This is a genomic window from Brachybacterium sp. AOP42-C2-15 (genome assembly GCF_052377065.1).
Lineage (GTDB): Bacteria > Actinomycetota > Actinomycetes > Actinomycetales > Dermabacteraceae > Brachybacterium.
Genome location: NZ_JBQSWK010000005.1, coordinates 56874 through 113205, shown reverse-complemented (window position 1 = coordinate 113205; position 56332 = coordinate 56874). Strand labels below are relative to the sequence as shown.

At 68.6% G+C, this 56332-nt stretch carries 48 protein-coding genes, 1 tRNA gene and 2 pseudogenes (1 of these 51 running past the window's edge); 24 read left to right on the top strand and 27 right to left on the bottom strand.

Features of this window, described 5'->3' with window-relative positions; all coding sequences use genetic code 11:
- Positions 1-159: 159 nt before the first annotated feature.
- From ACT3SQ_RS04385 to ACT3SQ_RS04375, 3 genes are read left to right on the top strand one after another with little or no spacing between them, the layout of a single operon-like run.
- A complete protein-coding gene (locus ACT3SQ_RS04385) occupies positions 160-1023 on the top strand; it encodes a Gfo/Idh/MocA family protein (RefSeq protein ID WP_444599078.1) in 864 nt (287 codons plus the stop codon).
- Entirely contained in the window at positions 1023-2057 is a 1035-nt protein-coding gene (locus ACT3SQ_RS04380) for a Gfo/Idh/MocA family protein (RefSeq protein WP_444599079.1), read from the top strand. Before ACT3SQ_RS04385 ends, ACT3SQ_RS04380 begins: the two co-directional genes overlap by 1 nt.
- A 7-nt stretch (positions 2058-2064) precedes the next feature.
- Complete coding sequence (locus ACT3SQ_RS04375; protein WP_444599080.1) at positions 2065-2982, top strand: dienelactone hydrolase family protein; 918 nt, start codon at positions 2065-2067, stop codon at positions 2980-2982.
- Between the two features lie 56 nt (positions 2983-3038).
- On the opposite strand, the gene ACT3SQ_RS04370 is transcribed toward ACT3SQ_RS04375, so the two are convergent.
- Complete coding sequence (locus ACT3SQ_RS04370; RefSeq protein ID WP_444599081.1) at positions 3039-3194, bottom strand: hypothetical protein; 156 nt, start codon at positions 3192-3194, stop codon at positions 3039-3041.
- A 326-nt stretch (positions 3195-3520) separates the two neighbouring features.
- Here ACT3SQ_RS04370 and ACT3SQ_RS04365 point away from each other — a divergent pair.
- A pseudogene (locus ACT3SQ_RS04365) lies at positions 3521-3664 on the top strand (IS110 family transposase); the annotation flags it as partial.
- Positions 3665-3833: 169 nt separating this feature from the next.
- On the opposite strand, the gene ACT3SQ_RS04360 reads toward ACT3SQ_RS04365, so the two are convergent.
- Complete coding sequence (locus tag ACT3SQ_RS04360) at positions 3834-5225, bottom strand: IS1380 family transposase (RefSeq protein WP_444600862.1); 1392 nt, start codon at positions 5223-5225, stop codon at positions 3834-3836.
- A gap of 104 nt (positions 5226-5329) precedes the next feature.
- Here ACT3SQ_RS04360 and ACT3SQ_RS04355 point away from each other — a divergent pair.
- Positions 5330-6424, top strand: a pseudogene (locus ACT3SQ_RS04355) (IS110 family transposase); the annotation flags it as partial.
- A 376-nt stretch (positions 6425-6800) separates the two neighbouring features.
- Here ACT3SQ_RS04355 and ACT3SQ_RS04350 read toward each other — a convergent pair.
- The 8 genes from ACT3SQ_RS04350 to ACT3SQ_RS04315 all read right to left on the bottom strand — a co-directional run bounded on the left by ACT3SQ_RS04350 (position 6801) and on the right by ACT3SQ_RS04315 (position 18938).
- Positions 6801-7826 (bottom strand): hypothetical protein, encoded by a 1026-nt coding sequence (locus ACT3SQ_RS04350; protein WP_444599083.1) that lies wholly within the window; start codon positions 7824-7826, stop codon positions 6801-6803.
- Positions 7827-7878: 52 nt separating this feature from the next.
- The gene (locus ACT3SQ_RS04345; RefSeq protein WP_444599084.1) at positions 7879-8748 is read right to left on the bottom strand and encodes a carbohydrate ABC transporter permease; all 870 of its coding nucleotides are present in this window, start codon (positions 8746-8748) and stop codon (positions 7879-7881) included.
- Between the two features lies 1 nt (position 8749).
- Positions 8750-9559 carry a carbohydrate ABC transporter permease gene (locus ACT3SQ_RS04340; RefSeq protein WP_444599085.1) on the bottom strand — a complete coding sequence of 270 codons (810 nt, stop codon included), beginning with the start codon at positions 9557-9559 and terminating at the stop codon, positions 8750-8752.
- Between the two features lie 99 nt (positions 9560-9658).
- Positions 9659-10921 (bottom strand): ABC transporter substrate-binding protein, encoded by a 1263-nt coding sequence (locus tag ACT3SQ_RS04335; RefSeq protein ID WP_444599086.1) that lies wholly within the window; start codon positions 10919-10921, stop codon positions 9659-9661.
- Between the two features lie 427 nt (positions 10922-11348).
- Positions 11349-13679, bottom strand: a complete 2331-nt coding sequence (locus tag ACT3SQ_RS04330; RefSeq protein ID WP_444599087.1) for an FIMAH domain-containing protein — start codon at positions 13677-13679, stop codon at positions 11349-11351.
- Between the two features lie 176 nt (positions 13680-13855).
- The gene (locus ACT3SQ_RS04325) at positions 13856-16258 is read right to left on the bottom strand and encodes a hypothetical protein (protein ID WP_444599088.1); all 2403 of its coding nucleotides are present in this window, start codon (positions 16256-16258) and stop codon (positions 13856-13858) included.
- 240 nt (positions 16259-16498) lie between these two features.
- Positions 16499-17824 carry an enolase C-terminal domain-like protein gene (locus ACT3SQ_RS04320; RefSeq protein WP_444600861.1) on the bottom strand — a complete coding sequence of 442 codons (1326 nt, stop codon included), beginning with the start codon at positions 17822-17824 and terminating at the stop codon, positions 16499-16501.
- A 34-nt stretch (positions 17825-17858) separates the two neighbouring features.
- Entirely contained in the window at positions 17859-18938 is a 1080-nt protein-coding gene (locus tag ACT3SQ_RS04315) for a LacI family DNA-binding transcriptional regulator (protein WP_444600860.1), read from the bottom strand.
- A gap of 119 nt (positions 18939-19057) precedes the next feature.
- On the opposite strand from ACT3SQ_RS04315, the gene ACT3SQ_RS04310 reads away from it, so the two are divergent.
- The 5 genes from ACT3SQ_RS04310 (at position 19058) to ACT3SQ_RS04290 (ending at position 23898) form a co-directional block, all read left to right on the top strand.
- On the top strand, positions 19058-20113 hold the full coding sequence (locus tag ACT3SQ_RS04310) for an NAD-dependent epimerase/dehydratase family protein (protein WP_444600859.1): 1056 nt from the start codon (positions 19058-19060) through the stop codon (positions 20111-20113).
- Positions 20113-21159 carry a dihydrodipicolinate synthase family protein gene (locus tag ACT3SQ_RS04305; protein WP_441443859.1) on the top strand — a complete coding sequence of 349 codons (1047 nt, stop codon included), beginning with the start codon at positions 20113-20115 and terminating at the stop codon, positions 21157-21159. The genes ACT3SQ_RS04310 and ACT3SQ_RS04305 overlap by 1 nt, the downstream gene beginning before the upstream one ends.
- Positions 21156-21977: a hypothetical protein gene (locus ACT3SQ_RS04300; protein WP_441443860.1), complete on the top strand. Its 822-nt coding sequence runs from the start codon at positions 21156-21158 to the stop codon at positions 21975-21977. Before ACT3SQ_RS04305 ends, ACT3SQ_RS04300 begins: the two co-directional genes overlap by 4 nt.
- Positions 21978-22012: 35 nt before the next feature.
- Positions 22013-23044 carry a hydroxyacid dehydrogenase gene (locus ACT3SQ_RS04295; RefSeq protein WP_444600858.1) on the top strand — a complete coding sequence of 344 codons (1032 nt, stop codon included), beginning with the start codon at positions 22013-22015 and terminating at the stop codon, positions 23042-23044.
- 170 nt (positions 23045-23214) lie between these two features.
- Positions 23215-23898 carry a hypothetical protein gene (locus ACT3SQ_RS04290; RefSeq protein ID WP_441443862.1) on the top strand — a complete coding sequence of 228 codons (684 nt, stop codon included), beginning with the start codon at positions 23215-23217 and terminating at the stop codon, positions 23896-23898.
- A 63-nt stretch (positions 23899-23961) separates the two neighbouring features.
- Here the strand turns inward: ACT3SQ_RS04290 and ACT3SQ_RS04285 are convergent, their stop codons facing one another.
- Both ACT3SQ_RS04285 and ACT3SQ_RS04280 read right to left on the bottom strand, forming a co-directional pair.
- Entirely contained in the window at positions 23962-24567 is a 606-nt protein-coding gene (locus ACT3SQ_RS04285) for a DUF4126 domain-containing protein (protein ID WP_441443863.1), read from the bottom strand.
- A gap of 51 nt (positions 24568-24618) precedes the next feature.
- Positions 24619-25284: a PH domain-containing protein gene (locus ACT3SQ_RS04280; RefSeq protein ID WP_441443864.1), complete on the bottom strand. Its 666-nt coding sequence runs from the start codon at positions 25282-25284 to the stop codon at positions 24619-24621.
- A gap of 49 nt (positions 25285-25333) precedes the next feature.
- Between ACT3SQ_RS04280 and ACT3SQ_RS04275 the strand changes: the two genes are divergently transcribed.
- The 6 genes from ACT3SQ_RS04275 to ACT3SQ_RS04250 all read left to right on the top strand — a co-directional run bounded on the left by ACT3SQ_RS04275 (position 25334) and on the right by ACT3SQ_RS04250 (position 32379).
- Positions 25334-25960 (top strand): hypothetical protein, encoded by a 627-nt coding sequence (locus tag ACT3SQ_RS04275; RefSeq protein ID WP_441443865.1) that lies wholly within the window; start codon positions 25334-25336, stop codon positions 25958-25960.
- 335 nt (positions 25961-26295) lie between these two features.
- On the top strand, positions 26296-26928 hold the full coding sequence (locus ACT3SQ_RS04270; protein WP_441443920.1) for a DUF47 family protein: 633 nt from the start codon (positions 26296-26298) through the stop codon (positions 26926-26928).
- Positions 26929-27939, top strand: coding sequence for an anion permease (locus ACT3SQ_RS04265; RefSeq protein WP_444600857.1), 1011 nt, complete (start codon positions 26929-26931; stop codon positions 27937-27939).
- Between the two features lie 113 nt (positions 27940-28052).
- The gene (locus tag ACT3SQ_RS04260; protein WP_444600856.1) at positions 28053-29030 is read left to right on the top strand and encodes a hypothetical protein; all 978 of its coding nucleotides are present in this window, start codon (positions 28053-28055) and stop codon (positions 29028-29030) included.
- 109 nt (positions 29031-29139) lie between these two features.
- Positions 29140-30777, top strand: coding sequence for a phosphoglucomutase (alpha-D-glucose-1,6-bisphosphate-dependent) (pgm, locus tag ACT3SQ_RS04255; RefSeq protein WP_442332426.1), 1638 nt, complete (start codon positions 29140-29142; stop codon positions 30775-30777).
- Between the two features lie 558 nt (positions 30778-31335).
- Entirely contained in the window at positions 31336-32379 is a 1044-nt protein-coding gene (locus ACT3SQ_RS04250) for a hypothetical protein (RefSeq protein ID WP_444600855.1), read from the top strand.
- Positions 32380-32476: 97 nt separating this feature from the next.
- On the opposite strand, the gene ACT3SQ_RS04245 is transcribed toward ACT3SQ_RS04250, so the two are convergent.
- A complete protein-coding gene (locus ACT3SQ_RS04245; protein ID WP_441443870.1) occupies positions 32477-32995 on the bottom strand; it encodes an arsenate reductase/protein-tyrosine-phosphatase family protein in 519 nt (172 codons plus the stop codon).
- Positions 32996-33152: 157 nt separating this feature from the next.
- Between ACT3SQ_RS04245 and ACT3SQ_RS04240 the strand changes: the two genes are divergently transcribed.
- From ACT3SQ_RS04240 to ACT3SQ_RS04225, 4 genes are read left to right on the top strand one after another with little or no spacing between them, the layout of a single operon-like run.
- Positions 33153-33638 carry a GNAT family N-acetyltransferase gene (locus ACT3SQ_RS04240; protein ID WP_441443871.1) on the top strand — a complete coding sequence of 162 codons (486 nt, stop codon included), beginning with the start codon at positions 33153-33155 and terminating at the stop codon, positions 33636-33638.
- A 6-nt stretch (positions 33639-33644) separates the two neighbouring features.
- Positions 33645-34751: an App1 family protein gene (locus tag ACT3SQ_RS04235; protein WP_441443872.1), complete on the top strand. Its 1107-nt coding sequence runs from the start codon at positions 33645-33647 to the stop codon at positions 34749-34751.
- Entirely contained in the window at positions 34748-35335 is a 588-nt protein-coding gene (locus ACT3SQ_RS04230) for a GNAT family N-acetyltransferase (protein WP_441443873.1), read from the top strand. Before ACT3SQ_RS04235 ends, ACT3SQ_RS04230 begins: the two co-directional genes overlap by 4 nt.
- Positions 35336-35383: 48 nt before the next feature.
- A complete protein-coding gene (locus ACT3SQ_RS04225; RefSeq protein WP_441443874.1) occupies positions 35384-36403 on the top strand; it encodes an aldo/keto reductase in 1020 nt (339 codons plus the stop codon).
- 235 nt (positions 36404-36638) lie between these two features.
- Here ACT3SQ_RS04225 and ppc read toward each other — a convergent pair whose 3' ends face one another.
- The 5 genes from ppc to ACT3SQ_RS04200 form a co-directional block, all read right to left on the bottom strand.
- Positions 36639-39467 (bottom strand): phosphoenolpyruvate carboxylase, encoded by a 2829-nt coding sequence (gene ppc, locus ACT3SQ_RS04220; RefSeq protein WP_444600854.1) that lies wholly within the window; start codon positions 39465-39467, stop codon positions 36639-36641.
- A 166-nt stretch (positions 39468-39633) separates the two neighbouring features.
- A complete protein-coding gene (gene ehuA, locus ACT3SQ_RS04215) occupies positions 39634-40431 on the bottom strand; it encodes an ectoine/hydroxyectoine ABC transporter ATP-binding protein EhuA (RefSeq protein ID WP_441443876.1) in 798 nt (265 codons plus the stop codon).
- Positions 40424-41083: an ectoine/hydroxyectoine ABC transporter permease subunit EhuD gene (gene ehuD, locus ACT3SQ_RS04210; RefSeq protein ID WP_441443877.1), complete on the bottom strand. Its 660-nt coding sequence runs from the start codon at positions 41081-41083 to the stop codon at positions 40424-40426. Before ehuD ends, ehuA begins: the two co-directional genes overlap by 8 nt.
- Positions 41080-41916, bottom strand: coding sequence for an ectoine/hydroxyectoine ABC transporter permease subunit EhuC (gene ehuC / locus ACT3SQ_RS04205; RefSeq protein ID WP_441443878.1), 837 nt, complete (start codon positions 41914-41916; stop codon positions 41080-41082). The genes ehuD and ehuC overlap by 4 nt, the downstream gene beginning before the upstream one ends.
- A gap of 84 nt (positions 41917-42000) precedes the next feature.
- On the bottom strand, positions 42001-42930 hold the full coding sequence (locus tag ACT3SQ_RS04200) for a transporter substrate-binding domain-containing protein (protein ID WP_444600853.1): 930 nt from the start codon (positions 42928-42930) through the stop codon (positions 42001-42003).
- 322 nt (positions 42931-43252) lie between these two features.
- On the opposite strand from ACT3SQ_RS04200, the gene ACT3SQ_RS04195 reads away from it, so the two are divergent.
- Positions 43253-44020, top strand: coding sequence for a GntR family transcriptional regulator (locus tag ACT3SQ_RS04195; RefSeq protein WP_444592521.1), 768 nt, complete (start codon positions 43253-43255; stop codon positions 44018-44020).
- Positions 44021-44150: 130 nt separating this feature from the next.
- Here the strand turns inward: ACT3SQ_RS04195 and ACT3SQ_RS04190 are convergent.
- From ACT3SQ_RS04190 to ACT3SQ_RS04170, 5 genes are all read right to left on the bottom strand, one after another.
- Positions 44151-44239: transfer RNA gene (locus ACT3SQ_RS04190), tRNA-Ser, on the bottom strand.
- Between the two features lie 102 nt (positions 44240-44341).
- Positions 44342-44878 (bottom strand): peroxiredoxin, encoded by a 537-nt coding sequence (locus ACT3SQ_RS04185; RefSeq protein WP_441443881.1) that lies wholly within the window; start codon positions 44876-44878, stop codon positions 44342-44344.
- 34 nt (positions 44879-44912) lie between these two features.
- On the bottom strand, positions 44913-46643 hold the full coding sequence (locus ACT3SQ_RS04180; protein ID WP_441443882.1) for a potassium channel family protein: 1731 nt from the start codon (positions 46641-46643) through the stop codon (positions 44913-44915).
- A 164-nt stretch (positions 46644-46807) separates the two neighbouring features.
- Positions 46808-47479: a DUF1801 domain-containing protein gene (locus tag ACT3SQ_RS04175; protein WP_441443883.1), complete on the bottom strand. Its 672-nt coding sequence runs from the start codon at positions 47477-47479 to the stop codon at positions 46808-46810.
- 78 nt (positions 47480-47557) lie between these two features.
- Positions 47558-48571 carry a LacI family DNA-binding transcriptional regulator gene (locus ACT3SQ_RS04170; RefSeq protein ID WP_441443884.1) on the bottom strand — a complete coding sequence of 338 codons (1014 nt, stop codon included), beginning with the start codon at positions 48569-48571 and terminating at the stop codon, positions 47558-47560.
- Positions 48572-48733: 162 nt separating this feature from the next.
- Between ACT3SQ_RS04170 and ACT3SQ_RS04165 the strand changes: the two genes are divergently transcribed.
- Positions 48734-50167 (top strand): tagaturonate epimerase family protein, encoded by a 1434-nt coding sequence (locus tag ACT3SQ_RS04165; RefSeq protein WP_441443885.1) that lies wholly within the window; start codon positions 48734-48736, stop codon positions 50165-50167.
- Between the two features lie 106 nt (positions 50168-50273).
- Here ACT3SQ_RS04165 and ACT3SQ_RS04160 read toward each other — a convergent pair whose 3' ends face one another.
- A complete protein-coding gene (locus tag ACT3SQ_RS04160; protein ID WP_441443886.1) occupies positions 50274-50834 on the bottom strand; it encodes a DUF6328 family protein in 561 nt (186 codons plus the stop codon).
- Positions 50835-50940: 106 nt separating this feature from the next.
- Here ACT3SQ_RS04160 and ACT3SQ_RS04155 point away from each other — a divergent pair, with 106 nt between their 5' ends.
- Positions 50941-51957, top strand: a complete 1017-nt coding sequence (locus ACT3SQ_RS04155) for a YdcF family protein (RefSeq protein ID WP_441443887.1) — start codon at positions 50941-50943, stop codon at positions 51955-51957.
- A 99-nt stretch (positions 51958-52056) separates the two neighbouring features.
- Here ACT3SQ_RS04155 and ACT3SQ_RS04150 read toward each other — a convergent pair whose 3' ends face one another.
- The 3 genes from ACT3SQ_RS04150 to ACT3SQ_RS04140 all read right to left on the bottom strand — a co-directional run bounded on the left by ACT3SQ_RS04150 (position 52057) and on the right by ACT3SQ_RS04140 (position 55165).
- On the bottom strand, positions 52057-52674 hold the full coding sequence (locus tag ACT3SQ_RS04150) for a biotin transporter BioY (RefSeq protein ID WP_441443888.1): 618 nt from the start codon (positions 52672-52674) through the stop codon (positions 52057-52059).
- Positions 52675-52838: 164 nt separating this feature from the next.
- Positions 52839-54347: a lipase maturation factor family protein gene (locus tag ACT3SQ_RS04145; protein ID WP_444501809.1), complete on the bottom strand. Its 1509-nt coding sequence runs from the start codon at positions 54345-54347 to the stop codon at positions 52839-52841.
- 107 nt (positions 54348-54454) lie between these two features.
- Positions 54455-55165, bottom strand: coding sequence for a M50 family metallopeptidase (locus ACT3SQ_RS04140; RefSeq protein WP_441443889.1), 711 nt, complete (start codon positions 55163-55165; stop codon positions 54455-54457).
- Positions 55166-55260: 95 nt separating this feature from the next.
- Between ACT3SQ_RS04140 and ACT3SQ_RS04135 the strand changes: the two genes are divergently transcribed.
- Positions 55261-56332, top strand: the beginning of a protein-coding gene (locus tag ACT3SQ_RS04135) for a family 78 glycoside hydrolase catalytic domain (protein WP_444600852.1). The gene runs 1346 nt beyond the window's last position; only the first 1072 of its 2418 coding nucleotides appear in the window; the start codon lies at positions 55261-55263; its stop codon lies off the right edge, out of view.

Below are 56332 nucleotides of genomic sequence, written 5' to 3'. Positions count from 1 at the left end.
GGGCGGATACCGGTGATGGAATGGGAGGGAATTCAGGGATTCACTTGACCTGCAAGCGATTGCAGATCATGCTGGGGACTGTCCATCTACCGCGCTGACGGGGCAGAAGGCTCCGAGCGCTGAACGTCCGCCTGCGGGCGGACCACGAGGGGAGCAGCCGTGCTGCGCATCGGCCTCATCGGCACCGAGAACTCGCACATCACCCACTTCACCCGGTTCCTCAACGTCGAGGACCGCCATCCGGGGACGCGTGCCGTCGCCCTCGTCGGCGGTCGCTCGGAGCGGAACCAGGAGCTCGCCGAGCTCGGCGGGATCGAGCAGATCGTCGAGGAACCCACCGAGCTGGGCGACCAGGTCGACGCCGCGATCGTCTCCACCCGGGACGGCGCGAAGCATCTCGAGCACGCCCGCCCGCTGCTCGAGGCGGGGAAGGCGGTGCTGGTGGACAAGCCCTTGGCGGCCTCCGTCGAGGACGCCCAGGAGCTGCTCGCCCTCGCCGAGCGCAGTGGCGCCGTACTGCTGTCCTGCTCGGCGCTGCGCTTCGTGCCGGAGATCCCGCTCTTCGCCTCGGCGCCGGAGACCGGCGCCCTGCGCCACCTGCACGTGGCCGGCGCCGCCGATCCGGATAGCGAATACTCCGGGCTGTTCTTCTACGGCATCCACCATGTCGAGACCGCCCTGGAGATCCTGGGGAACCCGACCGTCGAGCCCGGAGCGCTCGAGGTCTCCACGGTGCGCCGCGGCGACACCGTGGTGGCCTCGCTACAGATCGCGGACGCACAGGTCACCCTGACCTTCGTCACCCCGGGCGAGGGCACCCGCGTGCCCTTCCACGCGACGGCGGTCTACGAGAACGCCGTGATCTCGCACGAGCTGACCCTGGGCGGGGACTACAACGCCCCCGTGCTCACGGAGTTCCTGGGAGCGATCGAGGCCGGCGCCTCCCCGCGCTCCCCGCAGGCTCTGCTGACCCCCGTCGCGGTGCTCTCCGCGATCATCGCTTCCCTCGAGAGGATCTCCTGATGAACGACTCCCCCGCCACCGCCACGAAGAATGACCTGCGCTTCGGCATCATCGGCGTCGGCATCATCGGCCAGGGCCACGCCAAGCGGTTCACCTCCGACCAGGCGCCGGCCACATTGATCGCCGTCGCCGATCAGAACCCGGAGGCCGCGCAGAGGATCGCCGCCGAGCACGGGGTCGAGGCCGCCGCGGACGTCACCGCGCTGCTGGCCCGCGAGGACATCGACGCGGTCATCATCGCCGTGCCCTCGGGCCTGCACGCGGACGTCACCGTCCAGGCGCTCGACGCCGGTAAGCATGTGTTCCTGGAGAAGCCGATCGAGGTCACCGTCGCGGCGGCGGACCGCATCCGGACCGCCGAGCAGCGCTCCGGGCGGGTGCTGACCATCGCCAGCCAGCGCCGCTTCGCCGCCGAGAACCAGTTCCTCAAGCAGATCATCGAGGAGGGCACGCTGGGTCGCATCACCTCCGCGACGATCGAGGTGCCGCTGTGGCGCAGCCAGGAGTACTACGACTCCGGCGCCTGGCGCGGCACCTGGAAGCTCGACGGCGGCGGCGCACTGATGAACCAGGGCGTGCACCTGGTGGATCTCACGCTGTGGCTGCTGGGCGAGGTCGAAGAGCTGTACGCGCACACCGGCCTGCTGGCCCACGAGCGGATCGAGGTGGAGGACACCGTCACCGTCACCGCCCGGCTGAAGAGCGGCGCGCAGCTGACCTTCCAGGCCACCACCGCGGCCTACGGCGACCTGCCCATCCGCATGAACCTGATGGGGGACGCCGGCTCGATCGTCACCGAGAACGAACGCGTGGTGCACCTGCACTCGCGCGACGGCCTCGAGCTGCCTGAATTCACTCCGCGGGACATCCTGCTCGAAGGGCTCAAAGACTTCGTCGGCGCCGTGCAGACCGGCACCGCCCCCCTGGTCTCCTCGGCCGAGGCCCGCGCCGCGGTCGCCTTCATCGAGGCGGTCTACGAGTCCGGGCGCACCGGAGCGCCGGTCCGCCCGGCCGCCCTGCCTGCGGAGGTCTGAGCAGACGATGCCGTTCGCCGAGGAGACCCGCCACTGGTGGCGGGACCGCCTGGGCGCCACCCCCGACCCCCTGGGCAGTTGGCGCCCCGGCGTGACCCGGATTCCTGCGCACCCCGGGGTGCGCGGGGAGATCCACCAGCTGCGGATCATGAGCTTCGGCACCGAACTGACCTGCGAGTTCCTACGGCCGACGGCGGCGGCCTCGACGGGCGTCGTGGTCGTGGTGCCGTTCTACGACACCGCGCCCCTGTTCGCGGAAGCCTCGCCGCGCACCGCGCTGAGCGGCAGGGATCCGACCTTGAACGCCCACGGCCTGCAACTGGCAGAGGCCGGCCATGCGGTGCTCGCGGTCCCGTGGTGGTTCGAACAGGTCGCAGCCGAGGATCCGGCGCTGGCCGGCGCCCGGGGACTCGCGGAGCGCTACGGCCCGGCCGCTGCGCGCCATCGCCGCGAGCAGCCGATGCCGGGCCTCGGGCGCAGCATCGCCGACCTGATGCTCGCGCTCACCGCCCTGCAGGAGTCCGGCCTCGCGCCCGCCGCGCGGCTGGCCTCCTTCGGCCATTCGCTCGGCGGCAAGCTCTCCCTGCACCTGGCCGCCCTGGATCCCCGGATCGAGGCCGGCGTCGCACATGAGCCCGGGCTGGGCTTCGCCCACTCCAACTGGGCGGATCCCTGGTACCTCGACGGCGATCTCCCCGCCGACCGCGACCAGGACGAGCTGCTGGGGCTGGTCGCCCCGCGACCCTTCCTGCTCGCGGGTGGCGGCGACGGCGACGGCCTGCACAACCTCGACCTCTTCCGGGCGGCCCGACGGCGCTGGCCCGAGGCGGAGGGACTCGACCTCCTGCTCCACGACGGCGGGCATCCGCTGCCCCGACACGTGATGGCCAGCCTCGCCTCGTGGCTGCGGGACCGACTGAGCTGAGCGCCGCCAGAACACGGCGCGATCCCGGGCAGCCGATCATTCCCTGGGGATGTCTCCTACCGCGCCAGCAGCGTCATCGCGTACTGCTGCGCCAGCGCCAGCAGGAAGCCGATGCCGAGCACGGCGAGGACGAGTTGTGGCACGCCGATCCGGAGCGTTCCCCGCTCCCGGCTGCAGGCGAGCACCACCAGGGCGATGCCGATCAGCGGCACCACGAAGATGGTGATGGCCTGCGCGGTGAGGATCAGCTGGACGGGAATCCCACCGAAGACGATCGCACCCCGTTACCTTCTTCGTAGCCCCGGTTCCACGGGATCGGGGTGGCTGGCCTGTCGGGCCCGGCATGATTCTTGCCCCCAGTCGTAGATGATCCGGGGGGTGTTGTCACCGGGCCTCGATAGGCGTCAGAGGATCGCTGATAGGGACCAGGCCAAGCCGCGTAGCGATGCGACGGTAGGCCGAGCGTAACGTGGATGCCGAGCTCTGAGGCCGCAGGACAAGCCAGTCCTTTCTGTCCGAACCCGCCCTGGAGGAGCTCATGTTTCCCGAACACGACACGGTCGATGTGTTCATTGGCATCGACGTCGGCAAGACCGACCATCACGCCGTCGCAATCGACCGCACTGGCAAGAAGTTGCTGGATAAACCCCTGCCCCAGGACGAGTCGAAACTCCGCGCCCTGACCTCGATCTTTCACGGTGCTGCTGAGCGGCAGTGTCGGGCGTCGTGGCCGATGTCCGTAGCTGATTCTGGCATCGGGGTGTGACGGTCCGCCGCGTGTCGGTCGCGGTGGTCGGGCGTCCAGTGCCAGAGGTCCTTGGGGAGGTCGGTCAGTGACGGGGGCGCTGGGCCTACCCAGCGGGGGCGGGCAGCTGAGCGAGGCGGGCGTGGCCGGCCTGGACGATCCGGGCCCAGATCGACCGGTCCGAAAGGTGCAAGACGAGCTGTCGAGCATGACGCGCGATGCTCGCGGGGATCTGGAACAGGCGGTGGCGCAAACGCTTGGGTTCCCACGTCCTGGCGGGCTGGTCGGCGTAGCCGAGCAGCCCCATCCAGGCAGTGATCTCGCTGGCCAGAGCCACGATCTGGCACCAGATCCGGTTCTGCGCGAAGGACGTCAGGGGCAGGTTCCGCAGGCCCATATCCTTCGCGACCCGAATCCGGTCCTCACAGCGAGCACGACGACGATGCCGGACCTCGAGGTCCGCCAGCTGACCCTGCGTCGCGTTGGTCGCGAACGCCGTGAGCCGGTATCCATCGACGTCATCGAACCGTAGCTGAGCACCGGGATGAGGGCGCTCGCGACGGACGATCACTCGCATCCCGGCCGGCCAGTCCTCATCAAGTTTGAGCAGCCTGGTCAGCTCCGCGACGTCCGCTCCCTCCCGCACCTCGCCATCAGAGTTATAGGCGGACTCCCACACGTGCTTGGGGATCAGGCCGAACAGCTCCGGCGTGTTCGCGGGCAGGGTGAACCCGACCGAGTACGAGACGCGCCGCTTCACCAGCTCCTGCAGCGTCTTCTTCGTCCCGCCGGCCCCGTCGATCCGGACCAGCACCTTCCGCCCCGGCCAGGATCCCATCCCCACCTGCGCCAGTGCATCAGCGATCACGCTCTTGTGGTCCGCTGCGGTGTTCGAGCCAGCATTCCCGGGACGCAGGAGGCAGGCCAGCATCTCCCCGGACCCACCGGTGCCGTGGTCGACGAACGCGAGCAACGGATGAAATCCGAAGCCCTTCTTGAACGTTGGCCGCGCGAATTCCTTCTCGCTGTGAGACGTCACCAGCGATGCGTCCAGGTCTATGACCAGGGGGTTCTTCGCCGTCGCGCCAGCGCCAGTGGCATGTTCACCGGCCAGGGCCCAAGCGTTGTTACGGGCTCTGCGGCGGGCGCCGCTGATGGCCTGTTCGACCTTGTCGACGTCACCGGCCAGGGTCGTGAGCAGCCTGGAGATTGTCGGATCTGAGGCCACGGGCCCATACGCATCTGGCTCCGCTCGGAGCGTCGCGACGTCGGCCAGGCAGTCTCCACCGACCGCGAGCGTGAGCGCGAGATCGGTGAGGATCTTCCCCGGGTCATGACGCGAGAACTGCTTCCGCCACGGCGCCATCGCCCTCGAGAGCTCGGCAGCCAGGCCGGTCGCACGGACAGTCTCGGTCAGCAACACACCTCCGGCCTGACCGACCGCGGACACCGGCGCGACATCAACACGAGGACGTGGATACAACCCGGTAGTATTCACCCTGAAGGTGCTCCTTGGCCTGCGATGAACTGGACTCTAGACAAGCCCTATTCTTCCAGCTCAGGAGCACCTTCACCCATCCCGACCCACCCCTCGGACACCTCAACGATGAAAGCCCGAGGCTGATCAGCAAAGTCTCTGGCCACGGCCGGATTCTCGTTGTTGTGGATCAGCCCGCGACCATCGGTGCACTGCCCTTGGCAGTCGCCCGGGACATGGGCGTCATGGTCGGCTATCTCCCCGGTCTGGCGATGCGACGCATCGCCGACCTCCACCCCGGCGAAGCCAAGACCGATGCCCGCGACGCGGCGATCATCGCCGAGGCAGCCCGCACCCTGCCCCACACCCTGCGCTCTATCGTGCTGGCTGACGAGCAGGCCGCGCAGTTGAGCCTGCTCTGCGGTTTCGATGACGACCTGGCCAAGCAGGTCACGGCCACCTCGAACCGGATCCGGGGGCTGCTCACCCAGATCCACCCGGCACTGGAGCGCGTCATCGGCAAGCACCTGGGTCACCCCGTCATGCCTGCCCTGCTGGAGAAGTACCCGGGCCCGGATGCGCTGAGAAAGGCAGGTCAGCAGCGCGTTGCGACGTTCATGCGCAAGTACGCTCCCCGGGGCGGGAACGCCTGGGCCGCAGACATTTTCGAGGCGCTGGACCAGCAGACCGTCACGGTCGCCGGCACCGACGCGGCCGGCCTCGTTCTGCGCCAGCTGGGCACCCAACTCGCCCAACTGCGTGCTGCCCGGGAAGAGATCTTCGAGCAGGTCGAGAAGCTGGTGGCCGACCACCCTCTTCACGACCTCCTGACGTCCATGCCGGCGGTCGGCGTCAGGACTGCTGCCCGGATCATCACCGAGGTGACCGGCAAGCATTTCGAGACCGCGGGCCACCTCGCTTCATACGCCGGGCTCACTCCCGTGACCTGGCGCTCCGGCACCTCGATCCGCGGGGACCACCCCTCGAGGAAGGGCAACAAAGTTCTGAAACGAGCCCTGTTCCTCTCCGCGTTCGCGGCGCTGAAATACCCGGACTCCCGCGCCTACTATGACCGCAAACGGGCCGAGAAGAAGAAGCACAACCAAGCCCTCATCGCCCTCGCCCGACGCCGCTGCGACGTGCTGTTCGCGATGCTCCGCGACGGCGCGTTCTACTCCGCCCCGACCACCCAGGAGACGCCCATCCCGACCACCGCCTGACCCCTCGCACGCGCCCCAGTAGCTGGCAGTAGCCTGACCCTGCCAGCCGCTCCAGCACGGCCACACCCCAGAACTACGATCTCGCCAAAGATGCCCCTCTCCTCTTGACGAGGAACATAGGGACACCCCCCCCGCCCAGCGCGATCACCGCGGTGATGCAGATCTTCACCGCTGCGGAGTCCAGACCGCGCGCATCGATCCCGAGCGCACCGGCCAGCATGGAGCGACGCAAACAGAGTCACCAGATCGCCCTCGTGTCCCGTCTGCGGCCTCCACGCGTCGTCTCCCACCGGCTGGCCCCAGGCGCCGCTCGACCCCGAGCGGGATCGATCCGTAGCGACCGCCCCTATCGAACGCGATGCCACCGCACGCGCAGTCACAGCCAGCGGCGCAGCCACTCCACGCCCGGCTCAGCCCGAACGACGTGGCCCTCGGAATGCAGGTCCAAGTCGATGTACGAGTCCAGACCGAGCTGTTTCCAGTGGGTTCGAGCTCTTTCGTACTCCTCGACGACCTGCGGCCACCACGCAATGGAATCGCGCTTGCCGATCTGGACCAGGAAGGGCCGCGGACAGATGAGCGAAGCGAGATCTGCATCGCCGAAGGCAGTGAGGTGTCCGGGAAGGAACGCGTGGTCCTCGGACGTGTCCTCGAAGGTGACGTAGCGAGTGTCCTGGACGACCATCTTCGCGGCACGGTCATTGAAGAACCCGCTGGACACTGCCACAGTGAAGCGCTCCGAGAGCGGAGTCCACATCTGCACGGCGAGCCCGCCCCAGCTCGATCCCCAGAACCCCACTGCGTTCGAATCCAGGTCGAATCGCGCGGACACGACGTCCAGTAGGAGGAGCAGTCGAGCAAGCTCCAGGCCCTCCACGGTAGTGCCTGCCAGCCGCGCGAGTCGTTGCGCCCGGTTCCTCGGCGCGATCTGGGTGAGGTTCATCGGTGCCAGGACGGCATATCCGGCAGCGAGCAGTCGACGACCGACGACGTCGTACACCCCGTCGGGATCTCCCACGCCGAATGCACGTTCGGGGGCAGAACCGAGCCCGTGCTGGAAGACGACCAGCTTCTCGGCACCGCCGTCGGGAACGGCGAGCCCCGCTTGAGCAGTCAGTCCTCCCGCGAGCGGAAGCTCGATCCACCAGGAATCGGCTCCCTCGAGCCACTCACCGCCGATCCGGGCCGCCCCGATGGGCTCGAGCTCGGGTGGTGAGAGTAATTGGTGCCAGGCCTCCCGCTGTGGAGCGACGCTGCGCGCGTAGGCTGCCGCGTCGGAGTAGTCACGGTCCCAGACGGATAGAGCCCGTGAGGCGTAGTCGTCTACCAGGAAGGAGCGGAAATAGCTCTCCAGCTCCCTCGCGTAGGCATCGTTGCGTGCCGCGAATCGGCGTTCGTTCATGTCTGCCCTTTCTTCATGGTGCCGGCCACAGAAAGCACGCCCAGCTCCGCTTTCAACCCTTGACGCCGGTGGCCGCCACGCCCCGGATGAAGTACCGCTGCATGACCAGGAACACCAGCAGGGCGGGCAACAGCGTCAGCAGCGCTCCCGCCATCACTTCGGACATGGCCACGTTCTCCACGCGCATGCTGGCCAGGCCCACCGTCAACGTCCTGGAGGCGTCGCTGCTGGAGATCACGAGCGGCCACAGGAAATCATTCCAATTCCACAAGAAAACGAACACGGCAAGTGTCGCCAGAATCGGCTTCGTCAGCGGCAGGATTATCGATAAATACACCCGCAGCTCGCTGGCACCATCAATTCGTGCCGCTTCCAACAGTTCGTCGGGGATTCCTCTGATGAATTGTCTCATCAAGAACAGCGCCTGCGTGTTCGCCAGGCCTGGCAGGATGAGGCCTGCCAAGGTATCCGCAAGCCCCATATTGGAGACCAATATGAACTGGGGAATCAGGGCGATGTGATATGGGATCAAAAGTGTTACCAGTACGATCCAAAATGCGACCTCCTTTCCCCGGAATTTCATTTTCGCGAAGGCATACCCCGCCATGGAGGCAAGGAGGAGGACGCCCACGACCGAGACCAGAGCGTAGACCGTGGTATTGAATGCCCACGAGAAGATGCTTTCGTTGCTGAGCGCAGAACGAATGCTCTCCAGGCTCAGCTCCGCAGGGATCAACGCTCCTGGGAACGGAACCGGTCCGGGCGAGCGAAACGCCAGGACAAGCATCACGTAGAACGGGAATGCAGTGAAGATGCTGATGAGAATGAGCATGAAGTACTTTGGGACCGAGCCCCGGTCCGGTGCGGCCCTCCGGGATTTCAGGGATGCCCACCGGGAGGTCTTTCCAGGCAGCGAACTCATATCAGTCCTCCTTCCCCAGGTATTTGCGCTGGACCAGAGCAATGACCAGGCACAGTGCAAGCAGCGCCACTCCCGCAGCGCTCGCATACCCGAAGTCGAAGGCGGTAAACGCCTGGTCGTAGATCATGTACACGAGGGAGTAGCTCGCTCGGACCGGGCCACCACCCGTCATGGTGAAAATGATGTCGAAGATCTGGAACGAGAAGGCTGTCTCGATGAGAACGACGAAGAACAGCGTCGGACGGATCGTCGGAAGGGTGATCGAGAAGAACTGCCTCACGGCTCCTGCGCCGTCAATTCGTGATGCTTCATAGAGCTCCTCGGGGATCTCATTCATCGCCGCCATCAGAATAAGCATCTCGTATCCGAAGCGGGTCCACATCATGACAACCGCCAGGGCCGGAAGCACGGAGATAGACGATTCGAGGAACGGGATAGATTCCAGTCCGACAGCCTCGGCAAGTGAATTGATCGGGCCCGAGGGCTGATAGATCCAGGTCCACACGACCCCCGCGATCACCAGGCTCGTGACCGTGGGGAGGAAGAACAGAGTGCGGAAAATCTTGATGCCTCGGATCATCCGCACGCAGAGCACTGCCGTCAGCAACGAGGCGATCAGCGTCAACGGAAGGACGATTGCTGTGAAGAGGATCGTGACCCACAGCGCGTTGTAGAAGACCGGATCGGACAGCAGCCGTGTGTAGTTGTCGAAACCGACAACCTCCTGGAACCCCACCGGCGTGTATCGGGTGAAGCTCAGGAGTATTCCGGCCAGGTACGGGCCGCCACGGAAGATGGCGAAGAAGGCCATGTACGGCAGGATGAACATCCATGCCAGAGCGGCCGGCGACAGGCGCCACCAGGGACGTGCCGGCGTGTCTGTCTGCGCTCGGGTGACCAACAAGATCCCTCAGCCGTTCCGCGCAATGATCGCGTCCACCTCGGTGGCAGACGCCTCCAGCGCAGATTGCGGGTCAGCATCGTTCAGCAGCACATCCTGGATATTCGGAGCGAGCGCTCCATAGAACTCTCGGGCCGCCGGATGAAGGGGCCCCGGGGTAATCATGTCCAGCAGCGCCTCCTCCTGACCGAGCAGGGAGTCCGGCTCGTACAGCGAGTCGATCTCGTCGGTGGCCGAGTAAAAGTACCCGGTACGCAAGAACTCCTCGAGGAACTCGCTCTGGGCGAAGAAGTTCAGGAATGCCGTCACCGCACCCGGTGAATCCGAGTTCGCCATCGGGCAGAAGGTGCCCACCGTGCCGGTGCCGATGGCACCGCCGCCCCCGTCCAGCGGAGGACCGACCACGAGGTCCTCTTCCGGTTGGGCAGTGACCGCCACGCTGGCAGCGACTGTCATGAATGCCATGTTCCCCGCAGCGAACTCGCTCTGCTCGATCGTCACACGGCTGGTCAGCGGCTCACGCGGAACGTACTCCTCCGCGACGAGAGCCTTGATCCGCTCCAGCGCGGTCACACCCTCCGCACTGTTGAAGGCCGCAGCGGACTGATCCTCGTTGAGGACCTCCCCTCCGGCCTGCCACAGGTACGGGTAGAAGGAGTGGAGCATGGTCTCCTCGAGGTGCCCCGAGTACTGGGTGACGAAGTGGCCCGCGCCCTTGATGTCCGGCGCGACGTCCATCAGCTCGTCCCAGGTGGTCGGGGGTGCCTCGATACCGAGTTCGTCGAGGATCTTCATGTTCCAGATGTTTCCGCTGACGCCCTGGAGGATCGGCAGTCCGTACAGAATCCCGTCATAGGACGAGCCGTCGACAGCACTCTGCCGCAGAGCGCCGAGCACTACACTGTCGAGTCGCTCATCGACCGGCTCGAGCGCTCCCATCGCGCCATACTGAGCGACGTAGTCGGGATTGAGATACACGACATCCGGCTGGGTACCGGCGGCCACCGCGGACGACAGTGATTCGGAACGATTCGCCCAGGGTTGGATCTGCAGGTCCAGAACCGCGTCCGGATATTCCGCTTCGAAAGCCTCCTTGACCCGGCCCCAGAACTCGACCTCCTCGTCGCTGTCGGGGAAAACCGGGAACATCCACATCGTGACGGTGCCGACGGGCTCGTCGTCACTCCCGCCGCCTCCCGAGCCGCCGCAGGCGGCGAGCACTGAGGCTCCGAATGCGGCGGCAGCCACTCCCGTGAAGGTTCTGCGCTTCATGATGAATCTCCTCGTCATTGAGAACCGGCCATCCGTTAGAAATGGCTTTCTCCTCAAGGGTAAGGGGGGTCCCGAGAGGAGTCAAGCGTCGACAGGTCACCGAACGTACGGCGGGGCGGAGGCGACAACGCCCGAGCAGATCGTCGATACGCAGGTCAGCTGGGACATCTCGGCCAGCAGATCCGCGCGCAGTTCAAAAGGGTTCGCTGACCGAGCGGGGATGGTGGCCGAAACGTGATCTGTAAAATCAGTCTTCTGCCCGATTGATTCGGGGAGAACACCTCGCTCCGCTGAGCGCGGGATCACCTCCTGGATGGAGACGGAATTCTGACTCACGCGTAGGCAGGACTCTTCAGAATGTTTATCCCCGAGACACGGCGAATGCTCCCGCGGCACGCCCACAGGGCACTCGCCGGTATCGGAGAAATCAGCCGAGAAGCGCGAGAAGCGCGACCGCCGGCGGCCGCAGCTCCTCCTTCGCTTCCTCACTGAGCGTGTCCGAACCGCTCGACGCCTCCAGTTGTCGAACGAACCTTTCGATCGGGATGAGCGCGGTCTTGCGTCGGCCACCGTTCAGATGCCTGTGCGCCTGAATCAACGAGTTGGTCAGCCTCGTCGCGAGGGATCCGGCGACGTCACCGGTTCCCACGTACTCCCCGAGCAGCTTCTGGAGCTTCTCCAGCTCGGTGATCGGGTCCGGGGACGGGTCACCCGGGCCCGACCATACGGCCGAGAACAGCGACCCGCCATTGACCCAGTAGATCGTGCTGTCCTCGGCCAGCACCAGCATGTCGCCGCTCGCGTCCGGCAGCTCGTCGACCTCCCGGGTCGTCGGATCGATGCGCACGATGTGGTCGCTGACGCTGCCGTAGATGAGCCCATCCGCCTCACTGTGGTGAAGGTCCGCTGAACTCCAGAGTCCGTTGGGGAAACTGCCCCAGTCGACGGGTTCGACCTCATGCTCATGGACGAGTTCGCCACCCGCCGGATCCAAGGCGAGAAGCTCGCCGACGGTCGCGGCCCACACTTCGTCCTTGGCGACGGTGATTGCGGTGACCGCCAGTCCGTTGACCGGCGTAGTCCAGAGCAGCTGCCTCGACTCGAGGTCGAACGCGAACACGACGGCAGAGTCCTGGGAGGGCTCGATCCCATTCCCGCCGAAGACGCTGGTCCCTCCGAACACCACGCCGTCGTGCGCGTCCAGTGCCACGATGCTCTGGTCGGTGATCAGGTCGTGGTACTCATCCCAGGTCTCCGTGGCGGGGTCGTACAGGGCCAATGACCCCTTCAGCACGCCGTAGCCGGCGACGGTCCCGACGGCGACGAGGTCGCCGGCCGACGCCATGCCGAAGGGGCGATCCTGATGGGTCGACTCCCCGAGTTCCATCACCTGGCGCGGGTTGTCCTCCTCCTCGCCCCAGGGGGCGCTGGTATCGATCTCGTACAGGCGGGCCCCCGGATAGACTCCCGCATAGAGCGTTTCACCATGTGTGACCATGCCTTCGGCCTGGCCCAAGCCGGATTTGGAGCTCCATTCCCCTGATGCCGGATCGAACGTTGCGAGGCCTCCGGACAGGTACCCACCTACGTGGACGCGGCCATCCGGCCCCATTGCGGTGGATCGTGGCGTGACCGATCCACCATCGAGCCCCACCTGGACCGTCTCTGCGACCCCTGCTGCGATGTCATAGCGATGGACCAGCCCGCGGTTCGAGATCGCGACGACCCATTCCGCACCGCTCTCATCGGAGGTCACGCCTACGCCCTTCGTACCGAAGGCCTTCCCGGTGCTCACGAGTTCTCCGTCGGCGGTCCTGAAGGCGAGCTCTCCGTCGAGGGTGAAGTACGTGACGCCATCACCCGTCAGGCCCACCGACTGGCTGTTCAACGGGCCGATCTCGTCGGACCACTGGCCCGTCGTCGTGTCGTACACGAAACCGACATAACTTCCGTCGCACTCGATCTTCGTATAAAGGTCGGTACCTGAGGCCGCCAGTTCATACACGAAAGTGCAGTCGTCGTGACCGTCGGGAAGAGGAACCTGACTCGCCTTGCCGGTGGCGATGTCGACGGCGAAGAGCGCCGCGATCGAGCCCGTCCCTGCGTAGACGGTCTGCCCGATGACTGCCGTGCTGCGTACATAGTTGAGGCCCTCCCCGAACGTTCCGAGATCCCGCCATTCCTCGGTGCTTCTGTCGTAGCTGACGAGGTGCCCCGGCGGCAGAGGTGAGTCGGCCCATCCTTGGAAGGTTCCGGAGTACGCGATCCCGTCGGCGTCGGTGTCCACCTGCCAGAGGAAGCTGGTGTCCGGCGTTGGCCGGCCATCACTGCGGACCTCGGTCGCGCCGGGCACCAGATAGTAGAGAGAGCCGTCCATGTAGCTGGATGTCCAGACCGTGCCGTCCTCGGCGACGGCGACACCCCACGCACCCGAGGCGCCGGGTAACGGGTAGGTGCCTTCGAGCGTTCCGGCGAGGGGATCGATCTCTGCGAGATACGCAGGGCTTCCGCTGACCACCGCCCACAATCTGGGAGAGCCGTCCGGCATGGTGCCGGTAGCGGCTCCGGCGACCGTGGTCGCTGTCAGGGGGACCGTGCCGTGGTCGACGATGGTCGGAGCGCCCTCGACGGCCCCCTCCTCATCACGTCCATCCGGCGCGGCGAGACCCGGGGCCGCCGTCAGTGCGGCAGCGGCGCCGACGCCGCTGCCCAGGAAGACCCTTCTGCTGAGCGCATGTGCCCTGCGTCGTGCTGCCATGATTGTTCTCCTTTGAGTCGACACCTCATCGCCCCGGGGCCACATCGCACCGTGGAGGACGATTCCTGGCTCCACCGTTTCGGTGGAGTCGATCGTGATGGTTGGTGGTCGGTCGCGGCCGCGCCAGGTGGATCCGGGCATCTCCCGCGTCTCGCCCCTTCGGTTCTGTTCGAAAGTTACGGGCGATGTCTCGAGCGGGAGGACAGGGAACTTCGGACCATCAGAAGGGCTCCTCCCGCCAAGAGGGCAAGGAACGCCGCAGCCGCTGCACCGGTGACTTCGGAGCCCGTTCGGGCAAGAGCGGCACGATCATCGCCCGCTTGCTCCGCAGTCCTCGACCCGCGATCGTCACCAGGGGCGGTCGAGGGCCCTGAAGAGGTATCCCCCTCCGAGCCAGAACCGGCGGACGGAGCATCGGGAGGAGCTGGACTAGTCGGCTCCTCCGTACGCCCACCAGGACTCGTCGGCTCCTCCGTCGGCTCTTCCGGCTGCTGGTCAGGTTCCTCTGGAAGCGGCGGCAGGCTGCCGCTGTGCACCGTTCGCCCGTTCATCCAGAAGTTGGTGCCGTCGGGGGCCACCCTCAGGAGTTCTCCCTCGGTCGGGACCGGCGTGATGTCCTCCAAGGTGCGCGGATCGATCCGTACGACCTGTGTCCGGGTGGAAAGATAGAGCGCATTCTCCACCGAGTTCCAGCTCAGATCGCTGATGTGCCATGCACCCTGGAGCGATCCGGACTCGTCATCGGTGATGTCGGCACTCTGCACGGTCTCCCCGCTCTCGGGATCGATCTCGGCGACCTTGCCGACGCTCGCCGCGAACAGGCGACCGTGTTCATCGACGGTAACGGCACCGATGCCCTTCTCCCCGGGCAGCACCGGTCGCTCCCACAGGATCTGCTCGGTCTCGATGTTCCAGGCGAATACTGTGCCTTCGGCCCGCGTCGGCGTCGATCCGTTGCCTCCGTAGATCGTCGTGCCGCCGTACAGGACTCCGTCATGATGGACGAGCGCGATGATGCTGCGATCCGAGAACTCCTCGGTATGCACTGTGAGTTCGTCCGTCACCGGGTCGTACAGAGCCAGCGAACCATTGAGACTGCCGTACTCCGCCACCGTGCCGATCGCCAGCTGATCGCCCGCAGAGACCAGGGCGAACGGCCGGTCCTGGCCGTCGTCGTCCAGACTCGCCACCTCGCGAGGGTTTCCCTGCTCCCAATTCTCCGTCGGGTCATAGGCCGAGATCCGGGCACTGGGGTAGAGGCCGATGTAGACGATCCCGTCGTGCACCGTCATACCCTGCCCCTGGCCGATCCCTCCTTCGTAGGTCCAGGCACCCTCGGCGAGGGTGAAGCTGCCCAGTCCGCCGGTGCGTCGCAGGCTGACGTGGTAGTTCCCGTCCGCATCCGTGACGGCGGTCCGGGCAGTCGCTCCGGTGTCACCCGCCAAGCCTTCCGGGATGCCCGAGTCCACCGAACCCCGGGTCAGGTCGTGGCGGATGATCTTGCCCGTCGCGGAGACGGAGACGACGACGTCATCCCCGGTGGCGGGGTCGGTGACCAGCTCGACGTCCTTGGTCGATGGACTGACCTCGGAGGAGAGTGGCGTCCCGGTAGGTTCCTGCCCGGTTCCGCCATTGAGGTCGAACGCGGCGATGACCCCATCCGCGGCCGCGTAGACGACACCGTCGTCGGAGGGCTGGGAGATGGCGCCGCTGAACTCGTCGATCCGCCAGTCGGACCAATCGCCGGTCGTCGGATCGTAGATCACGCCGATGTTGCTGGAAGTTCCGTTGTCGCACTCCTGCAGGCGCACCGCGAGTTGCTCGCCGATGCGTGTCATCTCGTAGACGAACGTACAGGTGCCGAGGTCCTCGGGGAGCGGGATCTCTTCACGGTCGCCGGTCGTCGGATCCACAGCGAAGAGCTTGCCATCGATTGAACCGGTACCCGCATAGACGGTGTCTCCGACGACGGCTGTGGAGCGCACGTACTCGTGCTCCGCCCCGAACGCGTCGTACACGGTCTGCTCACCGTCGGGGCCGATGCGGAACAGGACGGCTGGGGGCTTGGGAGTCTGGTCCTCGGCCCACCCTTGATAGGTGCCGCCGTAGACGGCACCTGCCTCGTCGGCATCCACCTGCCATACGAAGCTGCTGTCCGGGGTCGGTCGATCGTGGGCAATGGGTTCCTCGGCACCCCAGGGAAGCTCCCACATCTCGCCCTGGATCTGAGAGGAAGCCCAGACGTCTCCCTCGTCGGTGATGCGCAGGCCCCATGACCCTTCGGCATCTGCCATGCGCAGACTCCGGATGACCTCCCCTGACAGCGGATCGATCTCTACCAGCTGTGAATCGGGGCGACCATTGGACACCGCGAAAGTCCTGACATTCCCGTCCGGCATCACCGCTGTATCCGCGGAGCCCAGTGTGACCTTAGCGGCCGGCACCTCGGCATGAGCGATGTCCCATCCCTCGGGTGGCTCAGCATTCGCGGTACCGAGTCCTGCGGTGATCACGGCGGCCACGAGGCCGCCGACCAGTCCTGCCCTCACGGTTTTTGTCTGTGCAGCGCGCATCGTCATCGATGTGTCCTCCGAGCGGGTCACTGCCGTGCCGATCAGGTATCGAGCCTCGAGCAGGAAACCGTTATCTACGATAGGGGTCCAGCATGGACACAGTCAAGGGCGTGACAAAGCTCGGAGTAGTCGACGGTGTTTCACCAGGCCACAGCATTTACCAGGTGCCCGATCCGCAGAATCCCCGGGACGAGTCGACGGCCGACCCGGAACGTTTGCGCCCAACCGGTCTCCGACGCGCCGGCCTCAGTCCCCGAACAGTCCGAGCCCGCCCGGATGCCACGTCACCTGTCCATCCCGCACGGCCACCGACTCCGGGCGCCTCGCCGCGAGCTCCCCGTTCGCCGCCGCGGCGTACTGGCGGCTGTTGTACTCGACCGCTGGCCAGGAGACCGGCAGCACGGAGGCCAGGCCGAGGGAGTGCTCGAGGGCGAGGTCCACCGCGGTGAGGTCCTGGATGGCGAGCTTCATCCCGGCGCGCCGCGCGATGGCCTGGGTGATCATCGCGTGGCTCTGCCCCTTGACGGCCTTGATGACCACGCCGGACCAGCCCTGCTCCTGCAGGGTCTCCAGCTGGGAGAGGCGGGTGTAGCCCTCGTCCAGGAGCACCGGGACGCGGGCGGCCAGCCGTCGCAGCAGCACCGGATCCGCGTGCTCATCCCGCGGGATGGGCTGTTCGAGATAGTCGATCGCGGAGAGCACCTCGGGATCGTGCCGCTCAAGATCATCGAAGAGGGCGGCGAGCCGCGGCAGGGTGTAGGCCTCATTGGGGTCCAGGGAGAGCCGGATGTCAGCGCGCTGCCTGCTCGCGATCCGATGGACGTCGCGCAGCCGTTCCTGATCGGCCACGGGGTCACCGGCGAGCTTGAGCTTCAGGTGGTGCACGCCCTCGGCGCGGATCCACTCTTCGAGGCTGCGCTCCCCGCCAGCTTGTTCTCCCGGAACGAGCGGATCGCCGACGCCGAGCGCGTGCTGGATCGGGAGCGTGCCCCGCGGGGAGGTGAGGGTGTCGCTCGGATGCAGACCCACCCCGTGAGCGCCGTACCTGCCGAGATCCTCGCGCAGGTATTCAGAGGTGTACATCTCGCGCAGCGGTCGGCCCGCCGCTCTCGACCAGGCGTCATGGAGTGCGTTGTCCACCGGCCCGAGGGCCAGCAGGCCGGCCAGGCGCGGGATCCGCTCCCCATTCGCCCGGGGCGCCGCCTCCTCGAGCACGTCGTCGAGCGCGTTGTAGAGCGGTCGCCAGAGGGTGAAGGGGTCTCCGAAGCCTGCAGCCTCGTTGAGACGGGCGGCGAGATCCCTCACCAGCTCACGCATCACCTGGTCACGGCCCGCGAGATCGAGGGTGGAGCTCGGCCAGGCCCAGGGCGCCGAGAGCATCCCAGCGCCGGTCCCGTCCACGATGCGACCATCTTTTGTCACCGCGCTCATCTGCACGGTGACCGCGCTGACGTGGGTGAGCGGCCGGCCACTGATCACGAAGGGCGGCTCCAGGGCCACATCCTGAAAGCTGACCAGCGCCTCGCGCACCTGAATGTCGCTCGGGCGGCCATCCCGCGGGGCGGCGGTCATCGATGCTCCTTCGAGGAGTGGTGCCGGGCGCAGCTCAGCGGGAGCGCACAGGACCGGTGGACTGGCGCACCATCAGCTCGACGCCGAGACGGCGCTCGATCATGGCGGCACCGTCGGCACCGTCGGCGACGCCGTCGGAACCTTCGGCGCTGTCACCGTCGGCCACCCCCCGCGTCCCGCCGCGGCCCAGCGCGAGGTCCAGGGCGATCTTGCCCATCTCCCGCAGCGGCAGCCGCACGGTGGTCAGCGAGGGCGAGAGGTCGCGGGCGACGGCGATGTCGTTGAAGCCGGCGACGGAGACGTCCTCCGGGACACTGCGTCCCTGGTCCCTCAGGTAGGCGAGTGCACCCATCGCCATCTGGTCCGCGGTGCCGAGCAGGGCGGTGAGCTCGGGATGCTCGCGCAGCAGCTCACCGGCGGCGCGGTAGCCCTCGTCCCGGTTCGGCGGGCCGTGGTGGACGATCAGCCGGGCTCCGACTTCGTCGAGGGCTTCTTTCATCCCCTCGTATCGCTCCTGACTGGAGATCAGCGCTTCGGGACCTGAGATCAGTGCGATATCGCGGTGGCCGAGCTCGGTGAGATGGCGGCCGATGAGCCGGCCGCCCTCGCGGTTGTCCACCAGCACCCGGTCCATCTCGACCACCGGGGTGCCGATGCCCACTACGTGCCCGCCCGCAGCTCGGAAGGATCTCACCCGGGTCGCGATCCCCTGCCGGTACGCCTCATCGCTCAGGCCGGAGCCGGCGACGATCACGGAATGCGCACGATGCGACTGCAGCATCCTGAAGTAGCCGAGCTCGCGCTCCGGATCACGCTCGGTATGGCAGATGGTGACCAACAGGTTCTCGGCGGTTGCTCGTTCGTGGATGCCGTTGACGATCTCGGAGAAGTACGGGTCGCCGACGTCTCCCACCAGCACGCCGATGGTGCCGGTGTTGCCGCGCAGAAGCCCCTGCGCCTGGGCGTTGGGGACGTAGTCGAGCTCGAGCGCGACGGCCTTCACTCGCTCACGGAGCTCCTCGACCACCGGGTAGGTGCTCCCGGAGAGCACACGGGACGCTGTCGGGACGGAGACTCCGGCGCGTTGTGCCACGTCTTTGAGGGTCACTGCCATGTTCGGAGGATACTCCCAGCAAACGCTCTCTTGACGGTCCCACGCTGGCGGCTTAGGCTCGCCCTCACGGGGAAATCCTTTTCTCCCGTCACCTTCTCTCCACGACGTGAGGACGATCAGTGTCGACCGTGATCACAAACATGCTTCCCACCACCGCCCCTGCCGACGAGCAGGAGCTCGACGAGCTCCTGTCCCGCCCGCTTCCCGGCGTGGGCGAGGCCCTCGCTGCTCTGGGCGGCGACATCGTGCTCCTCGGCGCGGGCGGCAAGATCGGCCCCACCATGTCCCTGATGGCCCGGCGGGCGCTGGACGAGGTCGGCTCCGATGCCCGCGTCATCGCCGTCTCGCGCTTCTCCGACCCCGCCTCGCGCACGCTGCTCGAGGAGGCGGGCATCGTGGTGCACCCCGCGGATCTCGCGCGCTCCGAGTCCTACGCGGACCTGCCGGACGCCGCGGGCATGTTCTACCTCGCGGCGATGAAGTTCGGCACCACGGGCCTCGAGCACCAGACCTGGTGGTCCAACGCCGCGATGCCCGCACTGGTCGCGGACCGGTACCGGGGCGTCCCCTCGCTGGTCTACTCCACCGGCAACGTGTACCCGCTCTCCCCGCTCGGCACCGGCGGCTCCACCGAAGCGGATGACCCCGCGCCGGTCGGTGAGTACGCCCAGTCCTGCCTCGCCCGGGAGCGGCTGTTCAGCTATGCCTCCCACACCTGGGACACCCCGGTGTCGATCTTCCGCCTGAACTACGCCTGCGAGCTGCGCTACGGGGTGATCGCCGATATCGCCACCAAGATCGCCGCTGGCGAGCCGGTGGATGTCACCATGCCCGCCGTCAACGTCGCCTGGCAGGGCGATATCAACGCCTGGGCGCTGCGGTCGATCGAGCTGGCAGGCACTCCCCCGCGGATCCTCAACGCCACCGGCCCGGAGACCGTCTCCGTGCGCCGGCTGGCCCACTGGCTCGGCGAGGAGATGGGCATCGCACCGAAGATCGTCGGCGAGGAGTCACCCGATGCTCTCCTGAACGATGCCGCCGAGATCCATGAGCTCTACGGCTATCCCTCGGTCCCGCTGCGTCGCCTGGTGCGCTGGGTGGGCCAATGGGTCGGGGGCGGTGGCCGCCAGCTCGGCAAGGCCACCAAATTCCAGCAGCGCGAGGGGAAGTTCTGATGATCGACCTGCACGCGAGGCTCGATTCCGGCGTCGCGATCCCCGCACATCCCCTGGCTCTCGACGACCACGGCGGTGTGGACCTGCGAGCGCAGCGGGCTCTGACCCGCTATCAGCTGGCTGCCGGCGCGCATGGCCTCGCCGTCGGAGTGCACTCCACCCAGTTCGAGCTGCATGACGATCCCGCCCTGCTGCGCACCGTCTGGGAGCAGGCCGCGGCCATCGCTGCGGAGGCCGCCCCGGGCGCCGTCGCCTCGCCGTTGCTGATCGCGGGCCTGGTCGGTGACACCGCCCAAGCCGTCCGCGAGGCGGAGCTCGCCCGCGAGCTCGGATTCCAGGCCGCGCTGATGAGCCCCTGGGGAATGGTCGAACGCAGCGAGCAGTCGCTGCTCGAGCGTGCCGAAGCCGTCGGCGAGGTGCTTCCGACCATCGGCTTCTACCTGCAGGACAGCGTGGGCGGCATGCCCCTGAGCCGAGCCTTCTGGCGCTCTCTGTTCAGCCTCGAGTCGGTGGTGGCGGTGAAGACGGCGCCGTTTGACCGGTACCGCACCAACGACGTGATGCAGGAGCTGCTCGGTCATGAGCGCTGGGACCAGGTCGCGGTGCTGACCGGCAACGACGATGCGATCGTGGCGGATCTGGTGACGCCCTTCCGACGCGAGGTCGACGGGCACCTGCGGGAGGTGCGGGCACGCGGCGGGCTGCTGGGGCAGTGGGCTGTGGGCACTCGCGCCGCGGTCGAGCTGGTCGCTCGGGCGAACGCTGAGGTCGCCGCCGACGCCGTCACCCCCGAGCTGCTCGCACTGGGCAGCGATCTGGTAGAGGTCAACGCGGCCGTCTTCGATGTGCTCCACAATTTCTCGGGCTGCGTCCCCGGTGTCAACGAGGTGCTGCGCCAGCAGGGGCTGCTGAGCAGCACTCGCTGCCTGGGGCCCGATGTCCTGTCCCCCGGGCAGGAGCAGCTGATCCGTGAGGTGCGGGCGCGCTTCCCCGCGCTGCTGGACGAGGAGTTCGTCGCCGCCGGGCGCGAGGGCTGGCTGTCATGAGACCTGCCCTCGTCGGCTGGGGCTCCTCCTCGATGGCGCTGATCGGTCCGGCGCTCGAGGCGGCGCTGGCGCCATCGGGAACCGGCTTCCTCAACGAAGGTCGCGGCGGGGAGACCTCGCACCACACCGCCGCCCGGATCGGGTCGATCCCCCTCCCGATCGCCGTGGCGGGCGGACTCCTCCCGGCGGCGGGGACGGTGAAGCTGCTGCCCACCGAGCTCGACCTGGTCTCCCACGCCCTCAAGCCCTACGCCGGCCACGTCGCCGGCATCCCCGCCGTGGTCCACGGCACCGAGGAGGGTGTCTTCCTGACCCGCCTGCGTCCCGGCGATCCGATCGCAGTCGACGGCGATCCCTTCCTCCCGCTCACCGGGGCGTCCCTGCGCGGCCACGACGCCGTGCTGTGGATGGGCAAGAACGACCTCAACCGTGGGCAGGACGCAGCAGGGGTCCTGGACCGCATCACCACCTCCGCCCGGTATCTCGAGCAGGCTGGGGCGCGCGTCGCCGTCGTCGGCCAGTTCGTCAACAACGGCGCCGAACCCGCGATGCGCGCGCAGGTGCTCGCCGTGAACTCCGGATGCGCGGAGCGCTTCGGCAGCGCCTACCTCGAGGTCCAGGATTTCGTCACCTCCCCGGCGCTGCCGGAGGCCACCGGGATCGATGCCTCCGCAGAGGACCTCGCCGAGCGCCGCGCCGGAGCCAAGCCGCCGTCGATCTCCACGGATCCGGGGCATTTCGACCAGCTCGGCAATGCCGTCGTGGCGGGTCACCTGCTCACCGGTCTGCGCAGGCTCGGCCTGCTCGATGCACCATGACCCCGAAGACCGCCCCGCCCCGAGAAGGAGACCTCATGTCCGTCCCCGCAGAGCCCGCCAGCACTCCCCGCATCTTCGTGGCGATCACCCCTCAAGAGCTCGGAGTCCTCTACTCCGAGGCGGCTCTGGAGCGGCTGCGGGGCGTGGGCGAGGTGGTGCTCCCGCCGGAGAGCGGCGACTCCCGGATCCGCCTCCCCGAGGGCATCGCCGACGACTACGACGTGCTGATCACGTCCTGGAGCACCGCGCCCTTCGATCCCTCGGTGCTGAGCGGGTCACGGCTGAAGTACGCCGCGCACACCGCCGGCACCGTGCGAGGCCTGTTCCCCAAGCAGGTGCTCGAGCAGGGGCTGCGGCTCGCCCAGGGCGGCTCTGCGGCGATGGCCACCGCGGTGGCGGAGCTCGCGCTCACCTTCACCCTTGTACTGCTGCGCGATGTGCACTCGATGGACCGTCGCCTGCAGGCGACGCATGATTGGAGGGCCGGCGGCTCCGGCACCCTCACCCATGGCATCCGGGAGCAGACCATCGGCGTGCTGAGCCTGTCCCGGGTGGGTCGTGAGTACGTCTCGATGGTGCGCGGGCTGGGCGTCCAGGAGGTGCTCGCCCACGACCCCTTCGCCACGGAGGACGACGCCGCAGCGCTCGGGGTGCAGCTGGTGGGACTGGCGGAGCTGTGCGAACGCAGCGATGTGCTCGCGATCCACGCTCCCGTCACCGACGAGACCCGGGGGATGCTCGATGCCGACATGATCGCGCGACTTCGCGACGGTGCGACCGTGCTGAACACCGCGCGCTCCGCCGTGATCGATATGGAGGCGCTGACCACCGAGCTGGTCGCGGGCCGGCTGCGCGCAGGGCTGGATGTGTTCGACGTCGAGCCGTTGGCGGAGAACTCCCCTCTCTACGGGCTCGACAACGTGCTGATCACCCCGCACGTGGCCGGAGGGACCGTCGAGGCGCGACGAGCCCAGGGCGACGGGGTGGTGCAGGAGATCTCGGCATTCCTCTCCGGCGCTCCCCTGCGCTACGAGGTGACGGCGGAGATCTACGACCGGCTCTCCTGAGAAGTCTCGGGCGCGGTGACGTCTCGGGCGCGGGGAGGTCTCGGGCGAGGTCGCGAATCTCGGGCGCGGTCGCGAATCGGTGGAGTGCCTGGCGCACATCTGACATGCTTTCGGTGACACTTCCACCGGACGCCTTCCCGCTGTCCGGATCACGCCACCCAGGGGGACCTATGAGCGAGACCAGCACGACCGACGAGCAGGTCACGATCTACACGGCCTACGAGATCGACTTCATGCTCGGGCTGCGAGACACCGAGAGCGGCAGGATCACCCGCGAGCAGATCGGGCTGCGCTCCGCGCCCGCAGCAGCCCAGGAGTTCGTCACCGCAGCCGTCACCTCCGGGCTCCGCGCCCGGGGGAAGGTCGAGCGCTCGGCGGACGGCCAGTGGCTGCTGGGAGAGGAGGGCCAGGTGGTCGCCACCGCGCTGACCGCCGCCGATCGCTGGCTGGGGATCGCGCTGGCCGAAGGCGAGGCGATGCGCATGGCCTTCATCATCAAGGCCAATGAGGCCATCCTCATGCTCACCCAGGACGAGCTGGATTCGTTCGTGGTCACCGCCCTGCCGAGCAGCGATCAGGTGCCCGCCTCAGTCTCCGACATCGTGCTGGCCTTCCTCGGGGAGGGCAACGAGCGGACCGTCTCGCTGCGCCGCACCGATATCGCCGCCCCGGAGGACCCCACCCCGCTGATGTTCCATGCGGAGGCGGACGGCAGCTGGAAGATCGGGCATCTTCCGTTGGACGACGAGGGCATCCTCGGGGTCTCCGACGTGGACGCGGGCGGGGTGGCGGAGGCGACTCGGGTCCTGTGGGACGACGGCATCAGCCAGGCTCCCGGCACCGTCGCCAGCTGAGAGAACCAGTCGCCGGCGAGAACGCCACCGGAGCCAGACCCCGACGGCGTCGGACCCCCGGTCTCAGACTGCGGGTCCGACGCCGTCCCCGCGCCGCGCCCGGGCCTGCTGCAGCCGTTCCCGCAGTCCTCGATAGGCGCGCCGGATCCGCACCATCAGGTAGATGCCGAGGCCGAGCAGCACGAGGGCGAGCACACCGGCGAGCGCGGGCAGCAGAACAGTGAGCAGCCCCATCACCACCGCGGCGACGTCCTCCCCGGTGGAGACCAGGGCGTTGGAGACCGGCTCCGGCGAGACGTTCACCGCGGCGCGCGCAGTTGCCTTGGCGGCGTGGGAGCCGAAGGCCGCGGCGGCACCGAGCACCGCCATCACGATGGCGGTGCTGGTGTCGGTCTCGCCCCCCAGCAGGAACCCGATCGCCCCGCCGGCGATCGGACGGATCACGGTGTGCAGCTGGTCCCAGAAGGAGTCGAGGAAGGCGATCTTGTCCGCTGCGAAGTCCACCAGCAGCAGGATGGCGGTGATCACCAGCAGATCGGTGCGCTGCAGCACCTCAGGGACCTGTTCGAGGTTCATCAGCCTGCCGGACAGTCCCAGCAGGAAGACCATGAAATAGGGCCGGACCCCGCTGACCCAGCCCGATCCCAGGGTCATCATCAGTGCTTCCATGGCTCTCCTCCGTGGTGCTTCCGCAGGGGTCGATCTCTCGGGCTCGGTGGCTCAGAAGGCGCCGCGAGCGGCCTTCTCCTGCTTCCTCAGCTCGATCCGCAGGGTGCGGATGTCCTGCCCCGATGGCTGGGACCAGGTCCAGACATGCCGGTCGAAGGCGGGCATCAGCACGCGGGAGCCGTCGCGCAGCCGCAGCGCTGCGGTGAGCCAGTGCACCGGATGGACCACCCGCGATTCGATCGCGATGATGTCCCGCCAGGGGACCTCTCGGGAACGGAAGGCGCCCACCACCCGCAGCCCGCGCTCGGTGATCTCCACTCGTGAGCGGGCGGTGCCCAGCGCCACCAGGACGAAGCGCAGCCCCAGCAGCAGCAGGATCAGCCCGATCGCGCCGAGTGCGAGCATCACGATCAGCCGGCCGATCTCCGGCGCATGGCCGTCCTCCACTCCGAGCGAGAGCAGCAGGATACCGACCGCGGCGATGACCGTGCCGCCCAGCAGCAACGCGGCGGCCACCGCACGCAGCAGGGTGTCGCGGGTGGCGGCGACCGGGAACAAGGCCCGAACAGTACCGCCGGTGCCGGGCCGTGCGCTCCCCTGACGGTGACCGCGGCGCAGGTCCGAGACCATGCGCTCGACCGTCGCATTGCTGCGGGTGTAATCGGGCAGGGCGGTGCGCGGACCGGTCTCGGGTCCGATCTGCCGGGGGATGGTCATGCCCTCACAGTAATGCGGCTCGTCGCCGCCTGCGCGTAGTGTGCTGAGCATGTCCTCGAACGGCCCTTCCGCCCCCCGCTTCCGCCGGCCCGCTCCGCTGTACGCGTCGGTCGCCGAGACCATCCCCGGCGAGCCCGACCCCGCCGCCTCGGCGGATCTGGCGCACGATTCCGCGCGGGCGCTGCTGGATGGGGTCTTCCACAGCTCTGATCCCGAGGTCGTGGAGCGGGTCGTGGCGCTGGCCGCCCAGGACGGCCTGACCGACCTCAGCGCCTTGTGGTCCGGAGCTCCTGCTTCGACCCTGCCTGGGGCGCTGTGGCGGCTGTACGTGCTCCACACCTGGGTGCAGCAGGTCGGGGACGAGGTCGTGCTCCGCTACCGCGCGGGATCACGCACGGTTCCCGGGCTGAGGTATCTCTCCGGCTTCGCCGAGCCACCGGACGTTCCGCAGGTCCAGCGGACGATGGACGACATCCTGCGTGGAGCGTTCACCGGGGATCTCGGCCTCGCGCTGCGCAGAGCCGGCGCGGTCGCCACGATCATCGCCCACGGCACCGCCCATCTGGCGGATGAGGACCGGGACGATGCGCGCACCCGACAGGCCGAGCGGCTCCTGCGCACCGGCGAGGAGCTCTCGGCGGCAGGCCGCTACGCCGAGGCAGGCCTGCTGGACTGACGCCGGACGACGGCACGACCGCGCCAGAGGGGCGCACGACGCAGCGGGAGCGAGGCGCGGAAGTTTCGCGCGGGAGTCGCGGGAGTGAGGCGCGGAGTGAGGCGCTCGCCATATCGCGGCGGGCATCCATTTGCCTCATGCCCGGGCCGGTGCCCTACGATGGACAGGCGCCGGGCCGCGGTTGCCCCGGGCTCCAACATTTGCCGCTTCGAGCGGCCTTCGCGCCGACAGGCGCATCCCGGTCCGGCGCCTCATCATCACGAATCCGGTCCGCGCAGCCCCTCCGGGCCGCAGCGACGTCATGCGCCCCAGGCGCGAGGAGGCGACCCGAGGTGATGCAGTTCCTCTCCCGGTTCTTCCCACAGCGCACCGAGCGTCCGCTGTACGACCTCTTCGCGGAGCTCGCCGAGCTGCTGGTGCAGTCCGCCGACACCCATTCGAAGCTGCTCGGCCACGGATACCGGGAGCGCACTCGCATCGCACCGCGGCTGCACGAGCAGTCGACGGTCGCCGAGGAGCTGTGCCGACGCATCGCCGAGCGGCTCGCCCAGTCCCTGATCACCCCCTATGAGGCCGAGCTGCTGTACGACCTCGCGCTCACAATGGCGGATGCGGTGGACTCCATGGAGCACACTGCGGAGCTCCTGGTCATTTCCCGCGTGGGACAGCTGCCCACCCCGCTGCTGGATGCGGCCAAGGGCATTGAGCGTGCTGCCGAGTACACGGTCGCCGCGAGCTGGAAGCTGTCGCGCATCCGGGAGCTGGGCGACTACTACGACCAGGTCCGGAAGCTCACTCGGCAGGGAGAGAGGCTGATCCGCAGGGCGCTCGGCGAGCTGTACTCGCGAGGCGGCTCCGTCCAGGAGCTGATGCCCCTGCATGACGTCTCCGGGTCGATCCGGCACACGATCGCTCTGCAGGAACGTATCGCGCGGCTGACCGATCTGCTGCGGGTCAAGGACGCCTGAGTGACGACGCTGATGCTCGTGCTGGTCGTCGTCCTGGCACTCGCGATGGCGTATATGAACGGCTTCCACGATGCGTCCAACGCCGTCACCACGACGATCACGACCAGAACGCTTCGGGAGTCGACCGCTCTGGCCCTGGCCGCGATCCTCAACGTGCTGGGTGCCCTGCTGGGGATGATGCTGATCGTCGCCTCCGCACCGTGGGCGCTGCGGCTGCTGGGGATGACGCCGCTGACGCAGGAGACCGCCGGGCAGCCGGATGTGCTCGGGCTGGTCCTGATCGCGATCATGCTCGCGACCATCGGCTGGGATCTGCTCACCTGGTGGCTCGGGATGCCCTCGTCCACCTGGCATGCCTTCTTCGGCTCCACGGTGGGGGTCTCGCTCGCGATCGGGGCTCCTGCGGCCTGGGAGCGGCTCGGGCTGCTGCTGGTCGTCTCCCTCGTCGGCCCGGTGCTGTCCGCGGTGATCGCCTACCTGCTGATGCAGCTCGTGCTGGTCCTGGGCCGGCATGAGCGGCTGCTGCGGGGACACCTCCGCTTCGCCCAGACCGTCTCCGCCGGGGCTGTCGCCACGGGTCACGGGCTCAACGACTCCCGGCTGCCCCTCGCGGTGATCGTGATCGCTTTCGCCACCACGGGCGGCCACCCGTCGTACGCAGTCGCCCTCATGGTCGCGGTCGCCATCGCGATCGGATTCGGCACGCTGGTGGGCGGCCACCGCATCATCCGCGTGCTCGGCCGGCACCTGACCGATCTGAACGTGGCGCAGGGTCTCGCGGCGGAGACGTCCGCCGCGGTCACCATGTCGCTGGGACTGTTCGGCCTCGGGTCTCCCGTCTCGACCTCCCATGCCCTGGCCTCGAGCGTGGTCGGTGCAGGTGTCGCGCAGGGGCTGCGGAATGTGCGCTGGCAGGTCGCTGGCAGGATCCTGCTGATCTGGCTGGCAACTCCTCTGGCGTGCGCCGTGGTGGGCGCGGCGCTGGTGGGGACGATGCTGTCGCTGGTCTGATGCTGTCTCTGGTCCCTTACTGAGCGTCCTCGCGCACGTTCCGGGGACTCGGTGTCCTCGGAGGATCGGCCACTATCCTGTGTCGTTCCGTGCCGTCCCCAGAAGGAGCCCAGATGTCCGACGGTGAGTCCACGACGCCCACGCCGCGCCGCCGCCCCAGCTATGGACTGCCCGGGCCCACCTCCCCCGCTCCGACGACGGACGGCGCTCCGCAGGTCGGCACCCCGGGGCATAGCGGGTCAGGGCATAGCGGGTCAGGACATAGCGCTCCGGGACATAGCGCTCCGGGGTATGGAACCCCGGAGTACGGCTCCCAGAGCAATGGCTCCCAGGGCTACGGTTCCCAGAGCTACGGAACTCCGAGTTCCGGCTCCCAGAGCTACGGTTCCCAGAGCTACGGAACGCCGGGCTCCAGCTCCCAGGGCTACGGTTCCCAGGGCTACGACAACCAGAGCTACGGCACCCCAGGGTATGGCGCCCCAGGCGCCGATCAGTATGCGCCGCAGACCGGGCCGCTGCCAGCTTCCGTGAGCTCGGGTGGTGGCGCCTCCGGCGGCACTGGCTCCGCGCCCCGCAGACGACGCGGATTGTGGCCGCTGATCATCGGTCTGGTGCTGCTGCTCGTGATCGGTCCCGCTGCGACGATCGGCGGGATCGTGTGGTCGGTCGGTTCTCTCGCGGGCGATGCCTCCGCGGGACCGGTGGTGATGCAGGGGCCGACCGAGGAGGTCGAGGTCGCCGCGAACCAGATGCTGATCGTGTACGTGCCGCAGGCGGACGCCGCCGGCGCGGAATGCACTGCTGAGGGGACCACTCCCGGTGCGGTCAGCGTGGTGCCCAACTCCACCTCGATCACTTTCGGCGACGGCTCCCAGTACGAGCAGAAGATCGGGGTCGCCGCACTGGAGGACACGACGGTGACGGTCTCCTGCACCGGGACCGACGCTCCCGCCTATCTCGGCCCGTACAGCGTGTTCAGCATGGCTGCCCCGCTGCTGATCGGTCCGATCATCGGCGTGATCGCGGGACTGATCGGGCTCGTGCTCACGATCATCGGCATCGTGCTGCTGGTGAAGTCACGTCGGTCCTGATCCTTCAGCACCACGAGCCGTCTCAGCCCGCAGTCATCCCCGGTGTCCGGAGCGTCACCCTGACCTAGAGTGTCGTGACGACCCCGAACTCGAGGATGGAGTGGTGATCATGCACCCCCGTGCAGGCCAGAAGGCACTTGAGGAGGATCTCGTCGATGTCGATGCGCTCCTCGACGCGTATTACGACCTCCACCCGGATCCGTCGGACCCCGACCAGGCCGTCTCCTTCGGCACCTCCGGGCACCGAGGCTCCTCTCTCGACACGGCGTTCAACGAGGACCACATCGCCGCGACCACGCAGGCCATCGTCGAATACCGGGCCGCGCAGGGCATCCGCGGGCCGCTGTTCGTGGGCCGCGACACCCATGCCCTCTCACGACCCGCCTTCGACACCGCACTCGAGGTGCTGATCGGCAACGACGTCGCCGCCCAGGTCGACTCGCTGGACGGCTACACCCCCACCCCTGCCGTCTCCCACGCGATCCTCACGCACAACCGAGGTCGGGCTGCGAACGATCCGGGCCGTGCAGACGGCATCGTGATCACCCCGAGCCACAACCCGCCGCGTGACGGTGGTTTCAAGTACAACCCTCCCCATGGCGGTCCCGCGGACACCGACGCGACCTCCTGGATCGCTGACCGGGCCAACCAGCTGCTGACGGAGGGGCTGCGGGGTGTGCGCCGGCATGGCCGACAGAAGGCCCTCCAGGATGCCGGGCGTTACGACTTCCTGCACACCTATGTGGCGGACCTGCCTAACGTGGTCGACATCGAGGCGATTCGTCGCGCCGGGGTGCGGATCGGCGCTGATCCGCTGGGCGGCGCCGCGGTGGACTACTGGGCCGAGATCGGGGAGATGCATGATCTCGACCTGACAGTGGTCAATCCGGAGGTGGATCCCCGCTGGTCCTTCATGACGCTGGACCGCGACGGGAAGATCCGCATGGACTGCTCGAGCCCGTGGGCGATGGCCTCGCTGCTCGAGAAGCGCGACGAGTACGACATCGCCACCGGCAACGACGCGGATGCGGATCGCCACGGCATCGTCACCCCCGATGGCGGGCTGATGAACCCCAACCACTATCTCGCCACCGCGATCCGCTACCTCTTCGCGCATCGCCCGAACTGGCCGGCCACCGCGAAGGTCGGCAAGACGGTCGTCTCCTCGAGCCTGATCGATCGCGTGGTGGCCTCCCTGGGCCGAGAGCTGTACGAGGTGCCGGTGGGCTTCAAGTGGTTCGTGCCGGGTCTGATCGACTCCTCCGTCGGCTTCGGCGGCGAGGAGAGCGCCGGTGCCTCCTTCCTGCGGCGCGATGGCTCGGTGTGGACCACGGACAAGGACGGGATCATCCTGGCGCTGCTCGCCTCCGAGATCCTGGCAGTCACCGGCCGCTCCCCCAGCACGCTGCACGCCGAGCTGGTCGAGGAATTCGGCAGCAGCGCCTACGCCCGGATGGACGCTCCGGCCAACCGCGAGCAGAAGGCGAAGCTCAAGGCGCTCAGCCCCGAGCAGGTCAGTGCGACCGAGCTGGCCGGCGAGCCGATCGTCTCGGCGATCACCGAGGCTCCTGCCGGTGGCGCGATCGGAGGCCTGAAGGTCTCCACGGAGTCGGCCTGGTTCGCCGCGCGACCCTCCGGCACCGAGGACATCTACAAGATCTACGCCGAGTCCTTCAAGGGTGAGGAGCACCTGAGCCAGGTGCAGGACGCTGCGAAGGCCCTCGTCGACGAGGTGCTCGCAGACTGACAGTGCTGTGACGGAGCGCCGGGTCCCCGCAGGGGTCTCGGCGCTCCGTCTTTTCTCCGCTCCGGCCTTTTCGCTTCCCCGACCTTTTCGCTTCCCCGGCCCTTCCTCCGCATCGGCCCTTCCTCCGCATCGGCCTCCGCGGCCGCTTGTCCATGGTGACGACTGGGCAGGTGCCTGTTCGTCTCCGTGCTCCCGTGGTGCTTCCGGAACATTTCTCCGAGGTTCGCCCGGGGCGATCACGATGACCTCAGCGACCGACGCTGCGAGCGCAAATCGACGGCTGACCAGCATCCATGCAGGTCGACGGCAAAGCCTTGGTCAAGCCAAGGTCAACATTGCGTGGATCACGCTGGCGTGGCGCCATGCACAGCACCCTTGCGCCCACCCCGGAGGCGATGAACGATGGGGTCGAAAGTAAAGGTTCGGTAGGGTAATGTGCTCCGTCGGGCCCACCGAAGATGATGCCGACCGCAGCCACCGAGCTCGCGACCATGGAGGAGGGGGACCACGACTATGCGACTGCGCTCACGTCTGTGTGCCTGCTCCGCCGCTCTCGCCATGGCTCTTCCCGTCGCGACGGCACCCGCTCTGGCCGAGATGCTGGACCTCGAGACCACTCAGTCCGCCCCCGCCGAGCCCGACAGCACCCCACCGGAAGGCTCGAACCAGGAGCCCCCCGATGAGGAGAGTGCCGAGACCGAGGAGCTCCCGAGCGAGAAGCCCACCGTGGAGGGCGACGCCCCCGAGCCGCTCCCGGACGAAGAGCCTCCCGAAACATCCGCAGCACCCGAAGAGGATCCGCAGACCGATGACGATCTGCAGCACGACGGCGATCCACAGACCGATGATGACTCGCAGACTGATGACGACTCACAGACTGATGACGACACTCAGCACGAGCCCACGCACCCGGTCGAGGACCCCGTCATCGAGGATGACTGCGAGGACGACTCGGTCATCCCGGCGCTGCTGCTCACCACCCTCGACGATGAGTGCTCCGGCGAGGAGCAGTCACCCCCAGCCGACGGCACGGAATCTGTCACGGACGCCGAAACGTCGAGCAGCACCCCGCCCACGATCAGCACCCCCGGCAGCCTTCCCAGCGGAGGCACCAACGGGAGCGGGACCGGACAGCCATCCCTGACTCCAGGGCCGTCGACATCGCCCAACACCTCACCCTCGACCTCTTCGCCGGCACCCAGCCCGAATGAGAGCCCGACGGACGGCTCTGACCAGCCTGATCCACCGGACCCCAGCGATCCCGACAAGCCCACAGAGGGTCCCGAGGAGCCGTCGGCGCCTCCGACGAGCAGCTCCGCGGTGGAGAGCGAGAGCAACGAGACCACTGAGATCAGCGGCGTCGGCGCCGAGACACCGAGCTCTCCCCCTCCGCCGTCACCGCAGTCCGGCGCCGGCCATGATGAAGGCGGCCCGGTGGTCCGGCTGTTCAACGCGATCTCGGAGGACAGCGGCTCCGGCTTTGGCCAGATGCGCCAGGTGCTGATCGCCGCGCTCGGCATCGGCTTCCTGACCACTGCCGGCTTCGTCGGCGCGACCTGGCATCACCGCGCCAGCACCGGGAAGCACGACATCGACGCGTAACCGAGGCCTGAAAGCCCCGACAAGGCCCCGACGCCCCCGGCTCCCCGAGGTGAACAATGCCGTCGTGGGCTCCACAGCGAGCCCCCAGCAGGTGAGCTCAGCGCTCCTCGAGCAGCTCCCGGGCGCGCGCGATGATGCCCGGCACGCTCTCGCGCATCTCGCGGATCGTGCGGTCGAACGCTCCCTGCCCCTCGTACCAGGGGTCCTCGACGGCAAGCTCCGTGGGCAGCGCCGCCGGGTCCGCGCCCGGCTCGAACCGCCGCCACATCGCGATCTGGGGAACGGCCGAACCCTCGGGTGCCTGCTCGACCATCCGCCGCAGCCGCTGCGCGTGATCGGCGGTCATCGGCAGCACCAGATCCCAGGCCAGCAGCTCCGTCAGATGGATCGTGCGGGCGGTGTGCTCGAAGGGCCGCACATAACCTGATCGCTCGAGAGCGAGCTCGGTGCGGTCATCCATCGGCATCCCCTCGGCTTCCCAGCTGGTACCGGCCGACCCCACCTCCACCTTCCCGACCAGGTCGCTCTCCAGGATCGCGGCGCGCAGCATCACCGCGGCGGCCGGGGATCGACAGACGTTGCCGGTGCAGACGGTGAGCAGGCGAATGGGCGACATCCCCCTATTGTGTCAAGCTCGGGGCGCTGCGCGCGCAGAACCGCCGGGGAACGTACACTGGTGACGGGAGTGCATGCGGTGCCCGCGGCAGCGCGAGAGCATGATCGCCAGGGCATGATGGCCCGTGACCACGCAACGACGGCTCAGGAGGACACCCATGGCCGACATTATCCGCGCCCACGACGACGACTGGTCGCTCGTGCGCGAGATCCGTCTTCGGTCCCTCAGCACGGACCCGGCCGCCTTCGGGCAGAGCTGGGACAAGGAATCCACCTATGAGGACTCGGTCTGGGAGCAGCGCGTGCGCGATGCCGCCTGGTTCCTGGCCGTCGAGGACGGACAGCCGGTCGCCGTGGTGGCGGCCCGGCGCGAGGAGGACTCCCCCGCCAACGAGCGCGAGCTCCAGGCCATGTGGGTCACCCCGAACTCTCGCCACTCCGGGATCGCCGGGAAGCTCGCCGAGGCGATCTTCGACTGGTCCCGCGAGGACGGCGCAGACACGATCACCCTGTACGTGGGCCCCCGGAACACGGGTGCTCGCGCCCTGTACGAGAGCCTCGGATTCGCCGACACCGGTGACCGCTGGGAGATCGTCGAGGACGATCCCGATGGGGCCTGGCTGAAGATGGCCCGCGGTCTCTGACGCCCGGTGGGCATCAGCACTCGGCTGACCTCCGCCCGCGCCGGGCTCCGTTCGCTGGCCGCGCGCGGCGGTGACGACCGTCCGCACTGGGCGGCACGCATCGAGAACGTCAAGAACACCGCCGTCGGTCATGCCCTGCGTCGGCTCAGCTGGGATCTGCGGCTGCAGCCCTTCCACGGCTACGGCTCCACCGAGCGGGTCCGGGTGCTGGCGAAGGTGCTGTACGCCTCCCCCGGCACCCCCGCAGACTTCCACGACCAGCCGGTCCACGACCTGCGCACGATGGCGGTGCGCGGCTGGCGGAACTTCGCCGGGCAGGTCGCGCCGCACCGCACCGTACAGATCCTGCTGGGTGATCAGCAGTTCACCGCGCGCGCGGACCGCACTGGCATCGTGGACGCGATGCTCGAAGTCTCCCTGCCCCCCGGCCAGCATCAGGCCGTGCTCTGGACCGTCGCCGGCAACGAGGTCACCGCGGACGTGACCGTCTTCGCGCCGGAGACCGAGGTCGGCATGGTCAGCGACATCGACGACACCGTGATGGTGACCTGGCTGCCGCGCCCGCTGCTGGCCTTCTGGAACGCCTTCGTCGTCCACCAGTCCTCCCGCCAGGTGGTCCCGGGAATGCCGATGCTCTACCAGCGCCTGGTGCGCGAGCACCCGGCGATGCCGGTGTTCTACCTGTCCACCGGCGCGTGGAACGTCTTCCCCGTGCTCAAGCGCTTCCTCTACCGCAACGGCTATCCCGATGGCCCGCTGCTGCTGACCGACTGGGGCCCCACCAACACGGGCTTCTTCCGCTCCGGTCCCGAGCACAAGCATCGCGCCCTCGAGCAGCTGGCCACCGAATATCCCCACATGCGGTGGATCCTGGTGGGTGACGACGGGCAGCACGACCCCACGATCTACGCCGAGTTCGCCGCGCGCCACCCCGAGCTGGTCGAGACGATCGCGATCCGCCAGCTCACCGAGCCCGAGCAGCTGCTCGCGCACGGCTCGCGCCGCCCGCTCCAGGACGCGGCGCCCGCGAACGGCTCTCCGCTCACCCTCGCCGCTCCCGACGGCCACGGGCTCCTCGCCGAGTTCCAGAGGGCCGGGAAGATCTCCTCATGACGACGTCATCCCTCGAGACCGGGAAGCACAGAGAGATCCTGCTGCGCACCGCCCACGACGACGACGCAGACGCCGTGGCCGTCCTTGTGCAGGCCGCCTACCGAGGCGAGGGCGGCTGGACCACCGAAGCGCATCTGGTGGACGGTCAGCGCACCGATGCGCAGGAGGTCCGCGGGATGCTCGCGGACCCCGCGGTGTCGCTGCTGGTCGCTGAGCTCGCCGGGCCCGACGGTTCCTCCGGGCCCGCCGGTGAGGTGGTGGGCTGCTGCTACACCCGCCGCGAACCCACCGACGCCGACGGGGTAGACCGTGCCGAGCTGGGCCTGTTCGCCGTGCACCCCTCGGTACAGTCCCGAGGCCTCGGCGCCCGCCTGCTCGAGGCGCAGGCCGAGCACCAGCGCACCGCCGGGGTGGACATGCTCATGATCCAGGTGCTGCAGTCCCGGCCAGAGCTGCACGCCTGGTACGAGCGCCACGGTTTCGTTCCCACCGGGCACAGCGTCCCCTTCGCAGGCGAGGCCGACTGGTTGAAGGTCGAGGGGCTCGGGATGGACGTCATGGAGCGGCCACTCTGCGCACTCTGAGCGGAGAACCCCCTGTCCAGAGGCGGTTTCTCCGACTAGTCTCAGAGGATGAACACCGACGTCCATCACCCCTCCGCAGCCCGCTACGACCGCACCCCATACCGTCGCGTCGGCCGATCCGGCGTGCTGCTGCCCCCGATCTCACTGGGCTTCTGGCAGAACTTCGGCGAGAACCGCGACCCGCTCACCCTGCGCACGATCGTCCGCCGTGCCTTCGACCTCGGTGTGAACCACTTCGACCTGGCCAACAACTACGGCCCTCCGCCCGGCAGCGCCGAGACCCATGTGGGCCGCATCCTCGCGCAGGACTTCCGCCATCACCGCGACGAGCTGGTGATCTCCACCAAGGCCGGATACCGGATGTGGGACGGGCCGTTCGGCGACGGCGGGTCTCGCAAATACCTGCTGAACTCGCTGGATCAGTCCCTGGAGCGCCTGGGGCTGGAGGACGTGGACATCTTCTACCACCACCGCGAGGATCCCGAGACCCCGCTCGAGGAGACGATGGGCGCGCTCGCCCATGCGGTGCGCAGCGGCAGGGCGCTCTATGTCGGCGTCTCGAACTACTCCCCCGAGAAGACCCGGCAGGCCGCGCGGATCCTTGCGGATCTCGGCACCCCGCTGCTGATCCATCAGCCCTCGTACTCGATGTTCAACCGGCATATCGAGAACAGCCTGCTCGATGTCGTCGGCGAGCTCGGGGTGGGCCTGGCGGCCTTCTCCCCGCTCCAGCAGGGTCTGCTCACCAACCGGTACCTCTCCGGCGTGCCGCAGAGCTCGCGCGCCGCCGGCACCTCGTCCTCCCTCTCCGAGCAGCAGGTCCTGGGCGAGGACTACCAGTCGCGGGTGCGCGGTCTGTCCCAGATCGCCCACGAGCGCGGCCAGAGCCTGGCCCAGCTCGCGCTGGCCTGGGCGCTGCGGCACCGGCAGGTCAGCACCGCGCTGGTCGGAGCCTCGTCGGTGACGCAGCTCGAGCAGAACGTCGCCACCCTCGAGAACCTCGAGCTGACCGACGAAGAGCTCACCCGGATCGATGAGTTCGCCATCGACGGCACCGCCAGGCGCTGAGCTGCCCTTGCACGACGCCCGATCCGGATCCCGGTCCTGCCCCTGCACGACCCCTGCCCGACCCCTGAACCGCTCCCGCACGACATCGAGTCGTAGGTTCTGTGCACTCTGGGTGTCCAGTGGTGCACAGAACCTACGACTCGATGAGTTGCCGCGGGCAGAGGGACTGCCGCGGGCAGAGGGGCTGCCGTAGGCGGATGAGCTGCTGCGGCGGGCGGGCTGCCGCAGGCGGGGATCAGCCGGTGTTCTTCAGCCCCGCCGCGACGCCGTTGATGGTGGTCAGCAGTGCACGCTGCAGCTCAGGAGAGAGCTCCTCGCCGCGCTCGGTGGCGGCACGGGCCCGCTGCAGCATCGCGACCTGCATGTAGGAGATCGGATCCAGGTACCGGTCGCGCACCGCGAGGGTGCGCTTGAGCACCGGCTGATTGTCCAGCAGGCCCAGCACCCCGGTGAGCCGCTCGATCTCGGCGACCGAGAGCTCGTACTCCGCCTTGATGCGGTCGAACAGCGGCCACAGCCGCTCCGGCACCAGCGAGTGCACGTAGTGCGCGGCGATCGCCATGTCCGTCTTCGCGAGCGTCATCTCGACGTTGCTGATCACGGTGCGGAAGAAGTGCCAGTTGCGGTACATCTCGTGCAGATCAGGCTCGAGCCCTGCCTCGCGCGCGGCCTTCAGGCCGGAGCCGGCACCGAACCAGCCGGGCACGATCTGCCGCGACTGGGTCCAGCCGAACACCCACGGGATCGCCCGCAGGCCGTCCAGGCCCTTCTCGGAGGTGGCGCGCTTGGAGGGGCGCGAGCCGATGTTCAGGTCACCGAGCTGCTCGACCGGCGTCGAGGTCACGAAGTACTCCGGCAGATCCGGATCGTCCGCCAGCGTGCGATAGCGCGCATAGGAGGCATCGGAGACCTGCTGCATGACCTCGCCGAAGCGGTCCAGCTGCTCAGGCGTCGAGCGCGGGGAGGTGTGCAGTGCGGAGCCCTCGAGCACCGCCGCCAGCGACAGGTCCAGGTTCTCCCGGGCCAGCGTGGGCAGCGTGTACTTGTCCGAGATGACCTCGCCCTGCTCGGTGAACTTGATCTCGCCCTCGAGCACGCCGTACGGCTGGGCCAGGATCGCGTCATACGTCGGGCCGCCACCACGGCCGACGGAACCGCCGCGGCCATGGAACAGACGCAGCGTCACCCCGTGGCGGGCGGCGACATCGCGCAGCAGGCGCTGCGCCTGGTGGATCTCCCACTGGCTGGTGATGACGCCGGAGTCCTTGTTGCCATCGGAGTAGCCGAGCATGACCTCCTGGAGGTCGCCGCGCAGGCGCACGATCTCCCGGTAGGACGGATCGCTGAGCATCTCGTCGAGGATCTCCCCGGCGTGACGCAGCTCGGCGACCTCCTCGAGCAGCGGCGCGAAGCTGATGTCCGATCGGTTCTGGTCGCCGCCGGGCAGGGTGACCAGGCCGGCTTCGCGAGCCAGCAGGGCGACGGCGAGGATGTCGTCGGCTCCGTGCGTCATCGAGACGATGTAGGTCTCGATAGAGGACTGGCCGTACTGCCGGTGAGCGTCCCGGATCTCGCCGAACACCTTGTAGGTGGTGCGGGTGGCGTCATCGAGGATCGTCTCGTCCTCGGCGAGCGCCGTGCCGACCAGCGGGCGCCGGCTCGCGAGCTCCGCGGCCAGCACCTTGGTGCGCTCCTCGCGGCTGAGCTCCATGTAGGGCCGGTCCAGCTCTCCGACACGGTCGAAGAGACGGGCCAGCACCTCATGGTGCTTCTCAGAGTGCTCGCGCACGTCGAGGACGGCGAGGTTGAGGCCGGATCCGGCGAGGACCTGCTGGGCGACGGCGATCGCACCGTCGGCCGCTCGGCGTCCGCCGTGGCGGTTCAGGGCGCCGCGCAGGATGCTGAAGTCGTCCTGCAGCTCCTCCGAGTCGTAGTAGTCCTTGCCGTGGACATGCGGCTCGCCGGTGCGGATCCGCTCGCCGGTGGCCTTGAGCTTGGCGCGCATGGTGCCGAGCTTGAGCCGGTAGGGCTCCTGCTCGAACATCCGCTGCTGCACTTCGTCGACCTCGGACTCGAAGGCGAGGTCCGCGTCGATGCTCGCGCGCAGCTCCTCGTCCTGACCGGTCATCTCGCTGGAGATCGACAGGTCGCCGATGAGCTCGGAGACGACATCGATCGCGAGCTCGACCGCGGTCTCGGCCTGGAGCTGTAGCACCTCGCGGGTGACCTCCGCGGTGACGAACGGGTTGCCGTCGCGGTCGCCACCGATCCAGGAGCCGAAGCGCAGCGGCACCTGACGCTCGCGCAGGTCGGCGCCATGGGCACGCAGCTCCTCGCGCAGGTCGTCGAGGAAGCCCGGCATGGTCTGGCGGTACAGCTGGGTCAGGTAGTAGAGCACATTGCGCGACTCGTCCTGCGGGGTGGGACGCTGACGGCGCAGCTCGTCCGTCTGCCACAGGGACTCGATGAGCTCGGAGAGCAGGTGATCCTGCCTGCGCCGCTCGGGGGTGCCGTCCTCGGTGTCGTTCTCGAGGATGTCCGAGATCTTGCGGAGCTTGGTCAGCACCGCCCGACGGGATGCCTCGGTGGGGTGAGCGGTGAAGATCAGGCGCACGTCGAGCGAGTCGACGGCCTCCTGCAGGCCCTCAGCGCCGACGGACTCATGGACGGCCGCGACGGTGCGCGGGACCCAGGACTCCGAAGCCGGACGTTCCCGCAGGGAGCGCACGCGGTAGACCTGCTCGGCCGCGTTGGCCAGCAGGAAGTACTGGGCGAACGCCCGGGTCAGAGCAGTGGCCTGCTCGATGGGGAGCTCAGCGAGACGGTTCTGGACGTCCTGGGCGCTGGCCTCGGAGTCCGAGGACTTCGCATCCTTGGTGAGCTTGCGGACCTGCTCGACGAGGTCGAGCATCTCCTGACCGTGCTGGTCGGCCAGCGTGCGGCCGAGCAGGGTCGACAGTCGTCGGACGGTCGCTCGCAGTGGGGCGTCGATATGGGGATCGTCGCCGACGACGGGGAACTCGCTCGTCAAGGTCGGGACGGCGATGGCGTCGGTATCTGGCACAGGGCCTCCTGGGGTCGGCACGCCGAGTAGCGGCCGCCGACACAAGCAGGGCGACCGCGTCGGCGCGGAACGAACGGGCACAGACTACAGCGAGGAGCCGTCGGCGCACCCGCAGGGGACAGTCCGCGGACCGCAGCAGGTCAGCCTGCGGTCCGCGACGGGTCTTTCAGAGCACGGCGCGCAGGAAGTCCTGGGTGCGCTGGTTCTCGGGTTCGCTGAAGATCTTGTCCGGCAGGCCTTCCTCGATCACGGACCCCTTGTCGAACATCATCACGCGGTCGGAGACCTCCCGCGCGAACTGCATCTCGTGGGTGACGATCAGCATCGAGATGTCGGTCTCGGCGGCGATGTCCTTGAGCACCGCGAGCACCTCTCCGACCAGCTCGGGGTCCAGCGCCGAGGTGACCTCGTCCAGCAGCAGGATCTCCGGATCCATCGCCAGGGCGCGCGCGATCGCGATGCGCTGCTGCTGGCCGCCGGAGAGCTCCGAAGGGCGGGCATCCTTCTTCCAGCCCATCCCCACCTTGTCCAGCAGCGCCTCCGCCTTCGCCTCGGCCTCGGCCTTCTTCAGACCCATCACGTGGACCGGGGCCTCGATGATGTTCTCCATCACGGTCATATTGGGGAACAGGTTGAAGTGCTGGAAGACCATGCCGATGTCGGTGGTGGTGCGGCGGCGGCGCTTGTCCGGGATGCGCACGCGCTTGCCGCCCTGCTCCTCGTACTGCAGCGGAGTGCCTCCGATGTGGATGTACCCACCGGTGAGCTCTTCGAGCGTCATCACCAGGCGCAGGATGGTGGTCTTGCCCGAGCCGGAGGGTCCGATCAGGGTGACGCGCTCGCCCTTGGTGACCGTGAAGTTCAGATCGTCGAGCACGGTGTTGTCACCGAACTTCTTGACCACGTCGCGGAACTCGATGTGGGGCACGCCGGGCACGCCGGGGTGCGCAGTGTTCTCAGGCAAGTTTCTTCTCCAGTCGTCGGATCAGGAGGGAGGTGGGATAGCTGGCCGCCAGGAAGATGAGGCCGGCCAGGGTGATCGCCTCGGTGTACCGGAAGTAGGTCGAGCCGTAGTTCTGCGCGACGTTCAGGAGCTCCGGGACGTAGATCACGAACAGGAACGGGGTCTCCTTGAACATGGAGATCGCGTAGTTGCCCAGGGCCGGCACGGTGTTGCGGATCGCCTGGGGGACGACCACCGCTCGCCAGGTGCGCATCCGCGGCAGGGAGAGTGCCGTGGCCGCCTCCCACTGGCCCTTGGGCACCGAGTCGATGCCGGCGCGGTACACCTCGGCCATATAGGTCGTGTAGTGGATGCCCAGCACCCAGATGCCGATGGAGAGCGAGGAGTCGACGTACGGCGAGAGCACGAGGTTCGCGAAGACCAGCTGGACCACCAGCGGCGTCATGCGGATGAACTCGACCACCCAGGTGAAGGGGGTGCTGATGATCCTCGGCGCACTGCGCCGGATGATCGCCACCACCAGTCCGAGGACAAGGGCGATGAGGGTGCCGAGCACTGTGGCGATCAGCGTGATCTTGAAGCCGTCGAACAGCAGGTCCGGAAGGACTGCGAAGGCGTGGTCCCAGCTCCACCAGGAATTCTGCGGGGTCATGCCAGACCACCTCCCATCGGCGTGCCGGAGGCCGCGACGGAGCGATCACGGACGACGCGCGCCGTGCGCCCTCCTGAGGGGGTGGTGCCGGGTGCCTGGAAGAGCGAGCGCCATGCCGTGCGCAATGCCGGGCCGCGCCCGATCTGGTGCTTGGCGCGGATCTCCAGTCCGTTCATCAGGATCACGATCAGCCAGGCGATCAGGTAGTAGGCCAGCAGCGCGAAGGAGTACGCGAACCAGGTGCCGGTGCGGTCACGCAGCTGCTCGACCTGGAAGAAAATGTCGTACAGCAGCACCGTGCTGACGATCGCGCTGCCCTTGAGCAGCTGGATCCACAGGTTGGACAGAGACGGGATCATCAGCGCCCAGGCCTGGGGGATCACGATGCGGAACATGCCACGGGCCGGGCTCAGGCTGAGCGCGCTGACCGCCTCGTACTGCCCCGTGGGCACCGAGCCGATCGATCCGCGCACGACCTCCGCGGCATAGGCCCCGTAGTTCAGGCCGAGGGCGAGGACGCCCACCAGCAGCGGCTCGAGCCGGAACCCGAGCGGGTACGGCAGCTGCGGGAGCACGAAGGCGAGCCAGAACAGCTGGACCACGAGCGAGGTGCCGCGGAAGAACTCCACGAACACGCGGGCCACGCCGCGCACGATCAGGACCTTCGAGAGCTGCGCGAGGCCGAACACGAACGCGATCACCAGCGCGAGCAGCGCTCCCAGGACCGTGGTCAGCAGGGTGACCTGGAGCCCGTCGAGGATCAACGGCATCCGGTCCAGCACCAGCTGGAGGTTCGGGCCGAGGTCCTGGAAGAAGCCGATCACTCCATCCATCTGTACATCACCTCTCGGTCGACGAACGGCCCGGCGCGACCCGCGAGGGGCCGCGCCGGGACGCCGTCATCGATGGAGCTGGGGTCACTGCAGGAAGGACAGGTCACCGCTGCAGAGGATCTCGCTGGTCATCTCCTCGGGCGGCAGCTCCTCCTCGCTGAAGCCGAAGTCGCCGACGATCGAGAGGTAGCGCTCGGGGTCCCCGATGATCGCGGCGAGCTTCTCGTTGTAGGCGTCCAGCAGCGAGGTGTCCTCCTGGCGGAAGACGGTGCCGCCTGCGCCGACCTGCTTCACACCGTCGATCTCCTGGACGAAGCTCTCGGTCACCTCGACGTCGTCGACGGTGTTGTCGGCGAGCCAGTTCAGGGAGATCGCGGTGAGGGCGAAGGCCGCGGCATTGCCGGCCTTGAGCGCATCCACGCCGTCCTGCGGGCCGCCCACCTCGATGCTGTCCAGGCCGAGCGCGGCGACATAGTCGGACTCGACCGCGCCGGACATGGTGGCGACGGTCAGACCCGAGTCCACGAAGGAGTTCATGTCCACCAGGCCCTCCGGGTTGCCCATGGGCACCATCAGCGCGGTCGTGTACTGGAACTCCGGCTCGCTGAACGCGGCCTGCGCACAGCGGTCCGGGAGGATCGACATGCCAGCGCTGACCGCGTCGAACTGCCGGGAGTTCAGGCCCGGGATGAGCGAGCCCCAGTCGGTGAGCTTGCCCTCGACCTTGTCGATGCCGAGCTCTCCGAAGATCTCCCGGTGCAGGGCGAGGGTCGCGCCCATCAGCTCGCCGCCCTCTTCGAAGCTGTAGGGAGCTTCCCCGGCGAAGCCGACGGTGATGGTCCCGGCGTCCTGCAGCTGGCTGAGGAGGTCTCCCCCGCCGCCGCCGTCGCTGCCACCGGCCCCGGTGTCCTCGCCGCCTCCGGTGCTGGTGCGGCTGCAGGCGGCCAGCCCGCCCAGTGCGGCGGCCGACAGGACCAGACCGCTTCCTCGGATGAAGTGTCGGCGGTTCTGCATGGAGATGCTCCCTTGGCGTGTATGTCTCGTGCTCTGCGGTGATGTACGACACTACCTGCTGTCCGACAATCCGCAGATCAGCAATTCGGATCACACCCACGCTAACGGTACCCAAGGGGTGAAGATCGACCTCGAACCGCTTTCGTGATGGTGTCGTGACCCGTGCGGCAGGCCGGCCCCGAGCCGAGATGTGACAGCGATGACTCGCCACGTGCATGCCTGCACCGGTCGGAGGGCGGATGATTAGATGACGCCCCGCGCGTATCGCGCTCGAGCACAGGAGGATGCGATGCCACCTCGCCAGGAAACGGTCCGGCTGCCGATGATGCAGCCCATCCGCCGCCCTTCGATCATCGATCAGGCCGAGCTCGAGCTGCGCAATGCGATCTATTACGGCGACCTGCGCCCTGGTGACACCATCCCCGAGGTGCAGGTGTCCAAGCAGATGGGGATCTCGCGATCCTCGCTGCGCGAGGCCTGCCAGCGCCTGGTGCGTGACGGTCTGCTCACCCAGATCCCGGGCCGCGGACTCTTCGTGACCATGATGGATGCCGAGACCATGTCGGACTTCATCGACTACCGGCTGGGGATCGAGATGCAGGCCGCCTCGATCGTGGCCGATCGCGTCAGCATCCTGCGGGCGAAAGGCGACGACGGCGCTGTCGAGTCGCTGCTGGCCCCGCTGCGCGATGCCCTGGAGCGGACCCGGCGGGCGCTCGAGGCGGAGGAGGTCATCGAGGCAGGCAACGCGGACCTCGAGCTGCACCAGCAGATCGCCGAGCTCGCCCGGAACCGGTTCCTGATCTCCGCCATGAGCACGATCGTGATCCTCACCCGGATGGGGAGCTTCTCGGACCCGCGCGGCTTCGGCGTGCGGGCCGACATCACGGCCGCCCACGAAGCGCTGCTGGACGCTCTCTCGGCGGGCGATGCCTCACGTGCCCGCGCGGTGCTCCGCGAGACCCTGCAGGAGCTGGCTACCCGCCTGCGCAGCGGGGAGAGCCAGCAGGACGTGGTGCGCGACCCCGATCTGCTGGAGTCCGACGGTCCTGAGTGGACCACCCTCGGCGAGGACAGCCAGCTCTCCTGAGCGCTGCCGCCGTCCCCGACCGGTCCGACAGGTCCGTCCGGGATGCGAGAAGGCCCCTCCCCCGCGGTCATGCCGCAGGGTCGGGGCCTTCTTCGTGCCGATCATCCGGCCGATCAGAATCGGCCATCGGCGGAGACGAGAGGATTTGAACCTCCGAGGCGATTTTGGTCGCCTACTCCCTTAGCAGGGGAGCGCATTCGGCCGCTCTGCCACGTCTCCTGGTGCTGGCTCTCGCGCAGCACGCCGCCACAGCATACGGGAGGCCGGGGAGTGCACCAAAGCGAGAGCGCGCAGATCACGTCACATCTGTGAGCAACCCGTTCAGAGGCCGAGCTTCTCCTGCAGCAGCGCGATGTGCTTCGGGGTGCCGACGCGGTACTTCACGAAGGTCAGCACGCCCTCAGCATCGATCCCGAAGGTGGAACGGATGGTGCCCTGGACCAGCTTCCCGTACATGTTCTTCTCGCCCCATGCGCCGTAGGCCTCCATCACCTGGTGGGTCTCATCCGAGGCGAGCGTGTAGGGAAGCTCCTGCTCGGCGACGAAGCGATCGAGCTCTGCCACCGGGTCCGGGGACACCCCGATCACGCGGTAGCCGGCATCGAGGAACAGCTGGTGGTTGTCTCGCAGATCGCAGGCCTGTTTCGTGCACAGGGAGGTGTTCGCCGCCGGGTAGAACCACAGCAGTACCGGGGCGCCGCGCAGCGCGGCGAGATCCACCCGCCCACCGCCGGCGGTGGGAAGGTCGAAGGCGGGGGCGGCATCGCCTACGGCGAGCTTCACAGGCGCGGACGACGCGGGTGCGGTCGGCTCGGGCGCGGACGACGCGGTTGCGGACGACTCGGGTGCGGACGGCATGGGTCTCCTGACGACGATGAGGTGACTGCTCAGCCTAGCGGCGCAGTCTGCGGCGTCCCAGGTAGACCTGCCGGAAGCGGCGCTCGGCGTGCCGATCTCCGAGCAGCAGCAGCTGCCCGGGGGCGGAGGGGATCGACTCGGTGTCATAGCCCACGGTGCCGTCCTCGTCGAGGACCGCGACGATGTGGCAGCCGGTCCTGCGGCGCACCGCGTCATCGCGCACCGATCGGCGCACGAGCGAGGCGGGCCGAGGCACCAGGAACAGCTCGTTGCCCTCGGCGACCAGCACGCGATGGCTGAGGCCCGCGTGGTTCCACAGGTCGGTCGCGCCGGTCGTGGCGTAGGAGAGCACGCTGTCCGCGCCGGCCCGGTAGAGCGTGGCGACGTTGCGCTCGTAGGTGGCGCGGGAGACCACCTGCAGCTCGGGCCGCAGGCGCCGGCAGAACAGCGTGAGGTAGACGTTGAGGTCATCGTCGCGCGGGGTGACCAGCACGGCCGAGGCGTTCTCGAGGCCCGCCCGGCGCAGCACCCGCTGATCGGCGGCATCCCCCTCGACCACGGCGTAGCTCGCCGTCCCCTCGAGCACCGAGTACGAGTTCTCGACCCGGCCCGGCATCACCTCGACGATCGTGTTGGGGATCCCCTCGTCGCTCAGCGCACGGGAGGCGGATCTCCCCACCCGGCCGCCGCCGAGGATCACGACGGGCTCCTCGGAGACCTCCTCGCTCTGGAACTGCTCGTCATACTGGGCGAGATCGGCCGCCTGCCCGGCGAGCACCAGCACCGTGCCGTCGGTGATCCGCAGATCCGGCGTCATCGCTCGCAGCCTGCCCTTGCGCATGATCGCGAGGATCCGCACCCGTGAGCGCAGCAGGGGGATCGCCTCCCCCAGCGTGAGGCCCACCAGCGAGGTGCCGTGGGCGGCCGCCTCGGCGATGAGGGTGGAGCCGAAGGAGCCGATGGCGTGGAACCGCCCGGTCGAGCCGAGCACGCGAGAGGCCATCTCCCTGCCCAGCACCGCTCCGAGCTCGAGCACGTGATCGGCGCCGGCGAGATCGAGCACGTCGACGGAGACCGGCTTCGAGGCGGTCACCGCGATCGGCACCCTGGCGGCGGCCTGGCGCACCGTGAAGGCGACGTTCGTGTTCGCGGTGTCCGAGAGCGTCGAGACCACCAGGCGCGCCCGCGATGCTCCGGCGTTGCGATAGGTCATCGCGGAGTCCAAGGGACCGACGATCACCTGTCGTCCCTGGTCATGCAGCTCTCCGGCGAGTGCGATGTCCTCGAGGACCACGACGGCGGCCACCTGCGACCGCTCAGCCCGGGCGGCGAAGGCCTGGGTGACCGCGTCGGAGCCCACCAGCAGCACGTGATCGCGCAGGGTCGGCGGAACCTTTCGCGGGGTCCGTGCGGCACGGCGCCGGTCCAGCCAGGGGGTGACGACGTACTGGATCACGAAGAAGGGAAGCAGCACCAGCATGTAGACGACCCCGCTGAGCAGCACCCACAGCGAGAACAGCCGGCCCAGGTCGGAGGTGAAGGTGATGTCCCCATAGCCCAGGGTGGACATGGTCGTGATGGTCCAGTAGACCGCGCTGGCCCAGGAGTGATCCGTCACCTCCTGCGCCATCAGGACTTTGAAGACCGCGGAATGGATGATCACCATCAGGGCGCCGATCCCGAGGATCACGACTCCGGCCTTCGACCGTCGGCCGACGAACAGAAGCCGCTCCACGCGCGTGCGCTCACCTGTCGACAGGCCCATTGCTGTCCTCTCCACGGCCGTTCGGGCTGCTCGCCCGTCCGGTGCTCTGACCCGGCTCGCGGGGTCCCTCGGTGCACAGTAGGCCTCACTGGGCACAGGGCGCATCCGACGGGGCCCCGCTGAGCGGAGCGTCACCGCCGGGCTGTGCGCTCGGCCGGCTGTGCTCAGGCGGTGTCGGGCCCGTTCTCCCAGGCATGGGCGACGAGCTCGGCCAGCGTCGCGGTGTCGATGTCCTCGAGCTTCCTGACCCAGACGCAGCCCGCACCCCGCCGGTGCTTGCCCAGCCGGTCCAGCAGCTCCTCGGAACGGGGGAAGCCCTGGATGCCGTAGAGCGCGAGCTCGGCCCTGCGGGGGCTGAAGCCGAGCTGGAAGGTGTCACCCTCGCGGCCGCTGGCGTAGCGGTAGTGGACCTCGCCGTAGCCGATCATGCTGGGCCCCCACATGGTGGCCCGCTCCCCCGTGGCCTCGCCGAACATCTCCAGCAGCATGGCGCCCTCGCGGCGGCGGCGCGCATCGAGCCCGGCGACGTACTGCGCCGGGTCGACCTCCGTGGCGTGGGTGGTGATGTCCGCAGCGCCCGTGCCCGTCGCACCCTTGGTCACGACGTCCTGTCGCTGTGCGGGCGCGGGCGGGTTGCGGAAGGGGACCCCATGGAGCTCGAGCACCGCCTGCAGCCGACGCCCGGCCGCCGGACCCACTCCATGCAGCTGCGCGAGCTGCTGCCAGTCGAGGCCTGCGAGCTGACCGACGGTGTGCAGATCGGAGCCGGCCAGGGCGCGAGCAGCAGGCCGGCCGACGCCGGGGACATCTCCGATGGAGGTGGACAGGTCACTCATGGAGGGAGCGTAGAGCAGTGGCTCCCGCCGCACCTTGCACCCGCCGGTCTTCACCCGGCTGTCTTCACCCGGCTGTCTTCACCCGGCGAGACCGCTGAGGCCGCTGAGACCTGCACCGTCGGCCCGGGCGATGGAGGCCCGGGGGACGAACTGCGTCGGCAGCCCGAGATGTGCGGGGTCCGCCTCCCGGAGGGTGCCCTCGTGGAGCATCTCGATCGCCCGCGCGCCCATGTCGTAGCGCGGCACCCGGATGGTGGCCAGGCCCGGGGTGACCATGGCGGCGAACGGGATGTCATCCCAGCCCACCACGCTGATCTGGCCAGGCACGTCCACGCCGTAGCTGCGCAGGCGCTCCATCAGCGCCAGCGCCATCAGGTCGTTGTAGACCAGCACTGCGGTGGCATCGGTCTGCAGCAGCGCCTCGGCCGCAGCGCGGCCGCCGTCCGCGGTGGGAGGGAAGGGACCGATCTCGACCCAGTCCAGCTCGGCTTCGGCGCAGATACGGCTGATCACGGAGCGGCGCGCCCGGTCCGAACGACTGACGGCGGGTCCACCCACGTATCCGAGGCGACGGTGTCCGAGCCGACGCAGATGCTGCACCGCCGCGGGGATCCCCGGCTCGGGATCGGCGTAGACGCCGGGCAGCTGAGGCGAGACCCGGTTGACCAGGCTGAGCCGGGTCAGAGTTGCGGCCTCGCGCAGGGAGTCCTCATCCATCCGGCTCGAGCACAGCATGATCCCGTCGACCTGCGGGGCGAGAGTGCGCACCAGAGGCAGCTCACCGTCCGGGGACTCCCCCGCGTCGGTGATCAGCAGCTGGGCGCCGAGCTGGTGGGCGCGCGCCTGGGCTCCCTTGAGCACCGCAGGAAAGAAGGGATTCTCGAGATCGGGCACGATCACCCCGTACACCCCGGCGCGGCCGGTGATCAGCGCGCGGGCGGTGCGATTGGGGCTGTACCCGAGGTCGGCCGCAGCTGCTCGGATGCGGGCCAGCGAGCTCGCGCCGACCATCTCGGGGCGCTGGAAGGCGCGGGACGCGGTCGCGATGGAGACCCCTGCCTGCCGGGCCACGTCCTTGAGCGTCACCGCCATGCTCGCCTCCTCTGCGACCTGCAAAGTTTGCAGTCACTGCGGAGAGCATAGCCGAAACATGGCCCTCCACCCAGGCCAAATGTATGCAATCGTTTACGATGTACGGCGATGGTGGCCGTCGGGACAGCGGACGTCCCTCACCCATCCGAAATGGAGAACTTCATGACCCTGCGCAACGACGCCCTCGAGGCGAGCATCCGCTACGACGGCTCTGCCCGCTCGCTCCAGCTCATCGCCTCCGCGGCGACCGCGCTGAGCTCCTTCGAGGGCGAGGCCGCTGCAGCCGGTGAGGGCCACGTGCTCACCGGCCCCCTGTCCACCGCGAACGCCAAGGCGCTGCAGGCCGCCTTCCCCGCGCTGCGCCCCCAGAAGATCGGCGGCCACCGCACCTCGATCGGCACCGGCGACCGCACCGGCCTCGCCACTCCCGGCCAGGCGCGCGCCTTCGCCACCCAGGGCGCCGGCGTGATGCCGGTCCTCGCCCAGCAGTCGATCCGCGAGATGGACCGCCTGGGCCGCAACGCCCAGTCCGTGATGGATGACGCGATCTTCGGCCTGGTCGAGGCCGGCTGGGACAGCGGCTTCGGCGCCGACTGCGACCACATCAAGACCACCGAGGGCATCGACCGCGGCCTCGACGCGGGCTTCGTGATGTTCACCCTCGATCCGGGCGACATGGTCGCCGACGTCACCGCCGGCGTCTCCGAGGCCGACGCCGCGGCGCTGCCCTGGGACCAGCTCGAGGACTCCCTCGAGGCTCTCAAGCAGCGCTACGTGGGCATGACCCTGGACGTCGGTCATTCGCAGATCGAGGTCACCGAGCAGGACGTCCTCACCGCCGCCGTGAAGTACGGCCGCGCGGTCGTGGAGTCGATGCGCCTGTACCGCCACGTCACCGAGAACGCGAAGCACGAGGTCGAGATCGAGTTCGCCGTCGACGAGACCGCTTGGCTGACCACCTTCTTCGAGCACTTCTACATGGCCTCGGAGCTCAAGCGCCTGGGCGCCTCCTGGTTCAGCTTCGCCCCCCGCTACGTGGACGGCTTCGAGAAGGGCCTGGACTTCCTGGGTGACGCCGAGGAGCTGCGCACGAACCTCGAGGCGCACCACGCGATCTCGCAGCAGTTCGGCGGCTACAAGATCTCGCTGCACTCGGGCTCGGACAAGTTCTCGATCTACCCGCTGTGCGTCGAGGCCACCCAGGGCCTGGTGCACCTGAAGACCTCCGGCACCAGCTACCTGTGCGGCGTCGAGATCGTCGCCGCTCATGACGCGGAGCTCTTCTCAGCCATCTGGGACATCTCCCGCGCCTCCTACGTCGAGGCCCGCGCGAGCTACCAGGTCTCCGCCCACGAGGATCGCACCCCGACGTCGCTGGAGGGCGTGGACCTGCTGGAGCTGATCCGCTCGAACGACGCCCGCCAGATCCTGCACGTCGGCTATGGCGATTCGCTGAACGGGAAGGACGCCTCCGGCGCTTCGATCCACGACCGCTTCCTCGCAGTCGTCGCGGCGAACCAGGCCCAGCACACCGACGTCCTCGCCGCCCACATCGGGAAGCACGTCTCGCCGTTCGCGGCGCCGCTGGCTCGCTGATCCCGCAGCATCCTCAGAGGGCCGGTTCGCGTTTCAGCGCGGACCGGCCCTCCGGCGTATGGCAGCGGTGCAGTCCGGCGTTCCCGCCGAGCCGCGGGTCCTCGTCTCAGCCCCGCGTCTTCCGCGCGATCCGGTGCGGCAGCAGTATCAGCAGCGCGGCCATCAGGCCGAGCAGCAGCAGGCTGACTCCCACGGCGATACCCCGGCTGAGCACCACATCGATCACGAAGCCGGCCACGGCGCTCAGCAGCACCCCGAGCAGCAGGATGGCGGCGTGCAGCAACGTGTTGGCGGTCTTGACCATCTCGTCCTTGGCCCGCTGGCGGAACAGTCGCCGGTGCATCCCGACCGGGGTCAGCAGCAGAGCGACGATCAGCAGAGCGAGCAGCAACAGTCCGAGATACCAGCCGATCTGGACCGGGTCGAGCTCCTCGAAGCGCGACTGGAAGGGCAGCACCACCAGGAACGCTGCGAGGATCTGGGAACCGGTCTGCAGCACCCGGATTTCCTGGAGCAGCTCGTTCCAGTTGCGATCCAGCCGCTCGGCCGCGGATTCCTCACGCTGGTAACGCCCCGCGGTCGGCTCCTGCGCGGCGGGCGAGACCTTGTCCGGGCCCTCGCCTGGAACCCCGTCTGGAACCTCGTCTGGAACCTCGTGGACGCCCATCGGCTCAGTGTAGAACCAGCGTCGGCGGTGCAGGACCCGCCCCGGCGGCACGGCCGGTGTGCGGGCCGTGGAACGATGGGTGCCAGGACGATATGAGGAGTCGCGGATGCTGGGTGCGTTGATCGGGACCGCCTTCTGGTGGGCGGTGTATCTGCTGGTGTTCCGTCGGGATCGCCGACGGGTGCGCAACGGGGTGCTGCTGCTGATCGCGCTCTATTCGAGCCTCTCGACGCTGGCTCGCCTGGTCTCCACCGCGCTGCCCCTGGGCGATCTGCTGGTGCTCGTCGGGGCTGGCGTGGCGCTGCTGGGCGTGCTGGTCCTGGGCGTCTTCCTGGTCTGGAACGGGTTGACGATGGTGCGCAAGGAGGGACGCTCTCTGGGCAACCTGCTCTCTGCGCTGGCGGGACTGGCACTCCTGGGAGCGCCGGTGGGCTCCGCGGCAGCGGTGCTCACGATGACCCCGCTGGGCCTCGGCGCCGGGGCGCTGCTGGCTCTGCTCGCCCTCCATGTGGGGTTGGCGTTCCTTGTGTTCCTGTGCGCCTCGATCCCGTACCAGCTGTTCCCGCGGCAGCTGGCGACCAGCGGCGTGATCATCCACGGCTCCGGGCTGATCGACGGCAAGGTCCCGAAGCTGCTGCGCAGCCGGCTGGACCGCGCAGTTGCAGAGCGCGAGCGGCTGCTCGGCGCCGGGCTGGATCCTCTGCTGGTGCCCTCGGGCGGCCGCGGCGACGATGAGCCGCGCGCCGAGGCCGAGGCGATGGCGGAGTACCTGATCGAGGAGGTGGGGGTGCCGGCGGAGCGGATCCGGGTCGAGGCCGCGTCCCGCACGACCGCGGAGAACCTGCGCTTCTCGCACCAGATCCTCGACGAAGCCGGTCATCAGGGCCCGTACGTCGTCTCCACCAGCAGGTATCACGCGTTCCGTGCCGCTCTGCTCGCTCGGTCGCTCGGGTACGCCGATGAAGCGATCGGAGGGCCGACGGCGTTCTACTTCGTGCCCAGCGCCACCCTGCGCGAGTTCCTCGCGATCCTGTCCTACCGCAAGCTCTGGCTCAGCGTGGGCTTCCTGCCCTCACTGGTCTTCGTGGCGCTGCTGGTGCGAGCGGCGACGCTCGCGGTCTGAGCACTCCGCCGGCTGGGCACTCCCCCGGCTGGGTACTCCCCCGGCTGAGGACTCCCCCGTCCGGGCGGCGCCGCGTCACGTCAGCGGCGCCGCGTCACGTCAGCGGCGCTCGTCGAGCGAGCGCACCCCGCGCCAGGCGGCGGGGATCAGCACGGCGGCGATACCGGCCTTGACCAGGCCACCGGCGACGAACGGCCACACCCCGGCGGCCAGGATGCCGCCCAGGCCCAGCTCCGCACCCATCACGGCGTTGAGGATCATGGCGAGGTAGGGCACACCGAGCAGGAACGGCACCACGCTCGCGGCGACGAAGCCGGCCATGGCGAGGAACGGCTTGCGGTCCCAGGCGCGCTCGGCGAACCAGCCCGCCACGAAGGCGGCGGGTACGAAGCCGAGGATGAACCCGAAGCTCGGGGAGAGGACCGCGGCCGGCCCGCCCGTGAACTCGGCGAACACCGGCGCACCTGCCAGCCCGACCAGCAGATAGGTGAGCAGGGCCGTCGCGCCGCGGCGGGAGCCCAGCGCGGCGCCGACGAGGATGACGCCGAGGGTCTGACCGGTGATCGGCACCAGCGGCAGCGGAATCGTGACCTGGGCGAGCAGGGCCACGATGCCGGCGCCCGCGAGCACCAGGCCGGCGTCCTGCAGGCGGGTGCGGTGCGGGGCCAGGGCGTCGGCCAGGACAGGGCGGCGGGCCGGGATGGCGATCGCGGACATGGGGCTCCTCGGGAACGGTCGGATGCAGCAGGGGCCAGCCTACGCATTGACCGCATCCCGTCGCGACCGGTCCAGCGCGCTGCGAGCCAGGCGTTCGCAGTCCGGCGCACAGACCCCGGTGTTCACCACCTCGCGATCACCCCTTGCTGATCACAGTCTGCCGATCACAGTCTGGCGATCACCCCCAGGTCGGTCCTCACCCACCACGCACCGCTCCCCCGCCGCTCCGGCGGCCGTGCGTAGCGGTACTCGAAGTACCGCACCCGGATCCCCGTCGGCGCCCGACCCTCGAACGGATCGGTGCGCAGCAGGCGCCGTACGCCGGGGTCGCCGCTGCGCAGCTTCTCGAGCAGCGCCACGAACCAGGCCTGCGGGCCGGGACGCAGCGCCAGGAACCACATCTGCCAGTCCAACCGCAGGTGATAGGGCGCGAACTGCCTGGAGCGCCGGCGCACGTCCCCGGGCTTGCCCTTGAACTCGTACGGCAGCCATTCCTCCTCGTCAGCGGTGTCCGGGTCCGGGGCGCGGGTGCCCTCGATGACCACCTCGAAGCGTCTCTCCGTCATCGATCCGAAAGCCCCGTAGGCGTTGACCAGGTGGAAGCGGTTGAAGCTCGCATTCATCAGCTGCCGGGACGAGAAGAGGTTGCGCAGCGGCTTCCACGAGAGCACGAGCAGCCCCGCGAACACGGCGAGGATCAGCAGCTGCCACCACAGCGGCGAGGCATCGACGGCGGGCGGGGCGCCGGCTGCGAAGGGATCCCCGCTCCTCGGCCATCGCGGCCAATGCTGCCATCCCCAGCCCGGCCAGGGCCCGCCGGTCGCCCAGCGCAGGAACGAGTCGCTGATCGCCGCGAAGGCGACCAGGATCGTCAGCCAGTTCAGCCAGGCGTAGTTGCCGGTCAGCACGAGGAAGAGCTGGGTGAGGATCACCGCGACCGCCGCGATCGAGGCGAACGGCTGCGGCAGCAGGATCAACCAGATCACCCCGAGCTGCACGGCATGGCTGCCGAGCACCTCGAGTCGGTGCCACCAGCGCGGCGCGAGGTGGGCCAGGCGGCTCAACGGACCGGGCATCGGCTGGGTCTGGTGGTGATGATCCATCGCGGTGAGGTCCCGCCAGGACTCGTCGCCGCGCAGCTTGATCATCCCTGCCCCGAACTCGAGGCGCAGCAGCATCCAGCGCAGGAAGAACAGGATCAGCAGCGGCGGCGCGACCGCGTGGGAGCCGAGGAAGCCCACCAGGAACCCGCACTCCAGCAACATCGATTCCCAGCCGAAGCCGTAGAACACCTGGCCCACGGAATGTATCGACAGGTACAGCAGCCACATCACGCCGAACACCGCGATCATGGACCATGCGGGCCCCTGCTGCGGCAGACCCACCACCACCGCGGCACCGAGCACGATGCCCACCAGGCACATCACCCGCAGCAGGCGATCGCTGTACGGGGTCCGGCGCCAGCGGAACAGAGTCGGCCCGGCGCGGTCGCCGACACGCTCGAGGAACTCAGTCGCCGGGAGCAGGCCCCGCTCCCCCAGCAGCACGGGGAACTGGTGGAAGCTCGAGAGGAAGGCGAGCATGAACACCGCCGCGACCCCCCGCTGGATCACCTCGCGGGCGATCAGATGGTCGTGCCCGTCCAGCAGGGCGAGCCAGCTCGTCCATTCCATGGCGTCCACGGCGTCCACCTCCGGGCTCGGGGTCTCCGCCTCCGATCATCCGCCGCCGGGCCGGAACTGTCACGGGCGCGCCCATGTCCCGGCGCCGACTCCGGCGCTCACAGCACGAAGGGTGCGAGGGTGCTGGCCGCCCACCAGCTGCAGGCGCCGAGCACGAGGGCGAAGCTCGCGGTCCACATCCAGGCTGGCACCGGGGTCAGCTGGGCGAGCTGGGCCGGATCGTCGGAGCTACCGCCGCCGGTGATCACCGCCCCCAGGTGACGCCAGGCACCCAGCAGCAGGAACACCCCGGTGGCCAGGGTCAGCAGCGCGGCGAGCGCGGGACTGCCCCACCACCAGAGGGCGCCGACGCCCACAGCAGTGCCGAGCACCGCGGCCAGGGTGTGCAGCGAGCGGGAGAAGAACAGCGAGAGCACGAGCACCACCAGAGCGATGGAGAGGGCGGTGCGCGCCCAGCCGTGCAGGGAGATCTGGACCAGCAGTGCGCCCACGATGGCGGGGGCCGGGTATCCGGCCCAGGTGGAAGCCACCCGGCCGACGCCGCGCCGCGGGCCGACGGTGACCGCGTGACCGGACATGTCGGCGCTGACCACGAAGCCGGTGAAGCGTCGTCCCATCAGGATCCCGATGACCGCGTGGCCGAGCTCGTGCACGATCGTCACCGCGAGCCGGGCGAACCTCCACAGCGGAGGCAGCACCACGACGACCAGTGCGAGGACGAGCGCGAGCAGTGTCCACCAGCCGGTGGCGGGCGCAGCGTCGGGCATGAGGCGGCCCGTGATCTCGCGGCCGATCTGCTCGAGGGTCATGGAGCCATGGTGACAGCTCCGGCCTGGAGCGCGCTGGGAGCGTGCCAGACTGTCCGCACCCGTCGACGACGACTCGAAGGACCTGGTGGCACCGCATGCCGGACATCGACCCCGCCCTCGCCCGATGGATCACCGCCCCCGGTGAGGATCCGCAGAATCCGCTCCTGCGCATGTCGTTCGAGCTGGCCTCGCCGCCGGTCGCGGCGCGGCTGCTGGTGACGGGCCTGGGCACCTTCCGCGCCTATCTCAACGGCGCTCCGATCAGCGACGGTCTGCTCGACCCGGGGCTGACGGATCCTCGCCGACGGGTGCAGGTGTGCGAGGTGGACGCTGCGGAGCTGCTCACCCGCGGCGAGAACGTGCTCGGCATCGAACTGGGCCGCGGCTTCCATGCGATGACCACCCCGAACGAATGGCGCTGGCATCTGGCGCCCTGGCGGGGCCCGGTGCGGGCCTGGGCGCGGCTGCGGATCGATCTGGCCGACGGCACCACCCGGGCGCTGTCCACCGGGGAAGGGTGGCGCACCCGGCCGGGCCCGGTGGTCTTCGACTCGATGTACGAGGGTGAGACCTTCGCTCCCACCGAGGACCCGGCCGCATGGCGGTTGCCGGGCTATGACGATGCCGGCTGGGCGCCGGTGCTGGTGGACCGTCCCGGCAGCGGGTCCCGCCGGGCGCAGAGGTCTGCTGAACCGCTGCTGGTGCGCCAGGTGCAGGAGCCCGTGGTGGTGCGCGAGGAGCTCCTCCCGACCCTGGTCTCCTCCACTCCGCAGCGGGTGGTGCTGGATATGGGACGGGTGATCGCCGGCTGGTGCCGCTTCACGCTCCCCGCTGAGGTGGGGCCGTGGGCGCCCCCGGTCGAGTTCGTGGCACGGCACGGGGAGAAGCTCCTGGCCGACGGCACAGTGGATGACGTGAACCAGCACATCCACACCGATCGCTTCCAGCAGGACCGGGTGCTGCTGCAGCCTGCCTTCGCACGTTCCTTCGCCCCGCGGCACAGCTACAAGGGGTTCCGCTATGTGCAGCTCGAACCGCTCTCGGGCGACCTGGCTGGGCTCCAGGTCACCGGGGTCCTCGCCCATGCGGATCTTCGCGAGGTCAGCAGGCTGAGCTCGTCGGATCCGTATCTCGAACAGTTCGACGCGGCGATGCGCGCCTCCCTGC

Excerpts from the sequence above, each read along its gene's own strand:
- pgm (WP_442332426.1), top strand. The coding sequence starts at position 29,140 with ATGCACCCCCGTGCAGGCCAGAAGGCACTTGAGGAGGATCTCGTCGAT.
- ACT3SQ_RS04185 (WP_441443881.1), bottom strand. The coding sequence starts at position 44,878 with ATGCCGTCCGCACCCGAGTCGTCCGCAACCGCGTCGTCCGCGCCCGAG.
- ACT3SQ_RS04195 (WP_444592521.1), top strand. The coding sequence starts at position 43,253 with ATGATGCAGCCCATCCGCCGCCCTTCGATCATCGATCAGGCCGAGCTC.
- ACT3SQ_RS04155 (WP_441443887.1), top strand. The coding sequence starts at position 50,941 with ATGCTGGGTGCGTTGATCGGGACCGCCTTCTGGTGGGCGGTGTATCTG.
- ACT3SQ_RS04315 (WP_444600860.1), bottom strand. The coding sequence starts at position 18,938 with ATGGCAGTGACCCTCAAAGACGTGGCACAACGCGCCGGAGTCTCCGTC.
- ACT3SQ_RS04300 (WP_441443860.1), top strand. The coding sequence starts at position 21,156 with ATGAGACCTGCCCTCGTCGGCTGGGGCTCCTCCTCGATGGCGCTGATC.
- ACT3SQ_RS04230 (WP_441443873.1), top strand. The coding sequence starts at position 34,748 with ATGACGACGTCATCCCTCGAGACCGGGAAGCACAGAGAGATCCTGCTG.
- ehuC (WP_441443878.1), bottom strand. The coding sequence starts at position 41,916 with ATGGATGGAGTGATCGGCTTCTTCCAGGACCTCGGCCCGAACCTCCAG.
- ACT3SQ_RS04345 (WP_444599084.1), bottom strand. The coding sequence starts at position 8,748 with ATGAGTTCGCTGCCTGGAAAGACCTCCCGGTGGGCATCCCTGAAATCC.
- ACT3SQ_RS04160 (WP_441443886.1), bottom strand. The coding sequence starts at position 50,834 with ATGGGCGTCCACGAGGTTCCAGACGAGGTTCCAGACGGGGTTCCAGGC.
- ACT3SQ_RS04335 (WP_444599086.1), bottom strand. The coding sequence starts at position 10,921 with ATGAAGCGCAGAACCTTCACGGGAGTGGCTGCCGCCGCATTCGGAGCC.
- ACT3SQ_RS04270 (WP_441443920.1), top strand. The coding sequence starts at position 26,296 with ATGCAGTTCCTCTCCCGGTTCTTCCCACAGCGCACCGAGCGTCCGCTG.
- ACT3SQ_RS04275 (WP_441443865.1), top strand. The coding sequence starts at position 25,334 with ATGTCCTCGAACGGCCCTTCCGCCCCCCGCTTCCGCCGGCCCGCTCCG.
- ACT3SQ_RS04340 (WP_444599085.1), bottom strand. The coding sequence starts at position 9,559 with ATGGCCTTCTTCGCCATCTTCCGTGGCGGCCCGTACCTGGCCGGAATA.
- ACT3SQ_RS04240 (WP_441443871.1), top strand. The coding sequence starts at position 33,153 with ATGGCCGACATTATCCGCGCCCACGACGACGACTGGTCGCTCGTGCGC.
- ACT3SQ_RS04285 (WP_441443863.1), bottom strand. The coding sequence starts at position 24,567 with ATGGAAGCACTGATGATGACCCTGGGATCGGGCTGGGTCAGCGGGGTC.
- ACT3SQ_RS04260 (WP_444600856.1), top strand. The coding sequence starts at position 28,053 with ATGTCCGACGGTGAGTCCACGACGCCCACGCCGCGCCGCCGCCCCAGC.
- ACT3SQ_RS04295 (WP_444600858.1), top strand. The coding sequence starts at position 22,013 with ATGTCCGTCCCCGCAGAGCCCGCCAGCACTCCCCGCATCTTCGTGGCG.
- ACT3SQ_RS04330 (WP_444599087.1), bottom strand. The coding sequence starts at position 13,679 with ATGGCAGCACGACGCAGGGCACATGCGCTCAGCAGAAGGGTCTTCCTG.
- ACT3SQ_RS04305 (WP_441443859.1), top strand. The coding sequence starts at position 20,113 with ATGATCGACCTGCACGCGAGGCTCGATTCCGGCGTCGCGATCCCCGCA.
- ACT3SQ_RS04175 (WP_441443883.1), bottom strand. The coding sequence starts at position 47,479 with ATGAGTGACCTGTCCACCTCCATCGGAGATGTCCCCGGCGTCGGCCGG.
- ACT3SQ_RS04380 (WP_444599079.1), top strand. The coding sequence starts at position 1,023 with ATGAACGACTCCCCCGCCACCGCCACGAAGAATGACCTGCGCTTCGGC.
- ACT3SQ_RS04245 (WP_441443870.1), bottom strand. The coding sequence starts at position 32,995 with ATGTCGCCCATTCGCCTGCTCACCGTCTGCACCGGCAACGTCTGTCGA.
- ACT3SQ_RS04250 (WP_444600855.1), top strand. The coding sequence starts at position 31,336 with ATGGCTCTTCCCGTCGCGACGGCACCCGCTCTGGCCGAGATGCTGGAC.
- ACT3SQ_RS04145 (WP_444501809.1), bottom strand. The coding sequence starts at position 54,347 with ATGGAATGGACGAGCTGGCTCGCCCTGCTGGACGGGCACGACCATCTG.
- ACT3SQ_RS04320 (WP_444600861.1), bottom strand. The coding sequence starts at position 17,824 with ATGACCGCCGCCCCGCGGGATGGCCGCCCGAGCGACATTCAGGTGCGC.
- ACT3SQ_RS04280 (WP_441443864.1), bottom strand. The coding sequence starts at position 25,284 with ATGACCATCCCCCGGCAGATCGGACCCGAGACCGGTCCGCGCACCGCC.
- ehuD (WP_441443877.1), bottom strand. The coding sequence starts at position 41,083 with ATGACCCCGCAGAATTCCTGGTGGAGCTGGGACCACGCCTTCGCAGTC.
- ACT3SQ_RS04290 (WP_441443862.1), top strand. The coding sequence starts at position 23,215 with ATGAGCGAGACCAGCACGACCGACGAGCAGGTCACGATCTACACGGCC.
- ACT3SQ_RS04350 (WP_444599083.1), bottom strand. The coding sequence starts at position 7,826 with ATGAACGAACGCCGATTCGCGGCACGCAACGATGCCTACGCGAGGGAG.
- ACT3SQ_RS04170 (WP_441443884.1), bottom strand. The coding sequence starts at position 48,571 with ATGGCGGTGACGCTCAAGGACGTGGCCCGGCAGGCAGGGGTCTCCATC.
- ACT3SQ_RS04225 (WP_441443874.1), top strand. The coding sequence starts at position 35,384 with ATGAACACCGACGTCCATCACCCCTCCGCAGCCCGCTACGACCGCACC.
- ACT3SQ_RS04200 (WP_444600853.1), bottom strand. The coding sequence starts at position 42,930 with ATGCAGAACCGCCGACACTTCATCCGAGGAAGCGGTCTGGTCCTGTCG.
- ACT3SQ_RS04150 (WP_441443888.1), bottom strand. The coding sequence starts at position 52,674 with ATGTCCGCGATCGCCATCCCGGCCCGCCGCCCTGTCCTGGCCGACGCC.
- ACT3SQ_RS04165 (WP_441443885.1), top strand. The coding sequence starts at position 48,734 with ATGACCCTGCGCAACGACGCCCTCGAGGCGAGCATCCGCTACGACGGC.
- ACT3SQ_RS04325 (WP_444599088.1), bottom strand. The coding sequence starts at position 16,258 with ATGACGATGCGCGCTGCACAGACAAAAACCGTGAGGGCAGGACTGGTC.
- ACT3SQ_RS04375 (WP_444599080.1), top strand. The coding sequence starts at position 2,065 with ATGCCGTTCGCCGAGGAGACCCGCCACTGGTGGCGGGACCGCCTGGGC.
- ACT3SQ_RS04140 (WP_441443889.1), bottom strand. The coding sequence starts at position 55,165 with ATGACCCTCGAGCAGATCGGCCGCGAGATCACGGGCCGCCTCATGCCC.
- ACT3SQ_RS04180 (WP_441443882.1), bottom strand. The coding sequence starts at position 46,643 with ATGGGCCTGTCGACAGGTGAGCGCACGCGCGTGGAGCGGCTTCTGTTC.